General features: G+C 59.7%; 52 protein-coding genes and 1 pseudogene (1 of these 53 running past the window's edge). 24 read left to right on the top strand and 29 right to left on the bottom strand.

The genetic code is table 11. From position 1 onward, the window contains the following. Positions 1-26, top strand: the end of a protein-coding gene (locus KKQ10_RS04380; RefSeq protein ID WP_127646821.1) for an OmpP1/FadL family transporter. The gene continues 1246 nt to the left of window position 1, outside the view; only the last 26 of its 1272 coding nucleotides appear in the window; the start codon falls outside the window, past its left edge; its stop codon occupies positions 24-26. A gap of 82 nt (positions 27-108) precedes the next feature. Here the strand turns inward: KKQ10_RS04380 and KKQ10_RS04375 are convergent, their stop codons facing one another. Further along, positions 109-1569 carry an efflux transporter outer membrane subunit gene (locus KKQ10_RS04375; protein ID WP_215500327.1) on the bottom strand — a complete coding sequence of 487 codons (1461 nt, stop codon included), beginning with the start codon at positions 1567-1569 and terminating at the stop codon, positions 109-111. 214 nt (positions 1570-1783) lie between these two features. Here KKQ10_RS04375 and KKQ10_RS04370 point away from each other — a divergent pair, with 214 nt between their 5' ends. The 3 genes from KKQ10_RS04370 to KKQ10_RS04360 all read left to right on the top strand — a co-directional run bounded on the left by KKQ10_RS04370 (position 1784) and on the right by KKQ10_RS04360 (position 7847). After that, positions 1784-2893, top strand: coding sequence for an efflux RND transporter periplasmic adaptor subunit (locus tag KKQ10_RS04370; protein ID WP_215500326.1), 1110 nt, complete (start codon positions 1784-1786; stop codon positions 2891-2893). Then, positions 2890-5979, top strand: a complete 3090-nt coding sequence (locus KKQ10_RS04365; protein ID WP_215500325.1) for an efflux RND transporter permease subunit — start codon at positions 2890-2892, stop codon at positions 5977-5979. The genes KKQ10_RS04370 and KKQ10_RS04365 overlap by 4 nt, the downstream gene beginning before the upstream one ends. Before the next feature lie 362 nt (positions 5980-6341). Beyond that, entirely contained in the window at positions 6342-7847 is a 1506-nt protein-coding gene (locus KKQ10_RS04360) for a sensor domain-containing diguanylate cyclase (protein ID WP_215500324.1), read from the top strand. Positions 7848-7912: 65 nt separating this feature from the next. Here KKQ10_RS04360 and KKQ10_RS04355 read toward each other — a convergent pair whose 3' ends face one another. The 4 genes from KKQ10_RS04355 to KKQ10_RS04340 all read right to left on the bottom strand — a co-directional run bounded on the left by KKQ10_RS04355 (position 7913) and on the right by KKQ10_RS04340 (position 11834). Further along, the gene (locus KKQ10_RS04355) at positions 7913-8911 is read right to left on the bottom strand and encodes an NADP-dependent oxidoreductase (RefSeq protein ID WP_215500323.1); all 999 of its coding nucleotides are present in this window, start codon (positions 8909-8911) and stop codon (positions 7913-7915) included. A 46-nt stretch (positions 8912-8957) separates the two neighbouring features. Beyond that, positions 8958-9827 carry an alpha/beta fold hydrolase gene (locus KKQ10_RS04350; RefSeq protein ID WP_215500322.1) on the bottom strand — a complete coding sequence of 290 codons (870 nt, stop codon included), beginning with the start codon at positions 9825-9827 and terminating at the stop codon, positions 8958-8960. A 78-nt stretch (positions 9828-9905) separates the two neighbouring features. Then, the gene (locus KKQ10_RS04345; protein WP_215500321.1) at positions 9906-10694 is read right to left on the bottom strand and encodes an SDR family NAD(P)-dependent oxidoreductase; all 789 of its coding nucleotides are present in this window, start codon (positions 10692-10694) and stop codon (positions 9906-9908) included. Positions 10695-10733: 39 nt separating this feature from the next. Further along, positions 10734-11834: an alkene reductase gene (locus KKQ10_RS04340; RefSeq protein ID WP_215500320.1), complete on the bottom strand. Its 1101-nt coding sequence runs from the start codon at positions 11832-11834 to the stop codon at positions 10734-10736. A 149-nt stretch (positions 11835-11983) separates the two neighbouring features. On the opposite strand from KKQ10_RS04340, the gene KKQ10_RS04335 reads away from it, so the two are divergent. Further along, on the top strand, positions 11984-12571 hold the full coding sequence (locus KKQ10_RS04335) for a TetR/AcrR family transcriptional regulator (RefSeq protein ID WP_215500392.1): 588 nt from the start codon (positions 11984-11986) through the stop codon (positions 12569-12571). 9 nt (positions 12572-12580) lie between these two features. Here KKQ10_RS04335 and KKQ10_RS04330 read toward each other — a convergent pair whose 3' ends face one another. The 5 genes from KKQ10_RS04330 to KKQ10_RS04310 form a co-directional block, all read right to left on the bottom strand. Continuing rightward, complete coding sequence (locus KKQ10_RS04330) at positions 12581-13585, bottom strand: XdhC family protein (protein ID WP_215500319.1); 1005 nt, start codon at positions 13583-13585, stop codon at positions 12581-12583. 11 nt (positions 13586-13596) lie between these two features. Continuing rightward, complete coding sequence (locus tag KKQ10_RS04325; protein ID WP_215500318.1) at positions 13597-14949, bottom strand: c-type cytochrome; 1353 nt, start codon at positions 14947-14949, stop codon at positions 13597-13599. 17 nt (positions 14950-14966) lie between these two features. Next, positions 14967-17219 (bottom strand): xanthine dehydrogenase family protein molybdopterin-binding subunit, encoded by a 2253-nt coding sequence (locus KKQ10_RS04320; protein WP_215500317.1) that lies wholly within the window; start codon positions 17217-17219, stop codon positions 14967-14969. Beyond that, a complete protein-coding gene (locus tag KKQ10_RS04315) occupies positions 17219-17674 on the bottom strand; it encodes a (2Fe-2S)-binding protein (protein ID WP_215500316.1) in 456 nt (151 codons plus the stop codon). Before KKQ10_RS04315 ends, KKQ10_RS04320 begins: the two co-directional genes overlap by 1 nt. A gap of 87 nt (positions 17675-17761) precedes the next feature. Further along, the gene (locus tag KKQ10_RS04310; RefSeq protein WP_215500315.1) at positions 17762-18694 is read right to left on the bottom strand and encodes an AraC family transcriptional regulator; all 933 of its coding nucleotides are present in this window, start codon (positions 18692-18694) and stop codon (positions 17762-17764) included. A 190-nt stretch (positions 18695-18884) separates the two neighbouring features. On the opposite strand from KKQ10_RS04310, the gene KKQ10_RS04305 reads away from it, so the two are divergent. Both KKQ10_RS04305 and KKQ10_RS04300 read left to right on the top strand, forming a co-directional pair. Then, positions 18885-19934 carry an NAD(P)-dependent alcohol dehydrogenase gene (locus KKQ10_RS04305; protein ID WP_215500314.1) on the top strand — a complete coding sequence of 350 codons (1050 nt, stop codon included), beginning with the start codon at positions 18885-18887 and terminating at the stop codon, positions 19932-19934. Positions 19935-20022: 88 nt separating this feature from the next. Next, positions 20023-21219, top strand: coding sequence for an MFS transporter (locus KKQ10_RS04300; RefSeq protein WP_127646847.1), 1197 nt, complete (start codon positions 20023-20025; stop codon positions 21217-21219). Between the two features lie 131 nt (positions 21220-21350). Here KKQ10_RS04300 and KKQ10_RS04295 read toward each other — a convergent pair whose 3' ends face one another. Continuing rightward, entirely contained in the window at positions 21351-21842 is a 492-nt protein-coding gene (locus tag KKQ10_RS04295) for a DUF2059 domain-containing protein (RefSeq protein ID WP_127646849.1), read from the bottom strand. Positions 21843-22036: 194 nt separating this feature from the next. On the opposite strand from KKQ10_RS04295, the gene KKQ10_RS04290 reads away from it, so the two are divergent. Beyond that, positions 22037-22750 (top strand): DUF695 domain-containing protein, encoded by a 714-nt coding sequence (locus KKQ10_RS04290; RefSeq protein WP_252191453.1) that lies wholly within the window; start codon positions 22037-22039, stop codon positions 22748-22750. 150 nt (positions 22751-22900) lie between these two features. Here KKQ10_RS04290 and KKQ10_RS04285 read toward each other — a convergent pair whose 3' ends face one another. Next, on the bottom strand, positions 22901-24247 hold the full coding sequence (locus KKQ10_RS04285; protein ID WP_215500313.1) for a HEAT repeat domain-containing protein: 1347 nt from the start codon (positions 24245-24247) through the stop codon (positions 22901-22903). A gap of 140 nt (positions 24248-24387) precedes the next feature. Continuing rightward, a complete protein-coding gene (gabP, locus tag KKQ10_RS04280; protein WP_215500312.1) occupies positions 24388-25788 on the bottom strand; it encodes a GABA permease in 1401 nt (466 codons plus the stop codon). Between the two features lie 382 nt (positions 25789-26170). Here gabP and KKQ10_RS04275 point away from each other — a divergent pair, with 382 nt between their 5' ends. Next, positions 26171-26392: a hypothetical protein gene (locus KKQ10_RS04275; protein ID WP_215500311.1), complete on the top strand. Its 222-nt coding sequence runs from the start codon at positions 26171-26173 to the stop codon at positions 26390-26392. Positions 26393-26549: 157 nt separating this feature from the next. Beyond that, positions 26550-28676 (top strand): TonB-dependent siderophore receptor, encoded by a 2127-nt coding sequence (locus KKQ10_RS04270; RefSeq protein ID WP_127646870.1) that lies wholly within the window; start codon positions 26550-26552, stop codon positions 28674-28676. Positions 28677-28765: 89 nt separating this feature from the next. Here KKQ10_RS04270 and KKQ10_RS04265 read toward each other — a convergent pair whose 3' ends face one another. Continuing rightward, positions 28766-29359 carry an NADPH-dependent FMN reductase gene (locus KKQ10_RS04265; RefSeq protein ID WP_215500310.1) on the bottom strand — a complete coding sequence of 198 codons (594 nt, stop codon included), beginning with the start codon at positions 29357-29359 and terminating at the stop codon, positions 28766-28768. Continuing rightward, positions 29356-30213: a sterol desaturase family protein gene (locus KKQ10_RS04260; protein WP_215500309.1), complete on the bottom strand. Its 858-nt coding sequence runs from the start codon at positions 30211-30213 to the stop codon at positions 29356-29358. The genes KKQ10_RS04265 and KKQ10_RS04260 overlap by 4 nt, the downstream gene beginning before the upstream one ends. Positions 30214-30280: 67 nt before the next feature. Here KKQ10_RS04260 and KKQ10_RS04255 point away from each other — a divergent pair, with 67 nt between their 5' ends. Next, positions 30281-31243 (top strand): AraC family transcriptional regulator, encoded by a 963-nt coding sequence (locus KKQ10_RS04255; RefSeq protein ID WP_215500308.1) that lies wholly within the window; start codon positions 30281-30283, stop codon positions 31241-31243. 247 nt (positions 31244-31490) lie between these two features. On the opposite strand, the gene KKQ10_RS04250 is transcribed toward KKQ10_RS04255, so the two are convergent. Continuing rightward, positions 31491-33038 (bottom strand): diguanylate cyclase, encoded by a 1548-nt coding sequence (locus tag KKQ10_RS04250; protein WP_215500307.1) that lies wholly within the window; start codon positions 33036-33038, stop codon positions 31491-31493. Between the two features lie 128 nt (positions 33039-33166). Here KKQ10_RS04250 and KKQ10_RS04245 point away from each other — a divergent pair. Next, a pseudogene (locus tag KKQ10_RS04245) lies at positions 33167-33280 on the top strand (oxidoreductase); the annotation flags it as partial. A 123-nt stretch (positions 33281-33403) separates the two neighbouring features. After that, a complete protein-coding gene (arsA, locus tag KKQ10_RS04240; RefSeq protein WP_215500306.1) occupies positions 33404-35164 on the top strand; it encodes an arsenical pump-driving ATPase in 1761 nt (586 codons plus the stop codon). A 59-nt stretch (positions 35165-35223) separates the two neighbouring features. On the opposite strand, the gene KKQ10_RS04235 is transcribed toward arsA, so the two are convergent. The 6 genes from KKQ10_RS04235 to KKQ10_RS04210 all read right to left on the bottom strand — a co-directional run bounded on the left by KKQ10_RS04235 (position 35224) and on the right by KKQ10_RS04210 (position 39824). After that, a complete protein-coding gene (locus KKQ10_RS04235) occupies positions 35224-35412 on the bottom strand; it encodes a YgaP family membrane protein (protein ID WP_127646882.1) in 189 nt (62 codons plus the stop codon). 13 nt (positions 35413-35425) lie between these two features. After that, positions 35426-35845, bottom strand: coding sequence for a DUF6691 family protein (locus tag KKQ10_RS04230; RefSeq protein WP_215500305.1), 420 nt, complete (start codon positions 35843-35845; stop codon positions 35426-35428). A 2-nt stretch (positions 35846-35847) separates the two neighbouring features. Next, positions 35848-36282 (bottom strand): YeeE/YedE family protein, encoded by a 435-nt coding sequence (locus KKQ10_RS04225; protein WP_127646885.1) that lies wholly within the window; start codon positions 36280-36282, stop codon positions 35848-35850. A gap of 112 nt (positions 36283-36394) precedes the next feature. Next, entirely contained in the window at positions 36395-37195 is an 801-nt protein-coding gene (locus tag KKQ10_RS04220) for a sulfite exporter TauE/SafE family protein (RefSeq protein ID WP_215500304.1), read from the bottom strand. A 28-nt stretch (positions 37196-37223) separates the two neighbouring features. Further along, a complete protein-coding gene (locus tag KKQ10_RS04215; protein WP_215500303.1) occupies positions 37224-38894 on the bottom strand; it encodes a bifunctional protein tyrosine phosphatase family protein/NAD(P)/FAD-dependent oxidoreductase in 1671 nt (556 codons plus the stop codon). Positions 38895-38945: 51 nt separating this feature from the next. Beyond that, a complete protein-coding gene (locus tag KKQ10_RS04210) occupies positions 38946-39824 on the bottom strand; it encodes an MBL fold metallo-hydrolase (RefSeq protein ID WP_215500302.1) in 879 nt (292 codons plus the stop codon). Positions 39825-40059: 235 nt separating this feature from the next. On the opposite strand from KKQ10_RS04210, the gene KKQ10_RS04205 reads away from it, so the two are divergent. The 6 genes from KKQ10_RS04205 to KKQ10_RS28365 all read left to right on the top strand — a co-directional run bounded on the left by KKQ10_RS04205 (position 40060) and on the right by KKQ10_RS28365 (position 44862). Continuing rightward, a complete protein-coding gene (locus tag KKQ10_RS04205; RefSeq protein WP_215500301.1) occupies positions 40060-41385 on the top strand; it encodes a sigma-54 interaction domain-containing protein in 1326 nt (441 codons plus the stop codon). A 173-nt stretch (positions 41386-41558) separates the two neighbouring features. Continuing rightward, positions 41559-41735 (top strand): cytochrome oxidase putative small subunit CydP, encoded by a 177-nt coding sequence (cydP, locus tag KKQ10_RS04200; protein ID WP_010459233.1) that lies wholly within the window; start codon positions 41559-41561, stop codon positions 41733-41735. Then, complete coding sequence (locus KKQ10_RS04195; protein WP_215500300.1) at positions 41732-43303, top strand: cytochrome ubiquinol oxidase subunit I; 1572 nt, start codon at positions 41732-41734, stop codon at positions 43301-43303. Before cydP ends, KKQ10_RS04195 begins: the two co-directional genes overlap by 4 nt. Beyond that, a complete protein-coding gene (gene cydB / locus KKQ10_RS04190) occupies positions 43296-44432 on the top strand; it encodes a cytochrome d ubiquinol oxidase subunit II (RefSeq protein ID WP_215500299.1) in 1137 nt (378 codons plus the stop codon). The genes KKQ10_RS04195 and cydB overlap by 8 nt, the downstream gene beginning before the upstream one ends. Positions 44433-44455: 23 nt before the next feature. Beyond that, positions 44456-44578: a cytochrome bd-I oxidase subunit CydX gene (gene cydX, locus KKQ10_RS04185; protein ID WP_127646899.1), complete on the top strand. Its 123-nt coding sequence runs from the start codon at positions 44456-44458 to the stop codon at positions 44576-44578. Continuing rightward, positions 44575-44862: a cyd operon YbgE family protein gene (locus tag KKQ10_RS28365; protein ID WP_215500298.1), complete on the top strand. Its 288-nt coding sequence runs from the start codon at positions 44575-44577 to the stop codon at positions 44860-44862. Before cydX ends, KKQ10_RS28365 begins: the two co-directional genes overlap by 4 nt. 188 nt (positions 44863-45050) lie before the next feature. Here the strand turns inward: KKQ10_RS28365 and KKQ10_RS04175 are convergent, their stop codons facing one another. From KKQ10_RS04175 to KKQ10_RS04160, 4 genes are all read right to left on the bottom strand, one after another. Then, positions 45051-46163 carry an alkene reductase gene (locus KKQ10_RS04175; RefSeq protein WP_215500297.1) on the bottom strand — a complete coding sequence of 371 codons (1113 nt, stop codon included), beginning with the start codon at positions 46161-46163 and terminating at the stop codon, positions 45051-45053. A 169-nt stretch (positions 46164-46332) separates the two neighbouring features. Then, positions 46333-48567, bottom strand: a complete 2235-nt coding sequence (locus KKQ10_RS04170) for a xanthine dehydrogenase family protein molybdopterin-binding subunit (protein ID WP_215500296.1) — start codon at positions 48565-48567, stop codon at positions 46333-46335. Beyond that, entirely contained in the window at positions 48564-49037 is a 474-nt protein-coding gene (locus KKQ10_RS04165) for a (2Fe-2S)-binding protein (RefSeq protein ID WP_215500295.1), read from the bottom strand. Before KKQ10_RS04165 ends, KKQ10_RS04170 begins: the two co-directional genes overlap by 4 nt. Next, positions 49034-50272, bottom strand: coding sequence for a c-type cytochrome (locus KKQ10_RS04160; protein ID WP_353844737.1), 1239 nt, complete (start codon positions 50270-50272; stop codon positions 49034-49036). Before KKQ10_RS04160 ends, KKQ10_RS04165 begins: the two co-directional genes overlap by 4 nt. Positions 50273-50609: 337 nt before the next feature. Here KKQ10_RS04160 and KKQ10_RS04155 point away from each other — a divergent pair, with 337 nt between their 5' ends. The 4 genes from KKQ10_RS04155 to KKQ10_RS28555 all read left to right on the top strand — a co-directional run bounded on the left by KKQ10_RS04155 (position 50610) and on the right by KKQ10_RS28555 (position 53526). Next, positions 50610-51809, top strand: coding sequence for an MFS transporter (locus KKQ10_RS04155; protein ID WP_127646911.1), 1200 nt, complete (start codon positions 50610-50612; stop codon positions 51807-51809). A gap of 94 nt (positions 51810-51903) precedes the next feature. Then, positions 51904-52827, top strand: coding sequence for a LysR family transcriptional regulator (locus KKQ10_RS04150; protein ID WP_215500293.1), 924 nt, complete (start codon positions 51904-51906; stop codon positions 52825-52827). A gap of 160 nt (positions 52828-52987) precedes the next feature. Beyond that, positions 52988-53308: an isochorismate lyase gene (locus KKQ10_RS04145; RefSeq protein ID WP_127646915.1), complete on the top strand. Its 321-nt coding sequence runs from the start codon at positions 52988-52990 to the stop codon at positions 53306-53308. Then, the gene (locus KKQ10_RS28555; protein WP_343228787.1) at positions 53191-53526 is read left to right on the top strand and encodes a magnesium chelatase subunit ChlI family protein; all 336 of its coding nucleotides are present in this window, start codon (positions 53191-53193) and stop codon (positions 53524-53526) included. Before KKQ10_RS04145 ends, KKQ10_RS28555 begins: the two co-directional genes overlap by 118 nt. Before the next feature lie 6 nt (positions 53527-53532). Here KKQ10_RS28555 and KKQ10_RS04135 read toward each other — a convergent pair whose 3' ends face one another. After that, positions 53533-54747 (bottom strand): aldose 1-epimerase family protein, encoded by a 1215-nt coding sequence (locus KKQ10_RS04135; protein WP_215500292.1) that lies wholly within the window; start codon positions 54745-54747, stop codon positions 53533-53535. A 108-nt stretch (positions 54748-54855) separates the two neighbouring features. Then, positions 54856-55743 (bottom strand): LysR substrate-binding domain-containing protein, encoded by an 888-nt coding sequence (locus tag KKQ10_RS04130; RefSeq protein WP_215500291.1) that lies wholly within the window; start codon positions 55741-55743, stop codon positions 54856-54858. Between the two features lie 122 nt (positions 55744-55865). On the opposite strand from KKQ10_RS04130, the gene KKQ10_RS04125 reads away from it, so the two are divergent. Continuing rightward, positions 55866-56375: a sugar ABC transporter gene (locus KKQ10_RS04125; RefSeq protein ID WP_215500290.1), complete on the top strand. Its 510-nt coding sequence runs from the start codon at positions 55866-55868 to the stop codon at positions 56373-56375. A 171-nt stretch (positions 56376-56546) separates the two neighbouring features. On the opposite strand, the gene KKQ10_RS04120 is transcribed toward KKQ10_RS04125, so the two are convergent. Continuing rightward, positions 56547-57440 (bottom strand): LysR family transcriptional regulator, encoded by an 894-nt coding sequence (locus KKQ10_RS04120; protein WP_215500289.1) that lies wholly within the window; start codon positions 57438-57440, stop codon positions 56547-56549. Positions 57441-57500 lie beyond the last annotated feature (60 nt).

Below are 57500 nucleotides of genomic sequence, written 5' to 3'. Positions count from 1 at the left end.
GTACTTCGGTGAGCTACCGCTTCTAGTTGAGCGCTGTTAAGCGGGTCGGGAGTACGCGTGGCTCCCGACTCTCAGTAACCTGGTCTGAAAACGATCTGGCGTTGCTGTTCAGCGCGCCGCTACAGACCGCGACTCTTCGGGTTGCCAGCCACCCCCCAGCGATTTGAATACCGCCACCGCCGCGCGGGCCGATTCCGTTCGGGCCTGCGCTCTGGCATCGGAGGTCTGCAGCAACGTCTCGTCGGCGTGCAGGACATCGATCAGGCTGGCCGTGCCTTTTTCATAGGCGGTGAACGAGGACTGGCGAGCTTGTGTCAGCGCCACCTCGCCACCGGTGAGGGTGGTGGTCTGGGCTTGGCGATTCACCAGTGAGGACAGCGCGTTCTCTACATCTTCTGTTGCGCGCAGCACCGACTGACGGTACGCGGCCAACGCCTCAGCTTCCTGACCTTTGGCCTGATCGATCTGGGCGTTGATGCGTCCAAAGTCGAAAAGCCTCCAGCGCAGGCCGAGGACACCGCTCGACTGGCTCGCGCCGTTTGTAAAAAGATTACCGCCGGATACAGCCGTCGCGCTGCCCAGCAATGCGCTGAGGGAAAACTTCGGGTAGTACTCGGCAATCGCTTCACCGATGCGCGCGTTGGAGGCTGCAAGACGGCGCTCGGCCACGATCAGATCCGGTCTGCGTCGCAACAGTTCGGCCGGTGTTCCCAGCGCATTTAATGGCGGCGCAACAGGAATGCTTCCCTCACGTGCCAGTTGCGTACGGTGCATGCCGGGAGGCGTGCCGAGCAGCACATCCATTGCGTTCATGGCTGCCTCCAGACCGCTCTGCAGTACCGGAACGCTCGCCTGGACCTGCGACAGTTCTCCCTCAGCCTGACGAACCTGGTAGGTCGCGGCCAGGCCTTTGCTGTAAAGCAACTGGACCTTCTCCAGCAACGCGCGCCGGGTGTTGACTTGCTGGTTGGCAATATCCAGCCGTGCCTGTAATCCGCGCAGGGTGATGTAGATATCAGCCGTTTGCGCAGCGATCGCCAGGCGTGTCGCCGTGAAACCTGCGGCTGAGGCCTGGTATTCAGCCAGTGCAGCCTCACGCCCTCGGCGCAGTCCGCCAAACACATCGATCTCCCAGCCAGCCTCAAGGTTGACCTCGTAGGCATTTCCGTAACGGTCATAGCCAGGCGTTGAATTCAACACTTGGCCCAGTGGCGTCTCGACTGACTGATAAGCGCGTGCGGCCTGTGCGCCGATGTCTGCCGAGGGCAGCAGTGCTGCGTTTGCCGCACCCAGTCCGGCCCGTGCCTGGGTGACTCGCGCCGATGCCTGCGCCAGGTCCAGATTCTGCTGCAGTGCCTGGGTGATGAGGGTGGTCAGCACCGGATCATTAAAGTTTTCCCACCAGGCGACAAGGCTGCTCGGCGTCGATTCGGAGTGCGGTTCGACAGCTCGCTGCCCCAGGTAATGGTCCGAAAGCGGGGCGTCTGGACGCTGGTAATCCGGACCCACCGCACAACCTGCCATCAAGCCGGCGGTAACCAAAAGAGCAATTGGGCGGAGGGGAGGCATTGGAGTTCCTTAGTGGGATGTTTGTGACCATATTACGCAATGGTCACTTTATGTCAATTGACCCTGTTCGCGCTGATTGGAATGATCCTTAATGGATGCTGGAAATATTGAGCGATGTTCCTAAAGCGCAAAACACTTCACTGCTTGTGACTATTGACGATACTGGTCACTAGGCTGAGAATATGATGCTCATCCTATTTCAGTAAGGGAACCTATGCGCCGGCTCCGACCTTTTCCCATTGCCGCATGCCTGTTGCCTCTCGCCCTGGCGGCGTGCGGTGATTCCTCCACCGTTGCAGACCCGCGTACGCAGGCGCCTTTGGTCAGGACCACTGCTGTTCAGGCTTCGTCTGACGGTGCTCGGTCTTTCACCGGCGTGGTGGCTGCGCGCGTCCAGGGTGACCTGGGGTTCCGCGTATCGGGCAAGGTGCTCGAGCGATTGGTTGATACGGGGCAGACCGTCAAGCGTGGTCAGCTGCTGATGCGTCTCGACCCCATCGACCTCGGGCTGCAAGCGCGAGCACAGCAGGAGTCAGTCATCGCCGCTCGAGCCCGTGCCAGGCAGACAGCCGATGACGAGGCCCGCTATCGCGATCTGGTTGCCGCCGGCGCTATTTCGGCATCGGCCTACGATCAGATCAAAGCGGCCGCAGACACGGCCAAGGCGCAGCTCAGCGCCGCTGAAGCGCAAGCGGACGTCGCCCGCAATGCCTCGGGTTATGCGGTGTTGGTCGCCGATGCTGACGGTGTTGTGGTGGAAACACTCGCCGAGCCAGGGCAGGTCGTCAGCCCGGGCCAACCGGTGGTTCGTCTGGCGCGGGCAGGGCAGCGCGAGGCCATCGTGCACCTGCCCGAGACCGTGCGTCCCGCAGCAGGATCCACCGCGCAAGCCACGCTCTATGGCGACGTCTCGGGTGCCGTGACAGCAAAACTGCGGTTGCTGTCGGACTCGGCAGACCGTACGACGCGCACGTTTGAGGCGCGGTATGTACTGGAGGGCGCATTGGCCAATGCACCGATCGGTTCGACCGTCACCCTCAGTATCGCCGAGGGCTCCGCACCCGTGGTGTCGTTGCGAGTGCCCATCGCTGCGGTTTACGACCCGGGTAAAGGTCCTGGCGTGTGGGTCATCGCCGGCACACCGCCAACAGTGACCTGGCGACGGGTTCAGGTGCTGGGGTTGAGCGACGATTCGGCGCGAGTGGTCGGCGATCTCAACGTCGGCGAGCAGATTGTCGCGCTGGGCGCTCATCTGTTGCGCGAAGGGGAGACCGTGAGAATGCCTGCGCAGAGTGAAGCGACGGTTGCCGGGAGTCGTCCATGAACGAGGGACGATTCAACATTTCCGCCATCGCCGTTCGCGAGCGAGCGATCACGGTCTTTCTGATTTTTCTGATCGCCGTTGCCGGCATCTTGTCGTTCTTCCAGTTGGGGCGTGCCGAAGATCCTCCGTTTACGGTCAAGCAGTTGACCGTCATTACCGCGTGGCCGGGAGCGACTGCGCAGGAGATGCAGGATCAGGTCGCGGAGCCACTGGAAAAACGCCTGCAAGAACTCAAGTGGTACGACCGCTCGGAAACCTATACGCGGCCAGGGCTGGCTTTCACCATGGTCTCGTTGCTCGATAGCACGCCCCCATCGCAAGTGCAGGAGGAGTTCTATCAGGCGCGTAAAAAACTCGACGATGAAGCCATCAAGTTGCCGGCGGGCGTCATCGGGCCGATGGTCAACGATGAATATTCGGACGTGACCTTTGCGCTGTTCGCCCTCAAAGCCAAAGGCGAGCCGCAGCGCCTGCTGGTACGCGATGCGGAGTCCATGCGACAGCGCCTGTTGCATGTGCCGGGGGTGAAGAAGGTCAACATCATCGGCGAGCAAGCCGAACGGATATTTGTTTCGTTCTCGCATGACCGGTTGGCGACCTTGGGCTTGTCACCGCAGGATATCTTCGCCGCGCTGAACAGTCAGAACGTACTGACCCCGGCCGGATCAATCGACACCAGCGGGCCACAGGTTTTTCTGCGTCTCGATGGCGCGTTCGACACACTGCAGAAAATTCGCGACACCCCTGTGATCGTGCAGGGGCGGACACTCAAGCTCTCGGATGTGGCGACGGTCGAACGCGGTTACGAAGACCCGGCCACCTTTCGGGTGCGCAATAACGGCGAAGATGCGCTGTTGCTGGGCGTTGTGATGCGCGAGGGCTGGAACGGTCTTGATCTTGGCAAGGCGCTGGATGCAGAGACCGTCAGGATCAATGAGGAAATGCCCTTGGGCATGAGCCTCTCCAAGGTCACCGACCAGGCGGTGAATATCGACTCGGCCGTCGGCGAGTTCATGGTCAAGTTCTTTGTCGCGCTGCTGGTGGTCATGCTGGTCTGCTTTCTGAGTATGGGCTGGCGTGTCGGCGTCGTGGTTGCTGCGGCCGTGCCGTTGACCCTGGCGATCGTGTTTGTGGTGATGGCGGCCACCGGCAAGAATTTCGACCGTATCACCCTCGGGTCATTGATCCTGGCGCTCGGGCTGTTGGTCGATGACGCCATCATTGCCATTGAAATGATGGTGGTGAAAATGGAGGAGGGCTACGATCGCATCAAGGCTTCGGCCTATGCGTGGAGTCATACGGCGGCGCCGATGCTGTCCGGTACCCTGGTGACGGCGATCGGTTTTCTGCCGAACGGTTTCGCTCAGTCCACTGCCGGCGAATACACCAGCAACATGTTCTGGATCGTGGGTATTGCCCTGATCGCTTCCTGGGTCGTCGCGGTGGCTTTCACGCCGTATCTGGGCGTGAAATTGTTGCCAGACATCAAGACCGTCGAAGGTGGGCATGCGGCTATCTACGACACGCCGCGCTACAACCGTTTCCGCCGGATTCTGACAGGGGTCATTGCCCGCAAATGGCTGGTCGCAGGCACGGTTGTCATGCTGTTCCTGGTGGCGGTTCCAGGCATGGGCCTGGTGAAGAAGCAGTTCTTCCCGACCTCTGACCGGCCCGAGGTGATGATCGAGGTGCAAATGCCCTACGGCACTTCCATCGAGCAGACCAGTGCCACGGCTGCCAAGGTTGAGGCCTGGCTGCACCAGCAGGAAGAGGCAAAAATCGTCACGGCCTATATCGGCCAGGGGGCACCACGATTCTTCCTGGCGATGGCGCCGGAACTGCCCGATCCGTCATTCGCCAAGATCGTGGTGCTGACCGACAGTCAGGAAGCACGGGAAACCCTCAAGGTCCGTTTTCGTCAAGCCGTTGCCGAAGGGCTCGCCCCGGAAGCTCGCCTCAGGGCCTCGCAAATCGTGTTCGGTCCTTACTCGCCATTTCCGGTGGCCTACCGGGTGATGGGGCCTGATCCGGCGAAATTGCGCGATATCGCCGAGCAGGTGAGGGGCGTGATGCAGGATAGCCCCATGATGAGAACCGTGAACACCGACTGGGGCCCGCTGACTCCGGCGTTGCATTTCAGCCTCGATCAGGATCGCTTGCAGGCGGTGGGGCTGACATCGAATGCGGTTGCACAGCAATTGCAGTTCCTGCTGAACGGAGTACCGATCACGGCGGTGCGTGAGGATATTCGTTCAGTGCAGGTCGTGGGGCGGGCAGCGGGCGATATCCGGCTCGACCCCGAGCAGATCAGAGGCTTCACGTTAGTCGGCGCGTCGGGCCAGCGTATCCCGTTGTCGCAGATAGGCGAGGTCGATGTACGCATGGAGGATCCGATCCTGCGCCGGCGTGATCGCACCCCGACCATCACGGTGCGTGGCGACATTGCCGAAGGCTTGCAGCCACCGGATGTGTCGAGTGTGATCCTCAAGCAGTTGCAGCCGATCATCGAGCAACTGCCTTCCGGTTACCGGATTGAGCAGGCGGGCGCCATCGAGGAGTCCGGCAAGGCGGGCAAGGCGATTCTGCCACTGCTGCCGATCATGATCGCCATGACCCTGATCATCATCATTGTGCAGGTTCGTTCGATCTCGGCGATGATCATGGTGTTCCTCACCTCGCCGTTAGGCTTGATTGGTGTGGTGCCGACGCTGCTCATCTTCAATCAGCCGTTTGGCATCAATGCGCTGGTCGGTTTGATTGCACTGTCGGGGATCCTGATGCGCAATACGCTGATTCTGATCGGGCAGATTCATCACAACACGCAAGAAGGGCTGGACCCGTTTCACGCGGTTGTCGAAGCCACGGTGCAACGTGCCCGACCGGTGCTGTTAACGGCGATGGCGGCGATCCTGGCCTTTATTCCCCTGACACACTCGGTGTTCTGGGGGACGCTGGCCTATACCCTTATCGGCGGCACGTTCGTCGGAACCATCATGACGCTGGTGTTCCTGCCAGCGATGTACTCGATCTGGTTCAAGATTCGTCCTGACGATAATGGGCAGATCGAAACAGTCAGCCCGGCTTAGATCCAGACGCCTGAAATCGAGGCCTGCTCCGGCAGGCCTCTTTGCCCTTCGCGGGTACAGCCTGCGTCCGTTGCCTCGGTATTCCCGGGCAAATCAAATCCTGAAAGCCTGGCGATAGTTTGGGCTGGCATGCTTGTCATCGTTTCGCCCGGTGCGAATCCTCTCTCTTGAAGTCTCTGACGCGTCTCGTCTGGACGAGGCGCTGCGCAGCAGAAATGTACTTTAGTCCGCCACATAATCTGTTGCTGCAGCGATTCACCGCTGCTTGTATCCTTGCTCACGACAAGGACAGGCGGCTGCAGCCATTGAGTCGACCCATTAGTCGCTGGAACGGAAAACCGGACTTTCCCAAAGGTAGTAATGTGAAGCGTGACACCCATCTGGTAGTACTTTTGTTGTTGGTGATCGGCTGTTCCCTGGCGTCACTGACGGTCTGGAAAGTATTGGCCTCTCGTGAACGGGCACTGGAGGAAGTCAACGTCCATGGCTTGAACCTGACTCAGGCGCTTGCGACGTACTCCGAAGGCATCGTCCGGCAAAGTTCGTTGCTGTTGCTCGGCCTCGTCGAACGTCTGGAAACCGAAGGCAGTGGTCCGGCGCAGATCGAGCGGCTGAGTGCTCTGATCAACCGTCAGGAACCGTTGATGCCACAGCTCAGTGGCATCACCATCTACGATAATCAGGGGCGCTGGCTGATGTCTTCCAACCAGCCGATTCCCGCCGGGGCGAACAGCCGTGACCGGGTCTATTTCATTCATCATCGCGACGATCCCTCCCGCGAGACCTTTATCGGTCCACCGATTCAGAGCCGCTCCAATCAGGAATGGGTGATCACCGTCAGCCGCCGTTTCAATGGTCCCGGTGGCGAGTTTGCCGGCGTGGTGGCGGTTACCCTGGGGGTCGAAAACTTCCTGCGCCTGTTTGGCCAGATCGACGTTGGGCAGGAGGGCGCCATCGGCTTGTCCTATACCGATGGTACGTTGCTGGTGCGCTATCCGTTCCGCGAGCAGGACATGGGGCGCAACTTTTCCAAATCGCCGATCTATGCCAAGTACCTCGTCGATCGTTCAGTCGGCACGGCGTCGTATACCTCCAGCCTGGATGGCGTCGAGCGGCTCTACGCCTTCCGCAAGAGCGATCGGCTGCCATTGATCACCACCGTCGCCCTTGGCAAGCACGAAGCGCTCGCGGCGTGGCGCATGGAGGCATGGCTGTCGGCGGTGGTGGTGACCGGGCTGCTGGGGCTGACGGGCCTGATCGGCTGGTTCCTGATCCTGGATATCCGTCGGCGCACCAAGGCAGAGGATCAGTTGCGCGGGACGCAGCAGCAGTTGCTGTCATCCAATCGCCAGCTTGAGTTACTGGCGATGAAAGACGCCCTGACGGGGCTGGCCAATCGGCGCTGCTTTGACGAGAGCCTCGCGATGGAAGCCCGGCGGGCAAAACGTGACCGCACGACGCTGGCGTTGCTGATGATCGATATCGACTACTTCAAGCTGTACAACGACTCGTTCGGGCATGTCGCCGGCGATGCCTGTCTGCAAGCCGTGGGCAAAATCCTCGAGGCCTGCGTGCGACGCCCGTCGGATCTGGTGGCGCGTTATGGTGGCGAGGAGATGGGCGTGATCATGCCGGACACCGACGGGGACGGCGCTGCGGTGGTGGCGCAGCTCATCCTTGACCGCCTGCAGCAAGAGAACATCCCGCACCACGCCAGCCCGTTCGGACGACTGAGTGTGAGCATCGGGATCGCGACGGCCACGGGGTCGCAACTGGAACATCTGCAAGGGCTGATCGAGGTGGCAGACCAGGCGCTGTACAACGCCAAGGCGCTGGGGCGTAACCAGTTTGTGAAGGGGCATGGGTGAGCTGCGTTTTCGGCGCGCCTGGATGCGTTTGCACTGCACGCTGGGTTCATCGAAACCCGGCGTAGTCATTTGATCGTGACAACCACCTTGCCCTTGGCCCGTCCCTGTTCGACGTACTTCAGCGCCTCTGCCGTTGCCTCAAAAGTGAAGGCGCGATCAATCACCGGTTTGATGATGCCGGCCTCGACGAGTGCGCTGATTTGTTGCAGTTGTGCGCCGTTGGCACGCATGAACACAAACCTGTAACTGACGTCCTGCTTGCGTGCCTTGCGCCGTATACCGAGGCTCAGCAAGCGCATGACTTGCTGCAACGGCCAGGACAAACCCTGCTCCTGGGCGAATTGCGCGGTGGGCGGCCCGGAGATGGAAATCAGCTGGCCACCGGGCTTGAGCACCTTGAGTGATTTTTCCAGGACATCGGCGCCGAGGCTGTTCAACACCACGTCGTAGCCGTGCAAGACACTTTCGAAGTTCTGCCGGGTGTAGTCGATCACCTGATCGGCCCCCAACGCTTTGACCCATTCGACATTCGCGGTACTGGTGGTGGTCGCGACAAAGGCGCCAAGGTGTTTGGCGAGCTGAATGGCAACGGTGCCGACGCCACCGGAGCCGGCATGAATCAGCACTTTCTGGCCCTTTTGCAGTCGGGCGGTGTCGACCAGCACTTGCCAGGCCGTCAATGCCACCAAGGGCAGGGAAGCGGCTTGCGCCATGCTGGTATTGGCCGGTTTCAGGGCGATCGCGTTTTCGTTCACGGCGATCAACTCAGCGAACGTACCGATCCGCGTTTCTGGCGGGCGGGCGTACACCGCGTCTCCCGCTTTGAAGCGTGTCACCTGCGAGCCCACCGCAATCACCACGCCTGCCAGGTCGTTACCCATGATCAGCGGAAACGAGTAGGGCAGGATCAGCTTGAATTCGCCTTTGCTGATCTTCGAGTCCAGCACGTTGACGCTGCTGGCATGGATCTCGATCAAGACGTCGTGGGCACCCACGACGGGGGCGGGCGCTTCGCCGATGCGTCCGGGGTGCTTGCCATAGCGATCAATCAGAAAGGCTTTCATCGGGGTGCGGCTCTTGTCGGTTGTAAGGAGGGTAGCCGGTGCGTGGTCAGGCATCGAGAAACGCCTGGGCCTTGGCCACAAAATCAGTGTGATGCTGGAAAATGCCGCCGTGCCCGGCGTCCTCATAAATCACCAGCTCTGCGTTGGGGATACGCTTGGCCAGCTCAAACGAATTGACGCTGGGCACCATGATGTCGGTGTCGCCGTTGACGATCAGCGTCGGCGCGCGCAAACGCCCGAGGTCTTGCGGCGCCTGCTGGCCCCACGCGGTGATGGCTTTCAACTGCCGCAGGAACGCGCGGGGCGTCGGGCCTTTGTCGCGATTGTTTTTGCGTGCTTTCAGGCGTTGCAGATACTGCGAAGCGGCTCGACGACCGTTGAGCGTCGAAGTAAAGAACAGGTAGAACTTGGGATCGCGCAGGGTCAGCAAGCCTTTGAGAATCAATGGCCACGACACCGGGCCGACCTTGTCGATACCGCTGCCGCCGGCCGGCCCGGTGCCGGTGAGAATCAAACGCCGCACCCGATCAGGTGCTTTCAGGGCGATGTCCTGAGCGACGAAGCCGCCGAGGGAGAAACCGAGCACATCAACGGTTACCAGCCCCAGCGCCTGGATCAACCGGATGGCATCGTCAGCCATTTCACCGACGGTCAGTGGAGCGGTGCCACCCGAGCCGCCGATGCCGCGATAGTCGGTGATGATGACGCGCCGGGTTTGCGCCAGATGATCGATGATTACGGGGTCGAAGTTGTCCAGTACGGCGCCCCAATGGTTGAACAGCACAAGGGGCACGCCGGTTGCGGGGCCGCTGTCGCGATAGGCAAAGCGAACACCGTTGACCGTGATCGACTGGTTCGCCGCGTTGATGAACGACCTCGACGAAGCCGAGGGGGGATTTGTCTGCATTGAATTCATGTCTACTCCGGACAGCGGCCGGATTCGATGCCGTATCTTCCTGCATCGAATCCGTCGCGAATGCTCGCTACTGAAAGATCACGGTTGGCTCTGGTAGCGCTCGGCAACCGCCGACTGGCGGATCTGCTGCAGCAGGCCCTGACGTGCAGTCTGCAGGCCATCCCAGCGTTCAGCTTCGTGCAGCGGCGGAATGGTCACCGGTTCGCGACGATCGAAACCGACCAGTGCAGCGTCTACCAGATCGCCCACTTCCATGATTTCGCTCAGGGTGTTGATGTCGACGCCGGAGCGATCCCAGATTTCCGTGCGGGTGGTGGCCGGCAACACGGCCTGCACGTAGACGCCCTGAGGCGAGAGCTCCAGGCTCAGGCCCTGGGAAAGGAACAGCACAAAGGCCTTGGTCGCACCGTAGACCGTCATGCCGAACTCCGGCGCCAGGCCCACCACCGAACCGATGTTGATGATCGCACCGTCGCCGGCTTTGGCCAGGCGCGGGGCGATGGCGCTGGCGAGCCGCACCAGCGCCGTGGTGTTGAGGGCAACCAGTTGCGCAACGCTGTCGGTACTTTGATCGATGAAGTTGCCGGACAGCGCGGCGCCGGCGTTATTGACGAGGATGCCGATACGGGCGTCGTCGCGCAGGCGGGATTCGACGCTTGTCAGATCGCCGGGTTGGGTCAGGTCCGCCGCAATGACATCGACGGCGACGCCGTGTTCGCTGCGCAAGCGCGCGGCCAGTGCGTCCAGGCGAGCCTGATCGCGGGCGACCAGGACCAGATCGTGACCGCGTTGCGCGAAGCGCTCGGCGTAGACCGCGCCAATGCCGGTGGAGGCGCCAGTGACAAGAACAGTAGGGCGAGTGCTCATGGGGTATCTCTTTTTCAGGGTGTGAGAAATAGAAAGCGTTCAGCTTGCGCTGGCGCTCGATTCAGCCAATGTCGGGTAGTCGATGTAGCCTGCTGCACCGCCGCCATAGAGGGTGGCGGGATTGAACGCGGACAGCGGCGCGCCACGCTTGAGGCGCTCCACCAGATCCGGGTTGCCAATGAACGGGCGACCGAAGGCGATCAGGTCGGCCTGGTCGTCAGCGAGCCTTGCAGTCGCCAGGTCCAGGTCATAGCCGTTGTTGGCGATGTAGGTGTTTTTGAAGCGCTGGCGCAGGGCGCCGAAATCGAAGGGCGCCACGTCACGCGGGCCACCGGTCGCACCTTCGACCATGTGCAGGTAAACCACGCCGAGGGCGTCGAGTTGCTCGACGACGTAATCGAATTGCGCCTGCGGATCACTGCTGGATACGCCATTGGCCGGCGACACCGGAGACAGGCGCACACCGGTGCGATCCGCGCCGATTTCATTGATCACGGCCGCCGTCACTTCGAGCAACAGACGCGCACGATTTTCAATCGAGCCGCCGTAAGCATCGGTACGCAGATTGGCGCTGTCCTTGAGGAACTGATCCAGCAAATAGCCGTTCGCGCCATGAATCTCCACGCCATCGAACCCGGCAGCGACCGCGTTGGCCGCAGCCTGGCGGAAATCGGCGACGATCCCCGGCAGTTCGCTGATGTCCAGTGCGCGCGGCTCGGAGACGTCTTCAAAGCGATTGTTGACGAACACTTTGGTGGCGGCACGCAGCGCAGAAGGGGCCACGGGGGCGGCGCCGTTTTCTTGTAGATCAACGTGTGACACGCGGCCGACATGCCACAGTTGCAGGAAGATTTTTCCGCCCTTGGCATGCACGGCATCGGTCACTGCACGCCAGCCGTCAATCTGCGCCTGCGTGTAGATCCCCGGGGTGTCCTGGTAACCCTGGCCCTGTCGGGAAATCTGGGTGGCTTCGCTGATCAGCAAGCCGGCGCTGGCGCGTTGGCTGTAGTAGGTGGCCGCGAATTCGCTGGGGACAAAGCCCTGGCCTGCGCGGTTGCGTGTCAGCGGTGCGAGAACGACGCGGTTCGACAGCGTGAGGCTGCCGAGCGAGTAAGAGGTGAACAAAGTCTGCTGGGTCATCTGATGAATCTTCCGTGCCCGTTGATGGAGATCGGTGATGCGTGCAATTAGGATGATGATCGAAATCTAAACTGTCAATGGTTTTGATTATGGACAACATCTATGTATCATCGAACGCAGGATTTCCCGGTAAACACGAGGTATTGCACGTGAGAGTGACCAAGGCCCAGGCGCAGGCCAATCGAGAACACATCGTTGAGACGGCCTCTGAGATGTTCCGTGAACGTGGCTTTGACGGCGTCGGTGTGGCGGATCTCATGGCGGCCGCCGGCTTCACCCACGGAGGCTTCTACAAACACTTCGGGTCGAAGGCCGATCTCATGGCCGAAGCCTCGGCCTGCAGTCTTGCCAAATCGCTGAACGCCGCCCAAGCGCTGGATGTGCCGGGTTTCCTCAACGTCTATCTGACGAGGGAACATCGGGACGGTCGCGGCTGCGGATGCACCCTGGCCGCGTTGGGCGGCGACGCAGCGCGTCAGTCGGACGAAGTGAAAGCGACGTTTGCCGAGGGCATTGAGCACACCCTGCAAACCCTGGGAGACAAATACCCGACGGGGCCGGATGCCGAAGCGGGTGAGGGGCGAAGGAAGATGATCGACCTGCTGGCACGGGCGGTCGGCGCGATTATCCTGTCGCGCGCCTGCCCGGATGATTCCGCGCTGGCGGACGAGATTCTTGAGGTGTGCCGCGCGCAGATGCTGGCTTCATTGCCGGCCGATGACGTCGACGCGCAGTAGCCGCGCGGCTCATTCTGCGAGCGCTTTGGCCCTGGCGATGGAAAACGCTTTCGGCAGGCGGGCGCCATTCTTCGCCGCAAGAATCTCGGCCATCACGCTGACCGCGATTTCCGCAGGTGTCTTGCTGCCGATGTAGAGGCCGATTGGCCCGTGCAGGCGCTCAAGTGACGCCTGGGTCTCACCAAAATGCTCGATCAGGCGTTCGCGGCGCAGCTGGCTGTTACGCCGCGAGCCGATGGCACCGATATAGAACGCCGGGCCGTGGAGCGCTTCGAGCAAGGCCAGATCGTCGAGTTTGGGGTCATGGCTCAGGGCGACAATGCAGGTGCGCAGATCCACCGCGAAATCGCGAACCACGTCATCCGGCATGCCGACAATGCGCTCCACGCCGTCTACCGCCCAGGTCTCGATGTACTCGGGACGCGGGTCGCACACCGCGACCTTGAAGCCGTTGAACAACGCCATGGTCGCCAGATACTCGGCCAGCGCGCCGGCACCGATCATCAGCATCCGATAGCCCGGCCCCAGGGTGTTGAGCATCTGCGCGCCATCAAAGCTGAATTGTTCCGGCGTCGCGGTGGGTTCGAGCGTGACCTGACCGGTCGCCAACGCGAGCTGACGGCGAACCAGTTGCCCGGCGTCCAGTTGCGTCAGCAGCTCGTCGAGTGACGGCCACGCGGGGTTGAACTCAAGGATCAGTTCAAGCGTGCCGCCGCAGGGCAAGCCGAAGCGATGCGCCTCATCGGCGCTGACGCCATAGCGCACCACTTGCGGTGCGCTGTCGCTGAAACCGCTGCCGCCATGGGCCGTGGTGTAGCGATGGATCAGGTCATCCTCGATGCAGCCGCCGGACACGCTGCCCACCACGCGACCGTCGTCCCGCAGGGCCATCATCGACCCTGTCGGGCGCGGCGAAGAACCCCAGGTGCGCGCCACCGTGGCGAGCAGCACGCGCTCGCCGGCGGCGAGCCAGTCCCGCGCCGTGCGCAGGACCAGCAAGTCGATACTTTCCATCCGTTTCTCCTCTAGCGCATCTGCAGGATGATCGGGCTGCTGCTGGCCGGATCGGTGCGTTCACGCAGCTTGCCCACCGTCTGCGCATCCACAGCACTGCCCTGATTGCCCCAGGCGCTGCGCATGAAGCTCAGCACTTCGGCGATCTGCTGATCCGACAACTGCTCACGGAAGGCCGGCATGCGATAAGCGTCGGGCACTCCGGCCGCCACGACCCGCTGCGAACCGTTGAGGGTGATGTTGATCGCCGAGGCGCTTTCCCCGGCCAGTGCAGAAGTCGCACCGGCCAGTGGCGGCATCCATTCGGGCTGGCCCTTGCCGTCCAGGCCATGGCACGAGGCACAGCGCGTCACGTAGGTATGAGCACCGGGCGTGTCCGGGCGTTCCGCTGCCGATGCGTTTTGATACTGCCAGGGCGCGCCATCGCGCGCGCGGTCGCCGGGCAGCGATTTCAGGTAGTGGGCGATCGCGGTCAAATCAGCGTCGCTCATGAACTGCGTGGAGTTGTTGAACGCCTCGGTCATCGAGCCGTAAACCACCGCGTGTTGGTTGCGCCCGGTCTTGAGGAACTGCACGATTTGCGCTTCGCTCCAGCGGCCCAGGCCGGTGTTGTGATCATCGCGCAGGCTTGGCGCGTACCAGCCATCGAGCAAGGCGCCGGCGAGGTATGGCGTGCCGGATTCATCCAGTGCCTTCTCGTTGAACGCCAGGCCACGGGGCGTATGGCAACTGCCGCAGTGCCCGGCGCCTTGAACGAGATACGCGCCGCGGTTCCACAGTTCATCCTGCGACGGTTTGGCCACGTAGGGCTCGGTGTCGGTAAACACGCCGTTCCACATTGCAATCGGCCAGCGCAGGTTCAACGGCCAGGGAATGGCACTCGGGATGTTCGCCTGTTTGACCGGCGCCACGCCTTTCATGAAGAACGCATACAGCGCACGCACATCGTCGTCACTGAGCTTGGCGTAGGACGGGTAGGGCATCGCCGGATACAGACGGCGACTGTCGGGGGCCACGCCGTGACGCACGGCACGGTCGAAATCCGCCAGGCTGTAGTGGCCGATGCCGGTTTCCGTGTCCGGGGTGATATTGGTCGCATGGATCGCGCCCAGCGGTGTGGCCATTTCCAGGCCGCCGGCGAACGGCGCGCCGCCCGGCACGCTGTGACAGGCCACGCAATCGCTGAGCCGGGCGACGTATTCGCCACGGGTGACCAGCGCCGGGTCGATGTCGGCCACGGCGATCTGATGGTTTTCCAGGCGCGAGACAGGCTCGCGGGTGACATACCAGGCCAGCAGGCCTGCCGCGACCAGGCACGGCACTGCCAGCCAGCCTGCGGTTCTTGCGAATCGGCTGTTATTCATGGACGCTCCGGCGCTGATCAGGTGAAAGTGTGTCGGCTCATGGGCAGGCTGCGCACCCGCTGACCGGTCAGCGTTGCCACCGCATTGGCGACGGCAGGCGCGACGGCGGGCAATGGCGGTTCGCCGATGCCACCCATTTTTTCTCCGCTCTCGACAACACGCACGTGCACCCGGGCCATCCGCGCAGGCGGCAGGATCGGATACAAGTCGTAGTTGCGCGCCCGAGGTTTGCCATCCACCCAGACGGATTCCTCCACCAGCGTCTGCGACAGCCCCAGCGCCACGGCGCCATTGACCTGCGCTTCGACAATCGCCGGATTGACGATGCTGCCCGGGTCAATCGCCTGCCAGATGTCGTGCACCTTGACCTGGCCGTTCTCGATAGACACCTCGGCGATCACCGCCGTCTGGGTGCCGAACGGCGAAGCCATCGCCACGCCTCGCGCACGTTTAGTCCCGTCCTCGGCGGTAAACGGCCCGCGCTTCCAGCCGCCCGACAGCTCGCCCACCGCGTGCAGCAGCGTGGTCAGCCGCGGGTTGTCACGCAGCAGGTGCAGGCGCAGTTCGAACGGGTCCTTGCCGCCCTTGTCCGCCAGTTCGTCAAGGAACGATTCATAGAAGAAGTCGTTGAGGGAGTTGCCCACCGAACGCCAGTAACCCAGCATCGCCGGACCTTTGACGTAGATCTGCGCGATCCGCTTGTTGGGGATCGCGTAGGACTTGCCCGACAACCCTTCAAGCGCCGTGGGGTCGAGCTTCTCACCCTGCTTGCCGGCGAGGGCCTCGGTCGGGCCTTCGGTGGCACTGATCGCTTCGATTGCCAGCGGCCAGCCATCGTTGTCCAGCGCCGCGCGGAAATTCACCGCGGCAACCGGACGGAGCACGTCACGCAGGAACTCTTCCTCGCGACTCCAGATCAGTTTGACCGGGCGGCCAACCGCCTTGGACAGGGCGATCGCCTGAGGATAGGGACTGGCCGAGTCGTAGAGAAAATGCCGACCGAAGAATCCACCCAGCAGTGGTGAATGCAAGGTGATGCGCGACGGATCCAGCCCCGTGCGTTTGGCGATGTCCGCACGGAACATGTCCGGCGCCTGATTCGGCAGCCAGACCTCCAGCGAACCGTCCGGGTTGAATCGGGCCAGCGCAGAAGGCGGTTCCAGTTGCCCGTGGTTCAGGTATTGGTTGTGGTAAGTGGCGTCGATCCGGCTCTTGGCCCCGGTCAGAACCGACGCCACGTTCCCTTCATTTTCATCATCCCGGGCTGGCCCTTTATCGTCAGCGAGTCGCTTGAGCCAGGCATCGCTGGAAAAGTCGGCGGGCATCGGCCGCACTTGGCTGTCTGCGGTGGGTTCCTGCCAGTCGACCTGAATTGCTTCCACCGCACGTTTGGCGTGCCACCAGCGTTCGGCAACCACCGCCACGGCGCCCGGCAGGCGATGCACGGAATGCACGCCTTTCATCGCCTTGACCTGGTCTTCGTTGCGCAGGTTGCCCACCGTCATGCCCAGACGCGGGGCATGTTGAACGGCGGCGTGCAGCATGTCGTCGACCTTCAGGTCGATGCTGTACAGCGCCTTGCCCGTGGACTTGTCGTAGGCATCGACGCGCTTGACCGGTTTGCCGATCCAGCGGAACTGACTCGGATCACGCAGCTTCACAGAAGTCGGATCGGGCACCGGCAGATCCATCGCCTGCTCGGCCAGTTCACCGTAGGCCAACGAGCGGCCCGACTTGGCATGCACCACTTTGCCAGGCTCAGTGGTCAGCTCGCTCACCGGTACCCCAAGCTTCTGCGCGCCGGCCTGCAGCAGCATGGCGCGGGCGAGGGCGCCGAGGCGGCGCATGACCGGGTAGCTCATGCGCACCGACATGCTGCCGCCGGTGATGCGCATGCCGTTGTCCATGACCACATAGGCTTCACCGGGCGGGGCGGCTTCGACCAGGAAGGTCGCCGGATCGGCATCCAGCTCCTCACCGACAATTTGCGCCATCGCGGTGAACGTACCTTGGCCGCCCTCCATGAACGGGCAGAGCAGGCGTACGCGGTTGTCCGGGCGGATTTCCAGAAACGCCGGCACCTGCGTGCCGCGCTCGGCAGTGGCCGTCGCTACTGCAGCTTGCACGCGTGTCGCCCCCAGCGGCAGGCCGAAGCCGAGCACCAGAGCGCCGACGGCGGTGCCGGTCAGGAATCGTCTGCGCGACAAGTTGACCGGATCATGCAGAGCCAGTGTCGATGCTTGCAGAGAAGGGTCGATACGAACGTTCATCAGGCGTCTCCCTTACCGGCAAGCTCATGCACGGCAGCATGAATGGCGTTGTACGTGCCGCAGCGGCACAGGTTGACCATCGCCGCCTCGATCTGCGCGTCACTCGGCTTGGGGTTCTGTTTGAGCAACGCGGTGGCCGCCATCACCTGCCCTGACTGGCAGTAGCCGCACTGTGCGACTTGCAGATCGACCCAGGTCGAGACGACCCGTTTGCCCACGTCATCGGCCTCGATGGCTTCAATCGTGGTGACCTCGCGGTCGACCACACCGGCCACCGGCGTGACGCACGAGCGCACCACATTGCCGTCCACCAACACCGAGCAGGCGCCGCATTGCGCCAGGCCACAGCCGTACTTGGTCCCGGTCATGCCCAAGTCATCGCGGATCACCCACAGCAAGGGCGTATCGGCGTCGGCATCGACCTGATAGGTCTTCTGGTTGATTCGTAGTTCCATGGTTCACCCGCTTGATCATCGGTTGACGTGCATTGTTATCAGCAGTGACACGCGGCGAGGCGCATCACGGTAAAGCGTGTCTTTCGCTCAACTGGCCGCGTTGCCGAGCGCTTCTGCCTCGAGTGGCTGCCCGCGCAGCAGCGCAAGGTCACGGCTGGGCGCGGTGCCGAACAGGCGGCCATATTCGCGGCTGAACTGCGAAGGGCTTTCATACCCGACCGCAAACGCCGCCCGCGAAACGTCCAGGTGCTCGGTCAGCATCAGCCGGCGGGCCTCGTTGAGCCGCAGCCACTTCTGGTATTGCAGCGGGCTCATGCCGGTGAGCTGGCGGAAATGATGGTGAAAGGTCGGCGTGCTCATCTGCACCCGCGCCGCCAGCTCATCGATACGCAACGCCTCGGTGTAATTGACCTTGAGCCAGTCGATGGCTTTGGCGATGCGATACCCCTGACCATCGACGGCAGTGATCTGTCGCAGCCGCGCGCCCTGATCGGTATTGAGCAGCCGATAGTGGATTTCCCGCAGGATCAGCGGCGCCAGCACCGGGATTGCTTCAGGCTCATCGAGCAACGCCAGCAGGCGATCGAGCGCTTCTTCCAGGGCGGACGACATGTTGCCGATGCCCGCGCCTGTGCTCATGGATGGCTGCCGTTTCGCAGGCAAGCCCCCCTTGCTGAGGATCTCGGCGAGCATGCCGACATCCAGTTTCAGCACCAGCCCGACACAGGGCTGGTCGGGGCTGGCAAGCATCACTTCGGAGTTGGCGGGCAGGTCCAGCGACGTGACCAGAAACCGTGAAGGGTCGTAGCTGTAACCCTCACCACCGACCCACAAACGCTTTTCGCCACGACCCACCAGAATCAGGCTCGGCTCGATCATGCACACCACGGGCGGCGCCGGCTGGTCGCGACGAAACAGCGCCAACCCGGGTATGGCGGTGGCGAAGTCACCCGGTGCGCTCACGCGCGGGTCTATGTTCAACGCCAAAGGTGATTCATGGCGCAGGGGGGTATCGATCATGTCAGGTCACTCCTGTTGATCGAACTCTAGTCTGCTACCGAGGTGTTTCCTATCCATCACCCTGCATCCTCAGAGGATCAGGCAAGCATTCAAGAGGAATGCGCTAGGGCAGAGGCTGATCGACCGGGAGAATGTGTCGAACTGTTACAGGAAAGTCCTTACAGGAAAGCCCTTAAAGGAGAGAGCCCCTATGCAAGTCTTCGCTTATGGTGCCCATGCGGGCGACAAACCGCTTGAACCCCTGCGTATCACTCGCCGTGATCCCGGCCCGGAAGATGTGCAGATCGAGATTGCCTACTGCGGTATCTGCCACTCGGACCTGCACCAGGTACGCGCCGAATGGGAAGGGACGCAATACCCTTGTGTGCCCGGTCACGAGATCGTCGGTCGGGTCACCGCTGTCGGCCAGAAAGTCACCGGGTTCGCCCCGGGCGATCTGGTCGGAGTGGGCTGCATCGTCGACAGCTGCAAGCATTGCCAAGAGTGTGCCGAGGGCCTCGAGAACTACTGCGACGGCATGATCGGCACCTACAACTTTCCGACCCCGGACGCACCCGGCTGGACTCTCGGTGGTTACTCGCAGGCGATCGTCGTGCATCAGCGCTACGCTTTGCGCATTCGCCACCCCGAGGCACAACTGGCTGCCGTGGCGCCGCTGCTGTGCGCGGGCATCACCACCTGGTCGCCGCTGCGCCACTGGAACGCCGGCCCCGGCAAGAAAGTCGGCGTGGTGGGCATCGGTGGCCTGGGTCACATGGGCATCAAACTGGCCCATGCGCTGGGCGCGCAGGTGGTGGCGTTCACCACCTCTGAATCCAAGCGTGAAGCCGCGAAAAGCCTGGGTGCCGATGAAGTGGTCGTCTCAAGCGATGCGCAGCAAATGGCCGCGCACCTGAAAAGCTTCGACCTGATCATCAACACCGTCGCCGCCCCGCATGACCTGGACGCACTGCTGGTTCTGCTCAAGCGCGACGGCGTGATGACCCTGGTGGGCGCGCCGGCCTCGCCGCATCCATCGCCCAACGTGTTCAACCTGATCATGAAGCGGCGCACCCTGGCTGGATCGATGATCGGCGGCATCCCCGAGACCCAGGAGATGCTCGATTTCTGCGCCGAGCACGGCATCGTTTCGGACATCGAGCTGATACGCGCCGAGCAGATCAATGAGGCGTACGAGCGCATGCTCAAGGGTGACGTCAAATACCGTTTCGTGATCGACAACGCGACCTTGGCACCGTGAAAAATCACGCGTCCGGGCAATCGTCCGGACGCGTTCCTCTTTTGTCCGCAAGCAAAGCCAACACGCCTCTGCCCCACAGGTAGTTCCAATGACTTCTCTTTCTACAGAAAAACGCGGCTGGAGCGCCGTGCTGGCCATGTCGTTGGCCGCATTCGCCCTGGTCGCTTCAGAATTCATGCCCGTCAGCCTGCTGACGCCGATTGCGGCAGACCTGCACATCACCGAAGGCCAGGCCGGGCAGGGGATCTCCGTGTCCGGTGCCTTCGCCTTGATCACCAGCCTGCTGATTGCCTCGGTCGCCGCTCGCATCGAACGCAAGACGTTGCTGCTGGGCCTGACCTTGCTGATGATCGTCTCCGGTACGATCGTCGCGTTCGCCCCGGGCTACCCTTCATTCATGTTCGGGCGTGCCTTGATCGGGATCGCGATTGGCGGTTTCTGGTCACTCTCGGCGGCGACCGCCATGCGTCTGGTGCAGCCCGAGCAGGTTTCCCGTGCGCTGGCCATCGTCAATGGCGGTAACGCTCTGGCGACGGTCATCGCCGCGCCGGCGGGCAGCTTCCTTGGCTCGCTGATTGGCTGGCGCGGTGCATTCTTCTGTGTGGTTCCTGTCGCAGCGCTGGCGGCCGTGTGGCTGCTGATAAGCCTTCCGTCTTTCAAGGCCGAGCGCCAGGCCGGTAGCGGCAACGTTCTGCGGCTGATGAAGCAGTTGCCAGTGGCCTTGGGCATGGTCGCCGTCAGCGTCTTTTTCATGGGCCAGTTCATGCTGTTCACCTACCTGCGGCCATTTCTCGAAGGCGTGACTGGCGTCAGTGTCTCAACCTTGTCGTTCATGCTGCTGGGGCTGGGCCTGGCCGGTTTTATCGGCACCTTTTTGATCGAACGGTTTATGGGCCGCGGCCTCTACCGCACGTTGACTGTCATCCCGTTGATCATGGCGGCCATCGCGCTGGCGTTGGTCAGCTTCGGCAAATCACCAGCGCTGACCGCCGTGTTGCTCGGACTCTGGGGACTGGTTGCCACCGCCGCGCCGGTCGGCTGGTGGACCTGGCTGGCGCAAACGCTTCCCGATGATGCGGAGGCGGGTGGCGGCTTGCTCGTGGCCATTGTCCAACTGGCGATCGCGGCAGGGGCCATCGTTGGGGGGCTGGCATTTGACCTGAGCGGTTATAAAGCCACATTTGAGCTGAGTGCTGCTGTCCTGGTTGCCGCGTCTGTGCTTGCCTGGCTGGCGGGGCGCAAAGCCACTGAAGTTCATCTTGGCGAGACGAGCGCGACAGCCTGACGAGATCGGCAGACGCGGCTTTCGAAGCGCCGGCTACTATCGAGATGCATCGGTGATTGCGGTGGCGCAGAGGCTCAACGAAACGGCTACGGTGGGTCGCATTTAGCGTAGCTCGCTCCATGCCTTGATGATCACTGAGTCGACATCCCCTGGCGTCTCGCGTCATCGTTCATTTTAGTGAGCGTATCGACAATGACACTGTCCCAGGCCAGCAACTTGTCGTGTGTCTGTTGATCGGAGATTTCCTGAACCTCCAGCACCTTGTCGAGCAGCGCCTGGCCTTCGCTGGAACTGCTCAGAATGCTCTCGGCTTTTTCAGGATTCCTGTTGGCGCGCATCATCACGTCCATTTCTTCATCACTGAAATGTGCGGCATAGAGGTCAACCGCCATGCTTTTCAATTCGTTCAGATCGATTTTTGCCATCACGACATCGTAAATGTCCTGATCCATTACATCTTCGAAACGCGGCGAGTAGTGTTGCACTGCCATGTCGACGATAGCCTGGAACTTATCGTTGGCTGGGCTGGCCTCGATCAACTCACGGGCCTTGTCTTTGCCGGCGCCACAGGCGCTTAGCGTTACTGACAGCAATATGGCAAGCGTCAGTTTTCTCATGGACATGAGCCTTTTTCCTTAAAGGGTATGGAGAAGCCTTGATGGGTGGCGATCAGATGAGTCCTGACGAACGTTCAGCAACTTATCGATCCGTCGGCCGCAACTTAACATCGCGAACACAAGAGCGATAGCATAGTAATATCGCCCCGCTAAACAGCAAATCCTGTCCTCACTTCGCCACACTTTCCAGGGAAGGTAACTTGAAGCACGCCCAAACCAACGCTGCAAAGAAACCAATGGCCGCAGGGCCATTCGCTCTGTTATTGACATTGGCAGCCGTGATCACCGCCGGGTGCTCCCATAAACCCCCGCCAGTAGAGCGCGACCCGTGCCTGGACGCCGGCCCGGTCAAAAGCACGGCCTACGATAGTTGTGTGGCTGATCGGGAAGAGCGCAAAGCGCAAGCACTCCGTGTCCTTCTCAGCGATGACCCCGCCGATCACCGGCAACTGCAACTTGCCGAGCCCGACGAAAACTCCTTTCAATTATCCGACTTTCCAGACTCGCCCATCCCCGCGACTTTTCGCATTGCTGATTCGATATCCGCGCGCGAAAGGCAGGCGCTGCCGTTCAAAGTCAGAGTCACCTGGAAACATGCCCCGACCACCGCGATGCTGAAGTCTCGGGATCGTGCGCGAATGGCTGAAATGGAAAGCCTGATTCGATCAGCCGCGACGGATAACGGATTGGCGAAGTGGGTGTGTACGGTGACCGGTGTACATCAACGGGAGTGGATCTTCTACGCCCGGAACGATGCTGTATTTATCACCCAAATACACACCGTCTTGGCCCCGACCGGACCTTATCCTGTCGAATTGACCAGCCGCAAAGAGCCTGCCTTGAGTGCAGAGGAATCAGGTGGCGACAGGGTGAATCAAGCGATCCGCATCACGCCCAAACAGTGCGTGGAGTGATCTGATCCGCAGAGTAATAGAAGCATCTGAAACGGCGTCGTCGCCTGTTTCCAGGCCCGCGAACCCGGCGCGTCTGAGCCAGAGGCGTGCGTTCGAGCTTCGATGCGGCGGATCAGTTGAAGAGGATCAACAGGAGTTTGTTGAGGCGCGTCATGACAAGCGCGTTCCCGAGCGGATCAGCCCCTTTGCCGTTAACGCTCGAAGTTTTTCCCGCAATGCTTCGCGCTCTGTCTTGGGCGTTATAGGATCAACGACGAGATATTGTCTGTCGCACCACGATTCGATCTGGCCGAGCCAGTAGGTTTGTCCGGCGTGCCCCGTGTCGAGGCGCGCCAATAAGTAGCCCAGTTGCTGCCATGTCGGGAGCAGTCGAAAAATGGCACGGCGGCGCATCAGCGTGAGTTCATGCCAGTCTCCATCGAGTTTGGCCGTCAATGCGCTACGCAATAAAGGCCACGATACTTTGTCCAGTTGCGCAATCACCGCCGAAAACACTTTATCCGACGGATCATCGAGTGCCTCGAACAATTCCGGCAGTTGATCATCGCGAAGCAGGCGCGCTGCTGCCTGGCGCACGGTGACACAGGCCGAGCGTAATGCTGGTGTGTGCCAGCGCTCGGGCAACTCTGCAGCCAGCTCAGCGGTCAGGCCGATCACGCCCAGCCAGTGCTGTTTTGCCGTGGGCAGAGGCTGGCTCAAGCGCTCTGCCAGAACGGTATGCGGATCAACGCCGTTACGAGGCGCAGCCCAAAGTGCCAGATTGCGCACTGCCGGCGACACATCCAATAAGGCTTCGCGCAGTACAGGTTTCGGATCGGACAGGAGCGGTAGCAGCGCATACAGCACGCGCACGCGGATCCTGGCACCCGGGCGTGACATGGCTTCAAGCAGCAGTGGCAGACTTTGCGCCTTCGGCAACGTCAGACTTGCCGACACCGCCATCAACCGGACGGTCGATTCGCGATGAGCCAGAGCGCTGCGTATCAGCGTTTCGGGAGCCTCGGGGTTTTCCAGCAAAAGCGTAAACAGGTAGCGCGCGGTTTTGCCCTGGCGATTCAAAAAGTCGGCGTAGACTTCATCCCGGCAATCCACCGATTGCAGCATCGCACGTACCGTCGACAGTGTCTGACCGTGGTCGACACGGCGTTGTGCAGCCAATGCCATCAGGGGTTCAAGTGCGAACAGCCATGCGTGGGTATGAGCAGGCGACAAGTAGTGCTTCAGGCCCGCCGCTGCCAAATCGCGAACCTGAGGTACCCAATCGTTCAGGCGTTCGATCAACACCGTCAGTGCTTCGGGCGACGGCTGCCTGCACAGTTCTCGCACCGCAACTTCTCGAACGAAGCCGTTCGAGTCATTGCTCACGTCTGCCCAAGTCCCGGTGTTGCCGAGGCGGCTGAGTATCTCCAGCGCCTCATTGCGCCGATAATCTTCATAAGTGCAAGGCTGGCCTTGCTTGCGTACCAAGCGGGCCAGCCAGTCTTGTGTCGTGTTCATTGGGGCCGTCCTGTGCGTCCTTGCGGGGGCAAATTGTTTGCGCAAAAGCGCCAGCCTACGCGACTTGCTCCCGTGGGCAAAAAAATCCTTGCTGCCCGGCCTTTGTGCCCTCTGAATGGGTGGCTTCGACGCGCAAACATCTATCCCGCCGACGTTGCCCCTGCCGCCGGCACCGGGTGACGCGACGTCATCAGGCCGATAAAGGAAATCGCCAGTGCCAGGCCAATGGTTGTGGTGACTTCGGTGCGGTGCTCCGGGGTGATCATCATGACCGCCAGCGCTGCGCAGATGAACCCGATCACCAGCCACGTCAGCCATGGAAACAGCCACATGCGAAAGGTCAGTTCGACATTGCGTCGACGTAATATCCGACGCATGCGCAACTGCGATACCGCAATCGCCAGGTACACCAGCAAGGCAATCGCCCCGGAGCTGGCCAGCAGGAACTCGAACAACCCGGCAGGCATGAAGTAGCTCCAAACGGTGATCGACGCGCCGAGCACAGTGCTGGCAATGACGGCTGCACGTGGAACGCCTTCTGCAGAAGTCGCCTTCAGTGCCTTCGGTGCATCGCCGCGACGGCCCAGCGAATACAACATGCGCGAGGCAATGTAGATCGAGGAGTTCATGCAACTGGCCACGGCGATCAATACCACGACATCGACCATGAACTTGGCATGGGGAATGTTCATGATTTCCAGAGCGCGCTGATAAGACCCTACCGAAGCCAGCAACGGATCGTTCCAGGGCACCACGGAGATGACCACGAAGATCGAAAGCAGGTAAAACACGCCGATACGCCAGATCACCGAGCGTGTGGCCTTGGCAATGTTCTGCGCCGGGTTGCTGGATTCGGCGGCGGCGATGGTGACCGCTTCAGTACCGATGAAGCTGAACATGATGGTGATGAAGGCGCCGACGACCGCTGACAGGCCATTGGGTGCAAATCCGCCGTGCTCGGCCATCAGGCCGCTCAAACCGCTGACTTCGCGGTCGGGCACCCAGCCCATCAACACGGCAAACCCCACGGCGATGAACCCGATGATCGCCACGACCTTGGCCATGGCGAACCAGAATTCGAATTCACCATATTTGGACACGCTGAACAGGTTGGTCACCACCAGCGCGATGATCGATCCCAATGCGAACAGCCAGGCATCGACCTGCACAAACCATTGGTTCAGTACATGGCCGGCCGCCAGCGCTTCGATGGGAATCACCAAAACCCAGAACCACCAGTAAAGCCAGCCGATGGTAAAGCCAGCCCAGCGCCCGATGGCCTGATCGGCGTAGGTGGAGAACGAGCCTGTGTCGGGATTGGCGACCGCCATTTCGCCGAGCATGCGCATGACCAGAACCACGAGCAAACCCGAGAACAGATAAGCCAGAAGCACCGCCGGCCCTGCCGCCGCAATGGCATGTCCTGAGCCTACGAACAAACCGGCGCCGATAATGCCGGCGATGGACAGCATTGTTACGTGACGAGGCTTGAAGCCCTGCGCCAATTGGCTACTCGAATCCATGGAGTTCGGGCTGATCATTGGTTTTTATTCTCTGCTGGTCGACATTTAAGCGAGTTGACGGGGCAATCGATCACCCTCGTTGCCGATCGAGATCCCCGAAAGAAGTCCCCTTCAACCGCCGCAGTTCTTATCAACCGCATCATCATGATGTGGTTATTTTGACGTAAAACACCGTCACCTTACCCGGCCTGTCCGACGCCTCAGTAGCCTGATTGCGCCACAACCGTGCCTGATATCGACACGCCTGGACCATGCGTTCAAGGTGGAAACCGGCCGGTCACCTGCAACGGCAACTTCATTGATGACCTGCGAAACCATCTGTCGCGCCGTCAGTCGCCGCCACTGAACACTCCAGAACCGCAGCCCTCTACCGACTAACAAGTCACCGGGGGGCATGACCATGAACGACGGTCGGAAGGAGCAGGCGTTGGCCGCCTGGCGAAAATTACTTGAAGAGCCAGAGATCCGTATGGACATCGAGGATCAATATGACGAGCTGCTGAAAATGGCCGATACGATGGAGCAGGAAGGGCTGATTACAGCAACTGAATGGCGTCAGCTAGTGCGCAAGGCCGGCGCGAGGTTCGCCCAGGCCATTGAGGGGCTTTCGGGCGGAACATAGAAACTTTGCGGACGATCGCGATCGTCGGTACCAAGGAGCGGCATAAGGCGTTAATGGGATCTTGTATTAATTGCGAATGGTTTTGTATAGCATGCGCGGGAGTTTTTTTGGCGGTTTCACTCCCTGCATTGGCCTATTCGTAAAGGTTTCTCCCTCCATGCGTCGAACCCTGCTTTCCATTTGTGTGCTGCAAGCATTGTCGCCTGCCTCATGGGCTGAACAAACGGGGGGATCACCCTCAACCCTCGAGCTGGACGCCACCGATGTTATCGGTACTGCGAATTACGAAAGGGCGGACGGCCCGGTCCAGGGTTATCGGGCGACGCGCTCGGCCAGCGCCACACGCACCGATACGTCGATCCACGAAACCCCGCAATCGATCAGTGTGGTCTCGAAGGATGCAGTCGAGGATCTGGGCGCCACCCGTTTGCAGGACGCGCTGGACTACGCCGGGGGCGTGGGGCGGGCGAACAATTTTGGTGGCCAGGGCCTGACCACGTTTACCGTTCGCGGATTCACCACTGGCGAGTTTTATCGCAATGGTTTTCCGATCAACCGCGGCTATCCGAACATGCCGGATGCCAACACGATTGAGCGCCTCGAAGTGCTGCGCGGCCCGGCCACCATGCTCTATGGTCGGGGTGATCCTGGCGGCACGTTCAACGTGGTTTCCAAACAGCCGTTGCCCGAGCGCACCGTCACCTTGGGCAGCCAACTCAATGATCAGGGCATGAAGCGTGGCACCCTGGACGCTTCCGGTCCGCTCGACGAAGAAGGGCGCCTGGCCTATCGACTGAACGTGGTGGGCGAGGGCGGCGACACCTTCCGCGATCACGTCGAAACCGAGCGCTACGGCATCGCGCCGGTGCTCACCTGGCAGGCAACCGACGCGACCAAGCTGATTTTCGAAGGCGATTTCATGCGTAACAACGCGCCTCTGGATCGAGGCGTGACACGTTATGCGAAGCAGACAGGTACCGCCTCGCGCGACAGTTTTTTCGGCGAGAAAGACGCGGGCAAACTGCATAACGACAACAACATGGCGCAACTGCGTTTCGAGCACATGCTCAACGACGACTGGACGCTGGGGGGCGGCTTCCAGTGGCTTGATGGTTCGCTCAAGGGCAACGCAATCGAGGCCAACGGTATTGCCGCTGACGGTCGCACCCTGGGGCGCAACTTCAACTATCGCAAGCTGGAGTGGACCGACAAGGATACCCAGCTCAATCTGACCGGCCATTTCGATACCGCTGGTTTACAGCACACGTTGCTCACCGGCATCGAGTATGAGGATTACGACTACAAGTCGATCATTCAACGCTCCAGCGGTGCTGTCGGCGCGTACCCGATCGACATCTTCGATCCGGTGTACGGCCAGCCGCGCCCGGCACTCACCCGCACGCCGACTCATGACAAGGAAAACCTCAAGACTTATGCCGCGTTCGTGCAGGATCAGGTGGCACTGACCGACAAACTGAAGGTGCTGGCCGGGGCGCGTTTCGAACGCTTCGAACATGATTACGACACCTATGTGCCCGGCGCCAAGAGCTGGCAGGCGAGTGACAACGCGGTGACCCCACGCATCGGCGTGACCTACGACCTGACCGAGACATTGGCGGTCTATGCCGACACCGCGCGCTCCTTCAAGCCGAACACCGGGGCAAGTCGCCAGGGTGGTGGATTTGCGCCGGAGAAGGGCAAGTCTTACGAAATGGGTATCAAGTGGGAAGCACTGGATCAGCAGTTGAGTGTTGATGCGGCGGTCTATCAGATCGAAAAGCGTAACGTGTTGACCACCGACCCTGTTGATTCGACCTTCAGCGTTGCGGCCGGTGAGGTACGCAGCCGTGGTTTCGACGTCAACGTTGCCGGCAACCTCACGCCCGAATGGCGCGTGATTGGCGGCTACGCCTATGTCGATGCCGAAGTGACCAAGGACAACGTGCTGCGCTCTGGCACGCGGCTACTGAACATCCCGAAAAACAGCTTCAGCTTGCTGAATATGTATGAGTTCCAGGACGGCACCCTCAAGGGATTGGGTCTGGGTACCGGCCTCAAGTACGTCGACGAGCGCGCCGGACAAACCGCCAACACCGCGTTCTCGATGGGCAGCTACACCGTTGTCGACTTGCTCAGCTTTTACAAGATCAATGACAAGGTGCGGCTCAACCTTGACGTGAAAAACCTGTTTGATCGTGATTATGAAGAAGGTGCATTCGGCAACGTTTACGCCTACCCGGGGGCGCCGCGAACCGTGCAAGTGGGTGTTTCCTACACCTTGTAAAAGGGAGGAAGGCAAATCTCACGCGCCAGAAATGAGACAGCCCTGAGTATTCGGGGCTGTCTCATAGTTACTCCGTAACAGCGACGGTTTTACATCCCCGTAGAAAACTCAGGTGGGTGTTTGATTGAAGGTCGTATCGTGCGCAAGGCATCATCGTACTGACAAAGTAAATGCAAAGCCCAGTCGGTACGTGTGCGGATGCGAATATCATTTTCGTCTGAGGGAATTTCGCCATTCAACATCGATTCAACATTTCTTATGATGAGTTGTTCAGGCAAATACAGGATCCGGCTGTTTTTGTAGCTTGAAGCACGCAATTCAGTCATTGGATAGGCTCCCCCGAGCCCAGCCGAAACCCCCACCAGGAGCGCTGGCTTGTGTCCAAGTTCGCCGAGTCCCGCGTATAAAAAGAAATTTTTCAGCGCCGGGCAAGCCATGCCATTCCACTCCGGGCTGATCACGATCAGTGCGGTTGCTTTTTTGAGGATGGATTGCTGGACACTCCAGATTCCATCAATGTCTTCTTCTGGCCACAGCGGTAGCCGACTAGAAGCCAGGTTCAGCAGTTCGCCTGAATCACAAAGACCAAGTAGCTCTAATCGGTCGCGCAAATATTTAGCGACTTTGAGTGATTGGCTGTTTGCTCTATTCGATCCAGACAGCAGAACGATATGACGGCTCATTGCGCCACCTTCTGTTTAGCGTTGTGTGCTTTGGGGGCGACGCGGCGTGAACGCACGATGGGCCAGAACAACTCTTCTTTCCAGCTGATCGGCGACAAGTGTTCGATACCGTATAAGGGCGGGCGCCGGCGGGTAATTTTGGCCGTTCCGAACAGGATGTCCCAGAAGAACAACAGGTTGCCGAAGTTGCCCTTGTAATGCGTGACACCATCCTCGGCAGTCAAGCCGTGATGGGCTGAATGAGTGGAGGGGGTGGAGATCGTTCGCTCCAGAACCCAGACAACAGGACGCAACACACGGATGCCATACAGTTTGTCATCCCACGCAACGCTGCTGTGCGCTGCGAAGATGACGATCATCTTCAGGATCAGATAAACATAGTAAATATGCGCAAGCCCTAGATAGATCAGTATGCCGGACAGCCAGATGCTGGGCATCAGCATGTAGTAGAAGCTGTTGTTTCGATAAACGATGCGGACACTCATGTACGGCGCGGAGTGGTGAGCGCGGTGCAGCGCATAAAGTGCCGGGACCCGATGTGTCAGTCGATGCCACCAGTATTGAGTCATGTCATCCAGTACTAGAAACAACACGAACCCTGCGACCCAGGGAATGGTGGCCAGGGCGCCTTTCATTTCCGGAACAGCCAGGCTCATGATTTTTCCACTGAGCCACATGACACTGGGGAACGTGATTGCAACCAGGATCCCGGAGCCTATGACTTCGATCAGTACATCGCGCTTCCCGCTCGACGGCTGTCGGAGCGAAGAACACGCGAGTTCCAGCAAGATGAAGGCAAGAAATATCCCGGCCACTATGACGGAAGGATTGTTGACGAGCATTATTGTATTCATGGCACTCTCGATTCAGGCCCCTGCGGGCAATGCCATTTCATTAGAAGCCAACGAGTAAGCCATCCCAATGCGCGAAACGGACAAAATTGAGCGAGAACAGGCCAATCGTTTCCCCCAGCGCTTTCACCGCGGCAAATTGGGCCAGGTGCTGGAGCGTTTCCTGGATAGCCAGGCCTTGAGAGAAAACAGCGATTACAGCCTGATCGAGCTGGATCAGCTTTGGCGCGAGGCGGCGCGCATCGACCCGGCGATCGGGTTGAAACTGTTCACGCTATTCACGCCTCAGGACTGGCATGTTCTGGCCTATCTGTGCTTGTACAGCCCCGACGTTTTATCCTCCATGAAGCTTTGGGCCCGCTACGCGCGGCTTGCGTCAGACACGGACACGGTGCGACTGCTCAATGATGAAAACGGCGTCGGCATCGAGCTGTGCGTCGATGCGCCCAGTGAGCTGGCGCGCTATGTCATTGAGCACTACGGCGCAATGTCCATCGCACAGATGCGGCGGGGAACAGGGCAGATGGTGCAGCCGGTCCTGGCAAGATTTACTCACTCACGTCCGTCGTATTACAAGCAATACACCCAATGGTTTGGGGGCCATGTCGAGTTTGACTGCCCGATTAACTGCTTCTATTTCGATGCTCGAAGCTTGAGCCTGCCGATGCAGACTCATCATCACGGGATGCTTGAGTTATTGACCCAGGAACTGGATCGACGGATCGCCGCGCATCGGAATTTCAGCGGTTGGTCAGCCAAGGTCGCTGAAGGCGCGCGACGCTCTCTAGCGAGAGGTGAAACGCCCAATCTGGACCCTCTGGCGAAGGCGCTGCACCAGACGCCAAGGACCTTACGCAGACGACTGGAAGAGGAAGGTACAACCTTCAGGCAATTGCTCGATCAGATTCGCGCAGAATTGGAACTGCATCTTGAATTACAAGGAGAGTCGTTAACGGAGATTGCAGCTCAACTAGGCTACAGCGATTTGACGGCGTATCTCCACGCCCGAAGTCGATGGCGTGACAGGAAGTAATGTAGCGGGCCCGCATTTTTCGGAACGACAGCGTTACCTCACAAATCACCTCATCCCATGCCAGTAATTTCCCGGAGCAGTGGCATATCGTGTTCTTTACCTGATATCAAAGCGCATTGAAGCCATCGACGAGAGCTTCCCCAAGGGTAGATTTGGTTCGTCTTCTGCCGCTCATTACCAGGAAGGCGTATCGGACAATGGGATGATCCGAAGCTGTCGAGCCTGGCGTTTGCGCAGTGACATCCGGCTAGCCGATCTGCTCCATATCGGCAAGTTGGACTTGATCTCTACCACTTGCTTTTGCACGGTACATCGCGGTATCGGCACGTCGAATGAAGGCGTCAAACGATTCTGATGGAATCCACGTCGCAACGCCGAAGCTACAAGTCACCTGTCCAACTTCATCGAATGGCAGGGTGCTTATCAGAGCTCGAAGCTTTTCGGCTAGCAGTCTTGTGTTATTCAGTTCGGTGTCGGGGCAGATCAATGCAAACTCTTCTCCGCCGGTTCTGCACAGTAGATCGGTTTTGCGTGTTGCCGAACGTATCCGTGCGCACAACGACTTCAGAACGTTATCGCCGCACTGATGGCCCCAGCGGTCGTTGATCTGTTTGAAGTGATCGACGTCAAACATGATCAGCGACAGAGGGCGGTATTGCACGTTAGCCTCGATGAGCAGGCGTTCCATCAACTCTTCGAAGTATCGGCGGTTATAGACTCCGGTCAGGTGATCGGTAATGTTCAACAAGCGCAAGTCTTGCGTGCGTTCATCAACCAGCGAGAGCGCGCGGGCGCGCTGCGTAATCAGCAAGTACACCATCAGGGTCAGCAGCAGCGTCAATCCCGCACCGAACACGATAATCAGGCTGATGGACAGGGTGTAGCTGTTGGCGACCAGAAAGGTTGTGCTGGGTCTGAACCGGATCAAGTAATTTTGGTCGGCTACTTTCAGCAGCCGCTGCGCGTACAGCGCTGAAGGGGCAGCAGGGGCCGAACTCTGATAAATGTTTTCCCCTTGATGCTGCGTGTCGATCAATGAAAGCGTCACGTTCAGTCGTTGCAGACTTGGCAATGGAATGCCTTGTTCCATCAAAGAAGCCAGGCGTACGGTGGAGACAACGAACCCCTGCAAATTATCATCGCTCAATGGAACCCCAGAGAGCTCCTGGAATACAGGTGCGACAAAGAAAATTCCCGACTGCCCATTGGTCATTTTCAATGGTTGCGACACAACGATCTGACGTGTTTCTCGTGCCTTGCTCATCAAGGCCTGGCGACCCGGGCGAGCCAGAACATCCATGCCGGGTATGATCTTTACGTCATCGCGCTTCAATAAGTAGAGCAATATCCAGTGTTCGGGCCGGCGGGTGAGGGGGACTCTTTCGCCAGTGTCGGGATTGATTTCATGGTATGAAAAATCGCTGGTGCCGTTGCGAAGCGCCTTGGCGCGGAACGCTTGGAGATCCTTCTCGAGAATCCTTGATACCCAGCTATAGGCTTCGTCCTCTCCAACCAGAGGCGTAACGAATCCCAGAAACTCTTTTTCAGTGACATCGTCAGCGTTGATAAAGAAACGCCTCACAACGTCCAGTTTCAAGACCTGGGTATTGAAGCGTCGTTGCAGGCGACTGAATCTTTCGTCGACCTCCAGTTGGAACGCAACGTTAACGGTACGTTGCTCCGACCTTACGAACAGGATCAGCACCAAGAACGTGACGGCCACCCCAGCCAGGCACACCAGACCGCAAAGAGCCACGTCTGATGCTTTGAGTGCGTTCTGACGAGTAGACATCATTTTGTGTTCCTTGCTCATCGCCAAAAACAGTGTGCAGTGACCTTGAGTGCTTTTGGAGTATCGGCACGCTTGTCGTTATCTTTATAAATCAGGCGTTACCGCAAGGGGCTTTATATGAAGTCTCGGGCACTAACGTGAAGGGCCGGATTTTCACGGTCCAGAAAGCGCTGCCGCTGATGGGGCGGGGTGGTTCAATCATCCTGTCCGGATCCAGCGCCGGCACCACGCGCGCACGAGCATTCATTGTCTCGGTCTGGCAATGCGGGCTAAAACTTTCCGCTTGATTCATAAGATAAAGTGATAGGTGCCGAACATCGGTCTAAACTCTGAGCCTCAATTGTGCTCCGCAGCGAGGCTAGCGTGCCATGCAGTCCACCCTCAAACTGCTCGTTCAGCCCACCCAATATATGTTCTTCACTGGCAAGGGCGGGGTTGGCAAAACGTCGGTTTCCACAGCGGTATCAATCGCCTTGGCTGATTCAGGCAAGAAGGTGCTGCTGGTTAGCACAGACGCGGCCTCGAACCTTGATGAGATGCTCAATGTCGAGCTGAGCAATCAGCCTGTCGCGGTGCCGAATGTGCCTGGAATGTTCGTGCTCAACATCGACCCCGGGACCGCTGCCATCGACTACCGGGCCCGGGTGGTCGAGCAAATGGGCCCCCAGGCCAGCGATCAAGATATTGCGCTGGTGCGTGAGCAACTCTCGGGAGCATGTACGACCGAAATCGCAACTTTTGATGAGTTCTCCCACCTCCTGTCACAGGGCGGCGCGGCCTATGATCATGTTGTGTTCGATACCGCCCCCACGGGGCACACGCTCAGGCTGTTGAGCCTGCCCAAAGCGTGGAGCGGATTTCTGGAAGGCAATGATCGCGGCGCGTCATGCCTGGGGCCGCACTCGGGGTTGAAAATGCAGGAGCAACTTTTCAATCAGGCGTTGGCGGCGCTCAACAATCCAGCCCTGACCACCGTCGTGCTAGTGGCTCGACCGGACAAAGGCGCACTGGGCGAGGCCGCGCGTTCCTCCGATGAACTCCGTGAGCTGGGTCTGGAAAATCAGCGTTTAGTGGTGAACGCTGTGTTCAAACGCAGCGACTTGAATGACCCGATCGCAGCCGCCATCGAAGCGATCGGCCAGCAAGCGCTCGACGAGATGCCCACGTCGCTGCGCCAGCTTTCAACTGACTACATTTCGCTCAAGGCCATAGATTCCGTTGGCTTGCCCGCGCTCCGCGGTCTGCTTTCCCCGGAACTTGCCAGGCCAACAACGACTGCACCACAAGCACGCTCACCCTTGGAACATCACACGCTCTCGGAACTGGTTGCCGAGCTTGCGAATGACGAGCGCGGGTTGATCATGGTCATGGGCAAAGGGGGAGTAGGCAAAACCACCATTGCCGCCGCCATCGCACTTGGCCTGGTGCAGCACGGCAAGTCCGTGCATTTGAGCACGACGGACCCTGCGGCGCATCTGACGATGACCCTCAACGCCGATGTTCAAGGGCTCAGCGTCGGCCGCATCGACCCGAAGGTCGAAACCCAAAAATACGTCGACAAGATCGTGGCTTCCCGCGCTTCGGCCCTGACGGAAGATGAAATAGCCTTGCTTATCGAGGATCTGCGCTCGCCCTGTACCGAAGAGGTCGCTGTGTTCCACGCTTTCTCCCGCGTGGTTTCTCAAGCCAGAACCTCGTTCGTGGTGCTGGACACCGCTCCCACAGGGCATTCGCTGTTATTGATGGATGCCACAGGCGCCTATCACCGTCAGATGCTTCGAGAATTCAAAGGCCAAGCCTCGGACCATATCGTCACGCCATTGATGCGCCTGCAAGATGCGGACTACACCAAAATCATTCTCGTGACGCTGCCCGAAGCCACACCCGTGTCTCAGGCCGCAGCGCTGCAGGATGACTTGCGCAGAGCCAGCATCGAACCGTTTGCCTGGGTGGTCAATAAGTCGCTATTGGCCACAGACACCACCGATCCGCTGCTGCGAGCGCGTCTGGATAGTGAGCAAAAACAGATGAATCGAGTCGCGGAGCAAACCAGCCATGCTGTCATTTTGGTGCCCTGGGCCGCGGAGCCGCCTGTTGGCGTCGCTGCGCTAAAGCACCTGCTGGATTGATGCGCCAGCCACCCACCACGGGCACCTTCAGGCACCCGCAAGCGTGCAATGGTGGTCGCTCAGCAACGGTTACAGGTTTTGATCCCTAGCACTGTATAGACGGGGCAGAAACGGAAGATGCCAGTGGCCAGCGGCACTAAACCTATCCAACCCCACACGCCGATCACACCGGACAGACTGAGGCCAATGAGAAGCAGACCGGCGATAATGCGCAGGCTACGGTCAATGGTTCCGATGTTCGCTTTCATGGCAATCTCCCGATCAATGGCTGCGCCGGGTCTCCAGCGCAGTAAACAACAACATGCCGGCCAGCATGGCCAATATGAATACGATCACTTGCCAGTGTCCTGTCAGCAAAATTGCCACTGCGGGGCCCGGACAGATGCCGGCGATGCCCCAACCGATGCCGAACAACAGGCTCCCGCCAATCAATCGCGGGTCCAACTCACGCTTGATCGGTAGCTGCATTGGCCTTCCCAGCACCGAACTGGATTGTTGTCGCGCCCAGGTTAGCGGGCCAAAGGCCACGCCAATTGCGCCGACCATGACCAGCGCCAAGGAAGGGTCCCAGGCACCGGTTAGATCCAGGAAAGCGAGTACTTTGCTCGGGTTGGCCATGCCGGCCAGAAGCAAGCCCAGGCCGAACAGCAGGCCAGCAATGAACGCGGTCAGTCTGGTCATGTTCACCCCCCCATCAGATGACGCAAGACAAACACCGTGACGAAACCACTGAACATGAAACACACAGTGGCGACCATCGATCGCGGCGAAAGGCGCGATATGCCGCAAACGCCATGACCACTGGTGCAACCTGATCCGTATCGTGTGCCGATGCCCACCAATACACCGGCGACGATCAGTCCGAACCAGCCACTTTTGAACTCAATGTGTGGCAGCGTGCCGAACACTCCCCACAGAAGCGGCGCGATAAGCAGACCCAGGAGAAAAAGTGCCTTCTCATTTCTCCCCTCGCTCCCGCGCTGTAAAACACTGCCGATGAGGCCACTGATGCCTGCGATACGTCCATTGGCGACCACGAACAGACTGGCCGCCAGGCCTATCAAAGCGCCACCGGCAAGGGAGGACCAGGGAGTGAAGTTGAGCCAGTCGACATTCATGAAGTTTCTCCGGCGAAAAATTGTTGGTAACGGGTTTGGAGGGTTGCCAATGCTGCGTGACGACTGATGCGATAGAACACCTGCTTTACGTCACGGCAGCTCATGTACATGACTAAACGGCTTTCACCAGCAAGGCCACCGCCACCACCATGGAAACCGCGGCGAAGCCTCTTTGTAAGTGTGGCCCCGCCAGCCGGGCCGCAATCAGACGCCCACCGAGCATTCCGACCAGTGCGCCAGTGGAAAACGGAATGGCGACTGCCCACTGCAAGTGCCCGGCTGCGGAGCTTGCCGCAACGCCGGAAATTGAAACCAGCGCAATAACGGCAAGTGACGTCGCAAGCACTGACTGCGCTGTCAAATTGGTGTATCGCTGGAGCGCCGGCACCATCACAAAGCCACCGCCCACACCGAGCAAACCCGAAAGCCCGCCCGCGACAACGCCAGAGACGGCGAGTGCCCACGCACACGGACGCGTCCAGTTAAGCTTTCCCCGGTTCACGTCCAATAGACAAGGCGGCGGTTTGGATGTGACGGGGGGCTTTGACTCCGTGGAGGGAGGGAGCGATCGTTGATATACCCGAAATGCAACGTACATCAGCACGAAGGCAAACATGATCGTCAACGGACGGTTAGGCGTGCGCTGTGCCAGCCAAAGGCCAAGGGGTGAACACACGATCCCCGCTCCTGCAATCAGAAGCGCGGCTTTATAACGGACGGTGCCGTTTTTGAGCCCCATTACGGCACCCAGGGTCGCGGCCAGACCGACAGCCAGTAAACCGATTGGCCCTGCCTCGGCTATGCTCAACCCCACTCCGAATACCAGTAAAGGAACAGCCAGTATTCCTCCTCCGGCACCGGTCAGAGCCAGGATGACCCCGACAGTAAGCCCGAGCAGTAAGACAACGATCATCTCAGTCTCCTTGCTTTCACGCCGGATTTCATACGTCGGCCATCTCAGGCTTCGCCATCCACTCATGGCCCTTGAGCATTCCCTTCCAATACAGCGGTGGAAGAATCCGCTCTTTGAGCAGCCATGCCAGCCGCGATGGCCGGGTACCGTCAATCAGCCAGGATGGAAAGCTGGGGGCGACCTTGCCGCCATAGGTGAACTCAGCCAGTACGATCTTGCCGCGTTCAACCGTCAGCGGGCAGGAGCCGTAACCGTCGTAATGGGCGCTGCCTTTTGCTTTACCCATTGCCGCCAACACGTTATGGGCAACGACGGGCGCCTGCTTGCGTGCTGCTGCCGCGGTTTTGGCGTTGCTGGTATTGATGGCGTCTCCCAATGCATGAATATTGACCCAGGTCTTATGGCGCAACGTGGCAGGATCGGCATCGATCCAGCCAGCCGCGTCAGCGAGAGGGCTGACCCGAACGAAATCCGGCGCAATCTGCGGTGGCACCACATGAAGGAGATCAAAGTCGCGCGTAACACGTTGGGAGCTGCCATCCGGATTCACGCAGTTGAACGTTGCAGTCCGTGCGGGTCCATTCACGCTGGTGAGTGTGTTGCCGAAATTCAGGTCGATACCATAGGCCGTGATGTATTCCATCAGTGCGGGAACATAGTCGGGAACCCCGAACAGCACCGCGCCGGCGCTGCAAAACTCGATCTCGACGTTGTCCAGTACACCGGTACGTTTCCAGTGATCGGCAGACAGGTACATTGCTTTTTGCGGTGCCCCGGCACATTTGATTGGCATGGGCGGTTGCGTGAAAACTGCACGGCCACCACGCAGTTGCTGCACCAGTTCCCACGTATAAGGCGCAAGGTGATACAGGTAATTTGAAGTCACGCCGTTGCGGCCCAGGGTGTCCGACAAACCCTCGATGGCATGCCAATCGAGCTTCAGGCCAGGACACACGACCAGTTGCTCGTATTTGACGACTCTGCATCCATCAAGAATGACGGCATTTCTCTCGGGTTCGAAAGCGGCGACCGCCGACTTGATCCAATGCACACCGCGGGGGATGGTCGTGCCCATTGTGCGCGCAGTTTGCGGCGCATCGAAGACTCCACAGCCGACAAGTGTCCAGCCAGGCTGGTAGTAGTGCACATCTGCCGGGTCGATGATGGCAACGTCGAGCCCAGGATCTCGCGCCAATAAACTGGATGCAGTCGCGATACCTGCCGCACCGCCTCCGATGATGACCACGGTATGCTGCGCCTCAGCCACTTCGACGGGCGTACGTCCCTGATTGGCAATCCGGCGAATGACGCCTTTCATATCGAACCCGGCTTTTTTCGCCGTCTCGACGATGTGTGGCAGGGATTGTTTACCCGCTTGTGAAAGTGCCCACATCGTTGTCGAGCGCATGCCGGAACGGCAATAGGCCAACACCGGTTTTGGAAGCGATTCAAGAAGCTTGCCGAAGGCGATACCTTGTTCGTCGGTGACTTTGCCTGATTCCGCAGGAAGGTAGTGCGCTTCGATGCCGACGGCTTCGGCGGCTCGTTTGATTTCGGCAAACAAGGGTTGATCACTGCCTTCGCCATCGGGACGGTTACACACGACGGTACGAAAGCCGGCCTCTTTCAGTTCGGCCAATTGGTTGGGAAAAATCTGTTCGGATACCGACAGTCCAGGCGCAAGGGGGCGAATGTCCATAAGTGACTCCGTTATGGGTTTTTTCTTATGTGTAATTTGGGGAAGGCAACGTCAGGCGACGTTGAGCGGGATTTTCAGGTAGCGCGTCCCGTTCGATTCGGGCTCAGGCAAGTGCCCGGCGCGCATGTTGACCTGAACCGAAGGCAGGATCAGCGTCGGCATTTCCAACGATGCATCGCGCTTTGTGCGCATCGCCACGAACTCCTCCTCACTGATGCCATTACGCACGTGAACGTTGTGCGCGCGCTGGTCGGCCACGGTACTGACGAATTGCACCTCGCGCCCACCTGGCTGGTAGTCGTGGCACATGTAAAGCAACGTATTGGCCGGAAGGCTCAGCACCTTGTTAATTGACTGGAACAGCGTGCGGGCATTTCCACCGGGAAAGTCACAGCGTGCAGTACCGTAGTCAGGCATAAACAAGGTGTCACCGACGAATGCAGCCGTTTCGGTTCCATCGCTGATCACATAAGTCATGCAGGCGGGTGTATGGCCCGGTGTATGGAGCGCGTGACATTGCAGCGAGCCAATGGCAAACGGTTCGTCATTGACGAACAGGTGATCGAACTGACTTCCGTCGCGGGGCATATCGCCAGCCGTATTGAACAGCGTGCCAAACACTTCCTGCACCGTGGAAATCTGGCTGCCGATGCCTATTTGTCCACCGAGCTTTTCCTTCAGATAGGGCGCTGCCGTGAGATGGTCCGCGTGGACGTGGGTCTCGAGAATCCAGTCGACCCTCGCATTGAGTTCGTTCACCCTCGCAATCAACTTGTCGGCAGACGTTGTGGCGGTGTGGCCGGACTTAGGGTCGTAATCAAGTACGCTGTCGATTAACGCGCAGTGGTGGGTAGCCTCATCCAGCACAAGATAGCTGACGGTATTGGTAGCAGAATCGAAGAATCCTTCGACGTGAAGTTTGACGCTCATGACCTGTCTCCTTAGGGGCTTTTACCAAGCCGCTCACACTAAGGACTGACATAGCAATAAGCCTGCCAGGCTAGAGTTGTACAGAGTCAGGATCATATCTATATGATTTTATTGGTTTAATTTTCTATAAGTGGTTTTGTTTTTTCTGCATCATCCTTGATTTACTGCCATTGGCAGTCCGTATTGACAGCGGTGGCAGTGCCATAACAGGATGGACGGATTCTCAGGAGCCACGATGAAGACTATCCTGCCCATCCCAAGCAATTCACTTCCGCACTCGGATCAAGTGCAGTCACTTGTTTCGTTTCTTGAGCACGAACCCCAGCCGATGATCGTGCTCGATCCGGACTACAATATTCTGGCTGCCAATACGGCCTATCAGCGTCAGTTTGGCAGCGCTGATAAACCTTTTATCGGCCATAAGTGTTATCAAATCTCGCACCATTACGACGTACCGTGTGATCAGGCGGGTGAGAACTGCCCGATGAAAAAGGCGCAGGAAATGCGCGGACCGGATCGCGTTTTGCACATTCACCACACACCTCGGGGCCCCGAGCATGTCGACGTTGAATTGCGTCCGATTCTAGACGAGCACGGAGTTATAACCGCCTATGTGGAGCGTCTCACCCTGGTCCGCAGCGCCTCAGCGCGACCCAGCAACGAAGGCTTGGTTGGTTGTTCACCAGCCTTTAACCGTGCCCTTTCGGAGCTGCAGCGGGTCGCACCATCAATGCTGCCAGTGCTGCTGCTGGGCGAGTCCGGTACGGGCAAAGAGCTGTTCGCCCGTGCGGTACATGAAACCAGCGACCGGGCCACTGGACCCTTTGTCGTCGTTGATTGCTCTGGATTGACCGAAACGTTATTTGAGAGCGAACTGTTCGGTCATGAAAAAGGAGCATTTACCGGTGCGACTACGCGTAAGCCTGGCCTGGTTGAAACGGCCCAAGGCGGCACGTTGTTTCTCGATGAGATTGGCGATGTTCCGTTGGCCATGCAGGTGAAACTGTTGCGCCTGATCGAATCGGGCACCTATCGCCGTGTGGGCGGTGTCGAGACGCTACATGCCAACTTCCGGTTAATTGCGGCGACCCACAAACCCCTGGAAAAAATGATGGAGAAGGGCGAGTTCAGGCAGGACCTGTACTACCGCATCAGCGCCTTTCCAATCCAATTGCCGCCGTTGCGCAACCGCGTTGAAGACATTGGTTTGCTGGTGGATTCATTTCTGCAACGTGCCGGTACAGGTAAGCGTCGGCTAACGATAGATGCGGATGCTCTGGCGCAATTACAGCGGTTTTCCTGGCCTGGAAATATCCGTGAATTACGCAATGTTCTGGAAAGAGCCAGTCTGTTCGCTGACGATGGTGTGATCCGCTCCATACATTTGCCCCAGGCATCCGTGCTGGCATCTGCTCATGCCTCTCCTTCAACTCCGTTCGACGGCAGCTCGCTGGTACAGGCACTGGCTACTTTCAAAGGTACCCGCGGTGAGTTGGCCAAGCATCTGGGAATTAGCGAACGAACGCTGTACAGGCGCCTGAAAGAGCAGGGGCTGGCCTAGTAGCCAGCGCTCATGCCACAAGTCTGCCAATGACTGCCAGCCCCTGGCAGATTGGCAGCGCACTGACCTGCCAACTCATTCTGCGCATCGCTGGATTATTGTCTAAGTAATTGTTTTAACACGATAAAACAAGATTTCTCCCCCTTGGCATGCGGTGTGCTAACTGCACAGACATGACCATTTCCGACAAACGACTGCGACGCCATCTGCTCACGGCAGTAGTGATCAAGCTACTGGTGCTGACAGTGTTGTGGTGGCTGTTCATCCGGGATTCGCACGTCAGTGTCGACTCGAACACCATCGGCAACCGTTTCGGTGTACCCACCTCGACTCAAGGGGCAAGCAAGTGATTTCAGAACACCTGGTGGATTTGTCTCGGCTGCAGTTTGCAGCCACAGCGCTTTACCACTTTCTTTTTGTACCGCTCACGGTTGGCATGGTTTGGCTACTGGTCATCATGGAAAGCGTCTATGTGATGACCGGTAATGTTATCTGGAAAGACATGACGCGCTTCTGGGGCAAGTTGTTCGGCATCAACTTCGCCCTGGGGGTGACAACGGGCATTACCCTGGAATTTCAGTTCGGCACCAACTGGGCGTATTACTCGCACTATGTCGGCGACATCTTCGGTGCGCCACTGGCAATCGAAGGCATGATGGCGTTCTTTCTTGAATCGACCATGATCGGCCTGTTCTTTTTTGGTTGGGATCGCCTGAAGAAACAGCACCACTTGCTGGTCACGCTGCTGATGGCGGTGGGTACAAACCTTTCAGCCTTGTGGATTTTGATCGCCAATGGCTGGATGCAGAACCCGGTGGGTTCAGAATTCAGTTACATCACCATGCGTATGGAGATGGTGGATTTTTGGGCGGTGGTTTTCAATCCGGTAGCACAGGCCAAGTTTGTCCACACCGTCTCAGCCGGCTACGTCACCGGTTCGATGTTTGTGCTGTCGATTTCGAGTTGGTACTTGCTCAAGAATCGGGATGTCGAGTTTGCCAAACGAAGTTTTCGGGTGGCGGCGGCCTTCGGTCTGGCTTCAGTGCTGAGCGTGATCGTGCTGGGTGATGAGTCGGGTTACACGGTGGGTGAAGCGCAGCAAACCAAGATGGCTGCCATGGAGGCCATGTGGGAAACGAAGCCTGCTCCGGCGGGCCTGACATTGGTAGCCAGTATTAATGAAGCCGAGTCCAAAAATAACTGGGAAGTTGAAGTGCCATGGCTGATGGGCCTGATCGGCACACGATCAGTCAGCAAACAAATTCCAGGCATTCATGAGATTAAAGAAAAGAACCGCGCTCGAATTCTCCGAGGCATTAGTGCCGTAAATGCCCTTGAAGCCGTCAGGGCCGATCGCACCGATTCGGCAGCTCTCAAGACATTCGAAGAATACAAAGCCGATCTGGGCTTTGGTCTGCTGCTCAAGAAATATGTCGAGGACGTCAACCAGGCCACGCCGGCCATTATCGAAAAGGCCGTAAACGATACCGTACCGCGCGTGACACCTATGTTCTGGGCGTTCCGGATCATGGTAGCCCTTGGCTTTACCATGCTTATGCTCTTCGGGCTTGCCTTCTGGAATACCTTGAAGTCGACCTGCACGCGACGCCGCTGGTTACTGCGTTGGGCGCTCTGCATGCTGCCTGCACCATGGATTGCCTGCGAATTGGGCTGGTTCGTCGCTGAGTACGGCCGCCAGCCCTGGACCATTTACGGCGTGCTGCCGACCCACATGAGCGTATCCACGCTTAGCGTCAACAATCTCTATGGCTCGCTGGCCGGATTCATCGTTTTCTACACCGTGCTGCTGGTGGTTGAAATGTTCCTGATGGTCAAGTTTGCCCGTCAGGGTCCTGGCAGCCTCGGTACCGGCCGTTATGTTCACGATGCCCATTTGAAGGAGCTCCACCATGCTTGATTACTTCACTCTGAAAATTATCTGGTGGGCACTGGTTGGTGTATTGCTGATCGGCTTCGCCATCATGGATGGCCACGATATGGGGGTAGGTACGCTGCTGCCCTTTGTTGGCCGCAATGACATGGAGCGCCGCGTTGTCATCAACACCGTTGGTCCGCATTGGGATGGGAATCAGGTGTGGTTCATCACCGCGGGCGGCGCATTGTTCGCGGCGTGGCCTGTGGTGTATGCCACGGCATTCAGCGGGTTCTACTGGGCGATGATTCTGGTCCTCTGGGCGCTGTTCTTCCGCCCGGTGGGTTTTGACTATCGCAGCAAGATTCACAACGCCACCTGGCGCAGCACTTGGGATTGGGGGCTCTTTGTGGGTGGGGCAGTGCCGCCTCTGGTGTTCGGGATTGCGTTTGGCAACCTGTTGCAAGGTGTACCGTTCCACTTCAACGACCTTCTGGTATCAACTTACACCGGTAGCTTCTGGCAACTGCTGAATCCCTTTGCGCTTCTGACCGGCGTTGTGAGTAGTGCAATGATCACCTTGCAGGGCGGTGCTTATCTGGCGCATCGCACTGAAGGGGGTATCCAGGCAAGGGCAATCAAAGGCGGGGTTGGTGCGGCGATTGTCCTGGTGTGTTCATTTATTGTTGCCGGCATCTGGCTGCAATGGATCGATGGCTATCGGATTACATCGGTCGTTGATACAGCCGGACTGCCTGACATTCTCAGCAAGTCCGTGGTACGCGAAGCTGGAGCCTGGATGGCCAACTACGGTCACTATCCTTTGTTGTGGCTGCTGCCCGCACTGGGATTGAGTGGCGCAGCAGGTGCCGCCCTGTTGCTGATGGTGCGCCGCACGCTTTCAGCGTTTATCGCGTCATCGTTTTCGGTAATCGGTGTTATCAGCACGGCAGGCGTATCGATGTTTCCGTTCGTCATGCCGTCATCCACGATGCCTGCGGCAAGTCTTACCGTGTGGGACAGCGTCTCCAGTCACTTAAGCCTGGCCATCATGTTCTGGGCCACGTTGATCTTCATGCCACTGATCTTGATTTACACCTCGTGGGCGTATCGCGTCATGAGGGGCAAGGTCACCGCCGCACAGATCAAAGCCAACGAACATTCCGCCTACTAAGTGATGGCAAAGGAGTAATAAGCATGTGGTATTTCGCCTGGATGCTGGGGGTCGGTTTTGCATTGCTACTGGCCATATTGAATGCGATGTGGGGCGAGAACGAAGCTGGCCGAGCCTTGAGCGACAACGACGAGACACGGTCATGATGCCGCGTGTGGCTAACCCACCACCATCCTCACAAATTCATTTGCTGAGTCTGGTAATCGCTTTAGTTATCATGCTCGCCTGCACGCTCTATCCCCCCATGATGGCCGCCCCTGACGGGAAGCCTGACCATGCTCTGGCAACTGCATTGTTCGCAGCCATGAGTGTGGCCTTCGTGAGAGGTGTGGGTTTTGTCCCGCGGATGCTGGTGTGGCGTTGGCTTTTCTCAGGCTGGACCTGTTTTGCGTCACTTGCAGTTGCTGGCTGGGTAAAGTTTCTGCATTGAGGATTGACGACAGGAGATGATGCAGCACGACCAAGCTATAACATGATGGCTCTCGCGCAGTCAGTGATAGCTTGGTTTCGTCTAGCGTGGCGGCTTTCCTGATCATTCGGGAAAGTCTGTCCGCTGCCGACCTTCAAGGTCCTCAAGCAAACCTTGAAAGTCATGAAGCCCGTGCCGGCATGTGCTTGTCAGGCATGAAATGGATAGTCAATGTAGCCACGCTGATCCCCGCCGAAAAAGCTGCCTGGGTCTGGCGTGTTGAGTGTCAGGCCATCGTGAAGCCGACGCGGCAGGTCAGGGTTGGCCAGGAATGGTCGGCCGAACGCAATGATGTCGGCACGATCGGAGATCAGCGCCTGTTCGGCAGATTGCGCATCGTAACCGCCAGCCAGGATCAGCACGCCGTTCCAGGTCTTGCGCAACTGGGCAATGATCGCGTCCCAGCGCGGGTCGAAGTTTTCGTCTTTCACCGTGCCGACCATCGCAGGCTCGACCAGGTGCAGGTACGCCAGATTCCATTGATTGAGCGCTTCGACCAGGTGCCCGAACGTCGCCTCTGGGGTGTCATCGCCCATGCCCATAAAGCGCCCCATCGGCGTCAGGCGTACGCCAACCCGTTCGGCACCGACTTCCTCAGCAACGGCCGCAACCACTTCCAGCAGAAAACGCGCGCGATTCTCCACGCTGCCGCCATAGGCATCGTCACGCTGGTTGCTGTTGCTGTTAAGAAACTGGTCGAGCAGGTAGCCATTGCCGGCATGAATTTCCACGCCGTCCATGCCCGCATTCAGCGCGTTGCGCGCGGCCACGCGGTAGTCCTCGACGATGTCTGCGATTTCCGCCGTTTCCAGAGCGCGCGGCACGGGCACATCACCCCAGACGCCGTTGCCGTTTTCATCGACGATAAACGTCTTGCCGGGCACCGGCAGAGCGCTAGGCGCCACGGGCAGGCCGGCGTCGGGTTGAAAGCTTGGATGGGAAACACGACCGACGTGCCACAGTTGCATGAAGATCAGCCCGTGGGCCTCATGCACCGCGGTGCTGACTGCGCGCCACGCCTGGACCTGTTCCGGGGTGTAGATGCCCGGCGTCCACGCGTAGCCCTGAGCCTGGCGGGAGATTTGTGTGGCTTCGGTGATGATCAGCGCCGCGCTGGCACGTTGGCGGTAGTACTCGGCGTTCATCGTCGTTGGCACATCACCCGGTTGGCCAGCGCGTGAGCGAGTCAACGGCGCCATGGCGACGCGATGGGCGAGGGTGTAAGGACCCAGTGCGATGGGTTGGAACAGACGACGTGTCATGGGTAGCTCCAGATTCAATCAACGGGATTCAAACGCAGCAGCAGGGCTGCGACTCAGTGCAGGTAAATTAACCGGGGGCAGCGGGTGTGATAATCCGTGGCCGGCGCTACGCTGTTTTGCGCGCAACGCAACGGCGCCCGTGCTCATCAGCGATGAACACGGGCGTGGCTCAGACGGGTTGGTTCGAACGGGTCAGCGGCAGGTTCAGCCAGCGCCGGCCGGTGGCGTTGGCGACGGCGTTACCAAGGGCGGCGGCCATCGGCCCCTGGACGATTTCAGCGGCACCGAGGAAGGGTTCTCCCGGCTGGTCAAGCAAATGCACATCGACTTTGTTCGGCAATTGGGTGAAACGCAGAATCGGATAACCGCTCCAGTCGTAGCTGCGAATGCCCCCCGCGTCGTAGGCGACTTTTTCGTACAGGGTCCAGCTCGCGGACTGCACGATGCCGCCCTCGACCTGATTGCGCAGGCCATCGGGGCTGACGATCTGGCCGACGTCCACCGCTGTCACCACATGATCGATGCGGATCTCGCCGGTCTGCGGATGCACCCGCAGTTTCACCGCGATGGCGCAGTAACCCATGATGTTTTTGTAGCGAGCAAAGGCGAAGCCGATGCCGGCGCCGGGCTCGCTGCTTTTTTGCGGCCAGCCGATCGCATCCCGTACACGCTCCACGACCGCGCGGGCACGCGGGTCACTCAGATGGGCCAGACGCAACGCCACCGGGTCGATTCCGGCCTTGATCGCCAACTCGTCGAGACTCGCCTCGATGGCGAAGATATTGATGTGCGCACCGAGCGAACGCATGGCCGAGGTACGAAAGGGCATTTCGGTGACGAAGTTCATGTTGATGCGCGTCGAGTTCAGGTCATACAGCGGCACCGCGTTGCGATCACCATCCCCTTCGGGCTGGGCGATCGGCACGGATGGCGCCGAGGCGAAGGGCCGGGCGAGCAAGCGTGCCGGCAACAGGCGCCCGGCGTTGACGATGCGTTCGTTGTGCGGCGTCGTCCATAGATCGTAAGTCCAATCCTGCAGTCGATTTTGCAACAACCCCGCGTCGACCTCGACCACCATCGCCGAGCTATAGGGCTCCCAGAGATTTTCCTGTTCGCGCATCCATTGCACGCGCACCGGCGTTCCGGGCACGCGCATCGCAATCAAGGCCGCATCGGCGGCGGCATCGTCGGCGCCGTTGTGCCCGTAACAGCCTGAACCCTCGGTGTGAATACAACGCACCCGCTCAGGGGGCAGGTGCAGCATTTCGGCGATACCGGCGCGCAACGGATACACGCCCTGGGTATGGGTCCAGACGGTGAGAATGCCGTCCTTGAACCAGGCCACCGCACAGGAGGGGCCTATCGAGCCATGCATCAGATACTGCTTGGTGACCCGCGCCTGAAAACGCGTGTCGGCCTTGCCGCTCGGCGTGCCGTCGTTGCTGATCGGATAGCGCCGCGAGGGCAGGCGTTTGAGCAGGCCATGAATCTCGGCGGCTTCGGGAATCGCCTCGCCGCCGCTCCAGTGCGCAACTTCGCTGGCACTGCGCATGGCTTTGATCGCTTGCCACTCATCACGGGCAACCACCGCCAGATAGTTTCCGTCGCGGATCACCTTGACCACGCCAGCCAGTGCCTCGATGGACGCCTCATCGAATGCTTGCAGCGTGCAGCCCGGACGTGGCGGGCGGATCACCCGCGCATGCAGCATGCCCGGCAGACGCATGTCCTGGACGAATGCTGCACCGCCGCTGACTTTCGCCGGGATGTCGAGGCGCGGCAACGAATGCCCGATCAGTTTGAAGTCTGCGGCGGCCATCGCCGGTGACTGTGCCTTGGCGTATTGGTGCACATCGACATGCTTGACCGCCTCGGCGTAAGTCATCCGCTGACCGGCCGTGCCTTCGATCACCCCGCCGCGAGTGCTCAGCAGCGCCCCCTCAACCTGCCAACTGCGGGCAGCTGCATCGACGAGCATTTCGCGCACCTGCGCGGCAGCGTTATACAACGCGGTACCGCTGTCGAAAATGCTGTGGCTGCCAGCGGTGTAGCCTTCGTTGGGCGTCAGCGCGGTGTCGGCGGTGAGCAAGTTGATAGCGGTTGCCGGCACCTGCAAACGCTCGGCGGCAATTTGCAGCAGTGCGGTTTTCACCCCGGTGCCCAATTCGACCTTGCCGGTGTAGACCGTAATGCCGTCGGCACCGATGCGGATCCAGGCGTCGAGCCAGGGGTTGGTGCGCAGGCTTCCGGGGAGGTCGGGAGCGAGTATCACGGTGCCCAGCGTATCGACTTCCGTATCAGCCAAAACCCGCCGTGCCACCGGCATCAGGGTGAACGCCACCAGCAACGCACCGCCACGCAGGAAGGCGCGCCGACTCGGGTTCAAACCATTGGACTCACTCATGTCAGGCTCCCGTTGATCCCGGCCACCTGTTTGATCGCTTCGATGATCCGCAAGTGCGTACCGCAGCGGCACAGATTGACGGCCATGTGGTCACGGATGGTTTGCTCATCCGGGTGTGGATTGCGCTCGAGCAACGCTTGCGCGCGCATCAGCATGCCGGCAATGCAGTAGCCGCATTGCGCGGCCTGTTTCTCGATGAACGCCGCTTGCAAAGGCCCAGGTTTCTCGGCGCTGCCGAGGCTTTCCACGGTGCGGACTTTTTTGCCTTCGAGGCCGGCGCAGGGCGTCAGGCAGGCGAACACCGGTTGATCATCGACGATCACCGTGCAGGCGCCGCATTGACCCAGACCGCAGCCGTACTTGGCGCCGTTGAGGTTCAAGTGGTTGCGCAGTGCATACAGCAGCGGCATGTCCGGCTCCAGCTCCAGCGGTTGCGCGGCTCCGTTGACGTTGAGAGTGATCTGGCTCATTTCGTCTCCTGACGTAACGCTTCAATAGTGGAAGAGAGGTCGGCCCACGGCTGATCGGGTCTGGCTTGTTGGCGCAGATACGCGGCGAGTGCGCCGAGTTGCGTGTTGTCGAGGCTGGCGGCGAACGGTGGCATCACCGGGCCGGGCGATCCGGGCGTTGCAGGCAAGCCCTCGAGCACGGTCTTGAGAAAGTTGCGCGAACTGGCCGCTTGCAGCGCCGAGGTGCTTTGCAGTCCCGGGCGACCATCGATTGCGCGCATCGGCGCTGCCGGGCCATGGCATCCGGCGCAGGCACTGTTGAAGAGCAGGGCGCCGGTCGAGTGGTCTGCCGGTTCACTGGCGGGGGGCTTTAGTGTCGTCTCTGTCACCGAACTCGGGTTCTCCAGGCTGAGCAGGTATTCGGCAATCGCCTCGGCTTCACTGGCGGGCAAGCGTGCCAGACTCAAACTCACCGGCCGCATCGGGCCGGCGGGCGTACCGTGGCCATCGACCACGTCGGCGCGCAGATAGCCAACCAGTTGCTCGCGACTCCACGGCGCGGCGCGTTGGCCCATACCGACCAACGCTGGCGCTTGCCAGCCGTCAACGCTGCCACCTTGCAAATATTCCGAAGATTTTTCCGCACCGATCAGGTTCAGCGGCGAATGACAACCGGCGCAATGGCCCGGGCCGTCGACCAGATAACGCCCGCGATTCCACGCCTCGCTGCGCTGTGCCACTGGCGTCAGTGGTTCTCCGTGCAGGAACAGCAGGTTCCAGAACGACACCAGCGGGCGAATGTTCATCGGGAAATTCATCTGGTTCTGCCTGGCCGGCGCGTGCACGGCGGGGCCGCTCATCAAGTAGGCATAGGCGTCGGCGATGTCCGCCTGGCTCATGCGCCGGTAGTGCACGTACGGAAATGCCGGATAGAGAAAGTGACCGTCGCGGGCAATACCCTGGCGCATCGCCCGCTCGAATGCCGGCAGGGACCATTGGCCGATACCGGTCTGTGCATCCGGGGTGATGTTGGTGCTGTACAGCGTGCCGAACGGTGTCACCAACGGCAGCCCACCGGCCAAGTATTCGCCGCCGGGGCGGGTGTGGCAGACCGCGCAATCACCGGCCTCGACCACTCGCGCCCCGCGTTGCAACTGTGTGGCCTCGAACGTCGCCGGGCGTTCGATGGGCGCAATTGCCGGGCGCCACATCAGCAATGCGGCGCCGATCAGGCCGAGCACAGCGACGGCTGCCACGCTGATCCATAGCGTTCTGGATTTCAGGAATGGGCGGCTCATGGGACAGAGAAAAACGCGGCAGGCAATGGCAGAACGGAGGGGATACGGGTCATGACAACGCTCCTTGTAACGGCCGGGGAAGGGCGCCGATGTAGACGGCTGCGCCAAGGGCCAAAGCGTAGAGAAACCGCCAGTGCTGGAGAATCACCGGCGCACGCAACAGCGCGTTGCGCCAAAAGCAACGGCTGCGACGTTGCGCGGGACGCATCACTGCGTTGCCTGACGCATGGATTCTGCTCATCGACACGCGGCCGTAGCCTTGGCAGCACGTTCCTGAACTCAATGAGGTGTCATCATGCTCACGGGCAACCCGGCCGTTGCGGCCAGCGCCGAACAGCCAACTTCACTTTCCGGCCTGATGGTCGCGTTCCTTGCGTTCTGCTGTGGCGCGGTCGTGGCCAATCTTTATTACGCTCAGCCGATCGTTGAGCTGATTGCGCCGCAGATCGGTCTGTCCAGCGCCAATGCCAGCCTGATCGTTTCGCTCACGCAGTTTGGCTACGCGCTGGGTCTGTTGCTGCTGGTGCCACTGGCCGACCTGATGGAAAACCGCCGTCTGGTGGTCGGCTTCACCCTCGCGGCGAGTGTCACGCTGTTGTGCGCCGGACTGACCCATTCGCCGTCGATGTTCCTGGTGCTGTCCTTGTTGATCGGCCTCACCTCGGTGGCCGTGCAGATCCTCGTACCGCTGGCGGCGCACCTGGCACCCGAGGCCAGCCGTGGCCGCGTGGTCGGCAATATCATGAGCGGTCTGCTGCTGGGCATTCTGTTGTCGCGGCCACTGTCGAGCCTGTTGGTCGACGTGTTCGGCTGGCGCGGGGTGTTTTACAGCGCTGCGGCCCTGATGGCGCTCATCGCGCTGATTACCGCTGTGGCATTGCCGCGTCGGCTGCCGACGCATAAAGCTACGTATGTTGCGTTGATCGGGTCGGTGTTTGCCTTGGCCCGGCGTTATCCGGTGTTGCGTCAGCGCTCGTTGTACCAAGGGCTGCTGTTCGCCAGTTTCAGCCTGTTCTGGACCCTCGCCCCGATTGAACTGATGCGGCACCACGGTTTTACTCAGGCGCACGTGGCGATCTTCGCTTTGGTCGGTGCGGTGGGTGCCATTGCGGCGCCGATTGCCGGGCGTCTGGCCGATGCCGGACATGGTCGTCGCGGCACACAGGTCGCGTTGTTACTGGCGCCGGTGTCGCTGTTGATCGCCGCGCTACCGGGCAGCGGCTATGTCTGGCTGGTGGTGTGTGCGGTGCTGCTGGATTTCGCCGTGCAATTGAACATGGTGCTCGGTCAGCGTGAGGTGTACGCCCTTGATCCACACAGCCGTGCGCGTCTTAACGCGGTGTACATGACCAGCATTTTCGTCGGCGGCGCGCTGGGGTCTCTGGTCGCGAGCCCGCTGTACGAGCATTTCGGCTGGAACCTGTCCGCCGTCGCGGTGGCGTTGCTGCCAGCGCTTGCGCTCGGGTTGTTCGTGAGCCGCAAGGCCGATGTCTGAACACCGGGCGAGGGCGTGCAAGCACGCCGGTACAAGACGACGGGCGAGCAGTGATGCACAATCGTCCGGGATCCCTTACGACCGGACCCCGCTTATGGACAAGTTGCTGGCACTGAAGATGTTTGTTGAAACCGTGCGCTGCGGAGGCTATTCCTCAGCCGCGCGCAAACTCGGGATTTCAACGTCGTCAGTGACACGGCAAGTTGCGGGGCTGGAACACGAGCTGGGTGCGAGCCTGCTCAATCGCACCACGCGCAACACCAGCGTGACCGTTGCCGGCCAGACCTATTTCGAAAAAGCCGTGGCGATTCTCGACGCGATCGATGAAGCCGATGCCGTCGTCGCTGACCGTGGCAGCGAGCCGCAGGGCCGACTGCGCATCAGCGTGCCGGTGGAGTTCGGGCGACGCCTTATCGCGCCGCACCTGAGCCGTTTGCTCGAGCGGCATCCGGGTCTTGAGATCAGTCTGTCGCTGAGCGATCAGGTCGGTGACCTGCTCAGCGAACAGATCGATGTTTCGGTCCGGCTGGGGTCTTCCGTGGTCAGTGAAGACATCGTCAGCAAACGGGTAGGGCATTTCGAACGCTGGGTGGTGGCCAGTCCCGAATATCTGGCCCGTAGCGCGGCGCTATGTCACCCACGGGATTTGCTTGAGCATCAATGCCTGCGTTTCGATTACGGCGGCACACACCAGCACTGGACCTTCCAGAGTGAGGAAGCGCCCATTCAGCTCAACGTCCACGGCCGCCTGCAAAGCAACAACGCCGATATCCTGCGCGAAGCAGCCATCGGCGGAGGGGGGGTGACGCTGCTGGCCGACTGGCTGGTGCGCGAAGACGTGGCAGCCGGCCGGCTGACCCGGGTGCTCGAGCATTACGAGGTCAATCCCGGCAGTGCCAGCACGTGCATCAACGCGTTGTACTTGCCTAATCACCGTGGCTCCAGCCGGATTAATGTGTTTATCGAGTTTCTGATGGAAATCCTCAGCGTCCTTCCCCGTGGCACGCAAACCGAATAGCCGTAAACGACGGGGGTATCCGTATGGGTGGCTTCGTCACTATCATTTATTGAGGCGTAAATAGCGCAGGCGCTGAAGGCGACCGCTCTTTGATCACTGCAATCGGTCAGAGCCGGACGGTGAAGTCCCAGGATTTTTTCAACAAACGGAGTCTCCCTACATGGAAGTCATCAATCATTTGCAGCCCGAAGCGTGTGCAGGCATGGAGGACATCCGGCGCGAGATCGATGCCCTTGATCAGGCTGTCATCCAGCTGTTGGGCAAGCGCTTTCACTACGTACTCGCGGCCTCGAAGTTCAAGACCTCGGCGACTTCAGTACGTGCGCCGGAGCGATTCAAGGCCATGCTGGTCACTCGACGCGAGTGGGCAGAGGCCGAGGGTCTGAATCCAGATGCAATCGAGAAAATGTACAGCGACCTGGTGAATCACTTCATTGCAGAAGAGATGAAGCACTGGGCTGCTCATCAATCCGACACTTGATACCAGTGGCCGGGCTGTCTGCCGTGAGGCGTCGATTTCGGTCAGTCATGACAGGCAGCAATCGGCCAGAGCGGACAATGACCGATTACGTCATCAGGCAAACAGCAGCCCATCGACTGCTCAAGGTCGCGCGCACGCTGGCGGACCTTGAACCAGCTGACGGGATCAGGCGCGAACATCTGGCCGAGGCGCTGCAATATCGGCCGGCAATGCTCTAGCCAGTATCACCCCTTGCTCAGATCAACCAGCGGCGTCTGCCGCACCTCGGTCTCGCGCCCACCCTGAATCTCGTTTACCTGCTTCAAGGCCTTGTCCACAGCCGCCTTATCCGCCAACAAGCTGTAGCTGATGCGGAACTGCTTGTGTTCCTTCGGCCCAATTGTTGGTACCAGGTTCAGTGGTCGCTGGTAACGGCGGTTGTAGGAAAAACTGGTCCCCGGCTCCAGCCCCGTGACATAGCCCTGACCTTGGGTATCGGTGTTTTTCCACAGGGAAAACACCGGCAGTGTCTGAGTATTGAAACCGACCGAAACGCCCAGGCTGCCGGCCTTGTTGTGCAGCACGGCCAACGTATCACCCTTGGCATCGGCATACGGCACCACGTTGTAGACCGTTTCGTCGTAGTCCTTGGTCGGTGCGCGGTAGGTTTGCCAGTCGGGCAGATCGCCCTTGGCCTTGTCGTTGAACGGCGACACCTGTTTCACGGGCGCGGCGAAACGAGCGCCCTGTTCCAGGAACGGGGTGCTGAAGTTGCTGTGATACAGCGCCTGGTATTCCTTCGGATAGTCGCCGTTGTTGGTCAGGGTGTCGTTGAGGGCGAACGCTACGCTGCCGGGTGCGGTGACCAGTTCGGTCGCGACGGAGAAGTCGACCTTCTTGAACGCCTGCTCCTTCAGTTCGCCGCGCAGGGTGATGGCGTACGGTGGTGTTTCATCGATGTGCAGGGTGACTTTGTTCGCAGGAATGTTGGCGGCCCGACCGTGCAGGGTCAGCAGTTCGCCGTTGTCGACGCCAGGGTGGCCGACCCATTCGTATCCGCAGCGGGTGACCAGCTCATTGAAACCCTCCAGCCAGCCCAGACCACCGCGGCCATTGAGTTCGATAAAGGACGGATTGACCACTTCCTTGACCGGTGAATCCCAGCCCATGCGCACATTGCCGACCGAGGCCTGCAAGACGTTCATTCCCCGTGTGGGCACTACCGAGAGTTTCATCGTGCCGTTATCGATGTCGACAATGCTGACGCCCTCCTGTCGACCGCCATGCAAGGTGCGCAGGGACACGCTGAAGGGTTTGTCGGTTTTTATGCCGAGTTGCTGGCTGGTGACCTGCCAGTTCCGGGCGGCGTTGTCGGTATCGAGCAGGACGTAATCCCAGGCCATGGCGTGGGAGGCAGCGGACAGTGCGCTGAGGGCAACGAAGAGTTTTAGCGGGGTCATGACAGCAGCCTTTCTTGGAGTTGTGCCCTTTTTATAAACGTGATGAAACGTTTCAGCAAGCTCAAAAAGTGACGCAATGCCATTCAATGCAAAGAAAGATTCGGGACCTTACTTCACCTGCGCCTCTTCCAACAGCCAATGTGCAAAGGCCTGGACGGGCGCGCGGCTCAGCTTGAGTGGTTCAGGCAACACGAGACAAAAGGTCTTGGCGACATTCTTCTCCTGCGGCCATGGTGCAACCAGACGGCCTTGCGCCAGCTCTGCTTCCACATACAGTCGCGGTACGAGTGCCACACCGAGACCAGCCAGTGCGGCCTCAATCAACATCGCATGCAAATCGTAGTGCGCGCCCATCGCCGGGTTGGTCAGGATAATCCCGGTTTCCTGAGCGTAGCGCTGCCATGCATCCGGGTTCTGTCGTCGGTGTAATCGCGGCAGTGAATCCAGAGCCGTTGTCTGCTTGCCTGGATTCAGGAGGGCAGGGTGACAAACCGGAATTAACACTTCGTTCAACAGGCGGTGCGTGTGCATGCCTGTCCAGGCCGGGTGCTCAAAATGGATGGCGGCATCAAAGCCGCTGCCGGCAAGTACGAACGGTTCCATGCGTTCCGAGAGGTGTACGCAGATATTTGGGTGTTGCTGGTTGAAGCCAGACAAACGCGGGATTAGCCAGCGCAGGGCAAAGGTTGGGCTGACGGCGATATCCAGGCTTGCGCCGTTTCTGGGCTGGCCCATCAAATACTGGCAGTCCCTGTCGAGGCGGTCGAGTAGTTCGCGCACTTGCGCCGCGTAGCGCTCACCGTTAGGCAAGAGCCGCACGCGGTTGCCAACGCGCTCGAACAGGGTGACGCCCAGAAAGGCTTCCAGGCGGCCTATCTGCCGACTGATTGCGCCCTCGGTCAAGGCCAATTCGTTTGCGGCACGGGCAAAGCTGCCATGGCGGGCTGCTGTTTCAAAGGCAATCAGTGCTGCGTTACTGGGGAGTTTTCGACGCATGGTCTTTCCTGGAGTCAAGACAGCCACCTTGATATTTGATCACTAAGTGGTGCCGAAAAATCGTTTTAAGGGTCATTGCCGTGCCACTAGCATGATGGAACATCAATCAGTGAGGTGACTTTATGATTTACACAGTCGAATGCAACTACGCTGACCCCGCCAGCGAAGCCGAGTGGAATGGTTTTTACAGCCTGGAAAAACTGCCGGCGCTGATCTCGGTGAGCGGTTTCAGCGCCTCACAGCGTTTCAAAGCCTTGAGCGGCACTTGCCCGGCCTACCTGGCTTTACATTCAGTCGATACGCTCGCCGTATTGCAAAGCGACGAGTATCGCCAAAAAGGAGGTGGCAATTTTTCCCGCTGGCAGTCGCACATCACTGATTGGAGACGCAACCTCTATGCCGGGCCGGACCAGGTAGTTGCCGTGGGCACGAACGAATTCCTGTTGATCAGTGAACAAGGCCCTCACGTGCTGATTGAGTTAGGCCTTACGCCTTTAGCGCTGCACGCCGTTGCTTTGGACAAGACCCCTGCACACCGCTGGCTGGCAAAACTGGATTGCGCTCAGGCCAGGGCCAGCGATCTGCAGGGGCTGAATGTATATCGCGCCATGACCGTGCAGTTACAGTCATGAGTAACGTGGACATACATCGCTGGAGACCTGCACACGCGCACCCGACCACATCGGTGGCTTGTTGAGCGCCGCGGGAGAAATGGCCTTCGCCAACGCTGAGTAGGTTTTGCATCAGCGAGAGCCTGCTTTCGGGGAAGACGATGGCCACCTTGGTCAGGCCAGTGAGCGTGCTTACATCCGGTGATGTTCCAGCAAGAAGTCCACGAACAATCGCACCCGCGCCGGCATTGCCGACCCGCCGACGAACACCGCATGAATCGGTTCCTGGTCCCCGGGGTTGGAGGTTTCCAACAGCGCAATCAGGTCGCCGCGCTGCAGATCCTCGCTCACGCTGAACTCACCGATACGTGCAATGCCGGCACCGACTCGCGCGAGTTGTGCCAGCGCTTCGCCGCTGCTGCATTCGATGTTGCCGCTGACCTTCAGGGAAAACTCTTTTCCATCGCGGATGAACGGCCAGTTGGGTTCGGCACGCCGGAAGTTGAAGCGCAGGCAGTTGTGCTGTAGCAGGTCTTCCGGTTCCTGGGGGATGCCGTGGCGCTGCAGGTACTCGGGCGATGCCACCACGACCTGGCCGGTGGTGCCGATCCTGCGCGCGGTCAGCGGACTGTCGGGCAGATGGCCAAAGCGGATCGCGACGTCGGCCTGCCCGCCGAGAATGTCGACCACTTCGTCGCCGAGGGTGAGGTCGACGACGATGTTCGGGTAACGGGCGCTAAATGCTGCGACCAAGGGAACGATGGCCAGCCGTCCATGGCCAAGGGCGGCACTGACCCGCAACCGCCCCTTGGGTACGCCCTGGTCGGCGATGGCTTCTTCGACCTCGTCCATGTCGGCCAGGATACGCCGGGCGCCGCGCAGGAACGCTTCGCCCTCGGCAGTGAAGGTGATCGCTCGGGTGGTGCGCAACAGCAGACGGGTGCCAAGACGTTGCTCGGTACGCGCGATGATCCGACTGACTGCCGAGGGTGTCAGGCCCAGTGCACGCGCGGCGGCCGACAGGCTGCCTTCCTGCGCCACGGTGGTGAACACGCTCATTTCACCTGATCTGCCGTTGAAATCCACTTGTGCCTCCTGCGCAAAGGTGGTTGCCAAAAATACTATCTACCGCCTGAAAAGACTGGA

Origin of the sequence: Pseudomonas sp. MG-9, from assembly GCF_018729515.1 — a bacterium.
Classification (GTDB): domain Bacteria; phylum Pseudomonadota; class Gammaproteobacteria; order Pseudomonadales; family Pseudomonadaceae; genus Aquipseudomonas; species Aquipseudomonas serboccidentalis.
The sequence above is the reverse complement of the archived record's forward strand: the minus strand, read 5'-3'. Positions and strand labels throughout refer to the sequence as shown.

Bases quoted from the DNA above. Each gene is read 5' to 3' on its own strand.
- KKQ10_RS04375 (WP_215500327.1), bottom strand. From the start codon at position 1,569: ATGCCTCCCCTCCGCCCAATTGCTCTTTTGGTTACCGCCGGCTTGATG.
- KKQ10_RS04370 (WP_215500326.1), top strand. From the start codon at position 1,784: ATGCGCCGGCTCCGACCTTTTCCCATTGCCGCATGCCTGTTGCCTCTC.
- KKQ10_RS04365 (WP_215500325.1), top strand. From the start codon at position 2,890: ATGAACGAGGGACGATTCAACATTTCCGCCATCGCCGTTCGCGAGCGA.
- KKQ10_RS04355 (WP_215500323.1), bottom strand. From the start codon at position 8,911: ATGAAAGCCTTTCTGATTGATCGCTATGGCAAGCACCCCGGACGCATC.
- KKQ10_RS04350 (WP_215500322.1), bottom strand. From the start codon at position 9,827: ATGAATTCAATGCAGACAAATCCCCCCTCGGCTTCGTCGAGGTCGTTC.
- KKQ10_RS04345 (WP_215500321.1), bottom strand. From the start codon at position 10,694: ATGAGCACTCGCCCTACTGTTCTTGTCACTGGCGCCTCCACCGGCATT.
- KKQ10_RS04340 (WP_215500320.1), bottom strand. From the start codon at position 11,834: ATGACCCAGCAGACTTTGTTCACCTCTTACTCGCTCGGCAGCCTCACG.
- KKQ10_RS04330 (WP_215500319.1), bottom strand. From the start codon at position 13,585: ATGGAAAGTATCGACTTGCTGGTCCTGCGCACGGCGCGGGACTGGCTC.
- KKQ10_RS04325 (WP_215500318.1), bottom strand. From the start codon at position 14,949: ATGAATAACAGCCGATTCGCAAGAACCGCAGGCTGGCTGGCAGTGCCG.
- KKQ10_RS04320 (WP_215500317.1), bottom strand. From the start codon at position 17,219: ATGAACGTTCGTATCGACCCTTCTCTGCAAGCATCGACACTGGCTCTG.
- KKQ10_RS04315 (WP_215500316.1), bottom strand. From the start codon at position 17,674: ATGGAACTACGAATCAACCAGAAGACCTATCAGGTCGATGCCGACGCC.
- KKQ10_RS04310 (WP_215500315.1), bottom strand. From the start codon at position 18,694: ATGATCGATACCCCCCTGCGCCATGAATCACCTTTGGCGTTGAACATA.
- KKQ10_RS04305 (WP_215500314.1), top strand. From the start codon at position 18,885: ATGCAAGTCTTCGCTTATGGTGCCCATGCGGGCGACAAACCGCTTGAA.
- KKQ10_RS04300 (WP_127646847.1), top strand. From the start codon at position 20,023: ATGACTTCTCTTTCTACAGAAAAACGCGGCTGGAGCGCCGTGCTGGCC.
- KKQ10_RS04295 (WP_127646849.1), bottom strand. From the start codon at position 21,842: ATGTCCATGAGAAAACTGACGCTTGCCATATTGCTGTCAGTAACGCTA.
- KKQ10_RS04285 (WP_215500313.1), bottom strand. From the start codon at position 24,247: ATGAACACGACACAAGACTGGCTGGCCCGCTTGGTACGCAAGCAAGGC.
- gabP (WP_215500312.1), bottom strand. From the start codon at position 25,788: ATGATCAGCCCGAACTCCATGGATTCGAGTAGCCAATTGGCGCAGGGC.
- KKQ10_RS04275 (WP_215500311.1), top strand. From the start codon at position 26,171: ATGAACGACGGTCGGAAGGAGCAGGCGTTGGCCGCCTGGCGAAAATTA.
- KKQ10_RS04270 (WP_127646870.1), top strand. From the start codon at position 26,550: ATGCGTCGAACCCTGCTTTCCATTTGTGTGCTGCAAGCATTGTCGCCT.
- KKQ10_RS04265 (WP_215500310.1), bottom strand. From the start codon at position 29,359: ATGAGCCGTCATATCGTTCTGCTGTCTGGATCGAATAGAGCAAACAGC.
- KKQ10_RS04260 (WP_215500309.1), bottom strand. From the start codon at position 30,213: ATGAATACAATAATGCTCGTCAACAATCCTTCCGTCATAGTGGCCGGG.
- KKQ10_RS04255 (WP_215500308.1), top strand. From the start codon at position 30,281: ATGCGCGAAACGGACAAAATTGAGCGAGAACAGGCCAATCGTTTCCCC.
- KKQ10_RS04250 (WP_215500307.1), bottom strand. From the start codon at position 33,038: ATGATGTCTACTCGTCAGAACGCACTCAAAGCATCAGACGTGGCTCTT.
- arsA (WP_215500306.1), top strand. From the start codon at position 33,404: ATGCAGTCCACCCTCAAACTGCTCGTTCAGCCCACCCAATATATGTTC.
- KKQ10_RS04235 (WP_127646882.1), bottom strand. From the start codon at position 35,412: ATGAAAGCGAACATCGGAACCATTGACCGTAGCCTGCGCATTATCGCC.
- KKQ10_RS04230 (WP_215500305.1), bottom strand. From the start codon at position 35,845: ATGACCAGACTGACCGCGTTCATTGCTGGCCTGCTGTTCGGCCTGGGC.
- KKQ10_RS04225 (WP_127646885.1), bottom strand. From the start codon at position 36,282: ATGAATGTCGACTGGCTCAACTTCACTCCCTGGTCCTCCCTTGCCGGT.
- KKQ10_RS04220 (WP_215500304.1), bottom strand. From the start codon at position 37,195: ATGATCGTTGTCTTACTGCTCGGGCTTACTGTCGGGGTCATCCTGGCT.
- KKQ10_RS04215 (WP_215500303.1), bottom strand. From the start codon at position 38,894: ATGGACATTCGCCCCCTTGCGCCTGGACTGTCGGTATCCGAACAGATT.
- KKQ10_RS04210 (WP_215500302.1), bottom strand. From the start codon at position 39,824: ATGAGCGTCAAACTTCACGTCGAAGGATTCTTCGATTCTGCTACCAAT.
- KKQ10_RS04205 (WP_215500301.1), top strand. From the start codon at position 40,060: ATGAAGACTATCCTGCCCATCCCAAGCAATTCACTTCCGCACTCGGAT.
- cydP (WP_010459233.1), top strand. From the start codon at position 41,559: ATGACCATTTCCGACAAACGACTGCGACGCCATCTGCTCACGGCAGTA.
- cydB (WP_215500299.1), top strand. From the start codon at position 43,296: ATGCTTGATTACTTCACTCTGAAAATTATCTGGTGGGCACTGGTTGGT.
- cydX (WP_127646899.1), top strand. From the start codon at position 44,456: ATGTGGTATTTCGCCTGGATGCTGGGGGTCGGTTTTGCATTGCTACTG.
- KKQ10_RS28365 (WP_215500298.1), top strand. From the start codon at position 44,575: ATGATGCCGCGTGTGGCTAACCCACCACCATCCTCACAAATTCATTTG.
- KKQ10_RS04175 (WP_215500297.1), bottom strand. From the start codon at position 46,163: ATGACACGTCGTCTGTTCCAACCCATCGCACTGGGTCCTTACACCCTC.
- KKQ10_RS04170 (WP_215500296.1), bottom strand. From the start codon at position 48,567: ATGAGTGAGTCCAATGGTTTGAACCCGAGTCGGCGCGCCTTCCTGCGT.
- KKQ10_RS04165 (WP_215500295.1), bottom strand. From the start codon at position 49,037: ATGAGCCAGATCACTCTCAACGTCAACGGAGCCGCGCAACCGCTGGAG.
- KKQ10_RS04155 (WP_127646911.1), top strand. From the start codon at position 50,610: ATGCTCACGGGCAACCCGGCCGTTGCGGCCAGCGCCGAACAGCCAACT.
- KKQ10_RS04150 (WP_215500293.1), top strand. From the start codon at position 51,904: ATGGACAAGTTGCTGGCACTGAAGATGTTTGTTGAAACCGTGCGCTGC.
- KKQ10_RS04145 (WP_127646915.1), top strand. From the start codon at position 52,988: ATGGAAGTCATCAATCATTTGCAGCCCGAAGCGTGTGCAGGCATGGAG.
- KKQ10_RS04135 (WP_215500292.1), bottom strand. From the start codon at position 54,747: ATGACCCCGCTAAAACTCTTCGTTGCCCTCAGCGCACTGTCCGCTGCC.
- KKQ10_RS04130 (WP_215500291.1), bottom strand. From the start codon at position 55,743: ATGCGTCGAAAACTCCCCAGTAACGCAGCACTGATTGCCTTTGAAACA.
- KKQ10_RS04125 (WP_215500290.1), top strand. From the start codon at position 55,866: ATGATTTACACAGTCGAATGCAACTACGCTGACCCCGCCAGCGAAGCC.